This window comes from Neisseria sp. P0006.S004 (assembly GCF_051963015.1).
GTDB lineage: Bacteria > Pseudomonadota > Gammaproteobacteria > Burkholderiales > Neisseriaceae > Neisseria.
Window position 1 is genome coordinate 56,531 of the sequence record NZ_JBQCUS010000001.1, and the last position, 56,999, is coordinate 113,529.

At 50.1% G+C, this 56,999-nt stretch carries 55 protein-coding genes (2 of these 55 running past the window's edge); 26 read left to right on the forward strand and 29 right to left on the reverse strand.

Annotated features, from left to right (window positions below; genetic code table 11):
• From znuD to ACTHR2_RS00290, 3 genes are all read right to left on the reverse strand, one after another.
• Positions 1-1,196, reverse strand: the 5' portion of a protein-coding gene (gene znuD / locus ACTHR2_RS00280) for a TonB-dependent zinc receptor ZnuD (protein ID WP_440375222.1). It extends 1,093 nt beyond the left edge of the window; 1,196 of the gene's 2,289 nt are visible here — the first part of the coding sequence; its start codon is at positions 1,194-1,196; the stop codon falls past the left edge of the window.
• Positions 1,197-1,413: 217 nt separating this feature from the next.
• On the reverse strand, positions 1,414-1,896 hold the full coding sequence (locus tag ACTHR2_RS00285; protein WP_263340856.1) for a cupin domain-containing protein: 483 nt from the start codon (positions 1,894-1,896) through the stop codon (positions 1,414-1,416).
• Between the two features lie 100 nt (positions 1,897-1,996).
• A complete protein-coding gene (locus ACTHR2_RS00290) occupies positions 1,997-3,406 on the reverse strand; it encodes a leucyl aminopeptidase (RefSeq protein ID WP_263340859.1) in 1,410 nt (469 codons plus the stop codon).
• 157 nt (positions 3,407-3,563) lie between these two features.
• On the opposite strand from ACTHR2_RS00290, the gene lptF reads away from it, so the two are divergent.
• The 4 genes from lptF (at position 3,564) to hflX (ending at position 8,291) form a co-directional block, all read left to right on the forward strand.
• On the forward strand, positions 3,564-4,679 hold the full coding sequence (gene lptF / locus ACTHR2_RS00295; RefSeq protein ID WP_440375223.1) for an LPS export ABC transporter permease LptF: 1,116 nt from the start codon (positions 3,564-3,566) through the stop codon (positions 4,677-4,679).
• On the forward strand, positions 4,676-5,746 hold the full coding sequence (lptG, locus tag ACTHR2_RS00300) for an LPS export ABC transporter permease LptG (protein ID WP_070583631.1): 1,071 nt from the start codon (positions 4,676-4,678) through the stop codon (positions 5,744-5,746). Before lptF ends, lptG begins: the two co-directional genes overlap by 4 nt.
• A 119-nt stretch (positions 5,747-5,865) precedes the next feature.
• Positions 5,866-7,086 carry a glycosyltransferase gene (locus tag ACTHR2_RS00305; protein WP_263340866.1) on the forward strand — a complete coding sequence of 407 codons (1,221 nt, stop codon included), beginning with the start codon at positions 5,866-5,868 and terminating at the stop codon, positions 7,084-7,086.
• Positions 7,087-7,130: 44 nt separating this feature from the next.
• Positions 7,131-8,291, forward strand: a complete 1,161-nt coding sequence (gene hflX, locus ACTHR2_RS00310; RefSeq protein ID WP_263340869.1) for a GTPase HflX — start codon at positions 7,131-7,133, stop codon at positions 8,289-8,291.
• 68 nt (positions 8,292-8,359) lie between these two features.
• Here hflX and ACTHR2_RS00315 read toward each other — a convergent pair whose 3' ends face one another.
• Positions 8,360-8,485 (reverse strand): hypothetical protein, encoded by a 126-nt coding sequence (locus ACTHR2_RS00315; protein WP_263340872.1) that lies wholly within the window; start codon positions 8,483-8,485, stop codon positions 8,360-8,362.
• A gap of 361 nt (positions 8,486-8,846) precedes the next feature.
• Here ACTHR2_RS00315 and ACTHR2_RS00320 point away from each other — a divergent pair, with 361 nt between their 5' ends.
• Positions 8,847-11,333, forward strand: a complete 2,487-nt coding sequence (locus tag ACTHR2_RS00320) for a heavy metal translocating P-type ATPase (RefSeq protein WP_263341905.1) — start codon at positions 8,847-8,849, stop codon at positions 11,331-11,333.
• 37 nt (positions 11,334-11,370) lie between these two features.
• Complete coding sequence (locus ACTHR2_RS00325) at positions 11,371-11,811, forward strand: DNA polymerase III subunit chi (RefSeq protein WP_114926078.1); 441 nt, start codon at positions 11,371-11,373, stop codon at positions 11,809-11,811.
• 76 nt (positions 11,812-11,887) lie between these two features.
• Here the strand turns inward: ACTHR2_RS00325 and ACTHR2_RS00330 are convergent, their stop codons facing one another.
• The 7 genes from ACTHR2_RS00330 to rph all read right to left on the reverse strand — a co-directional run bounded on the left by ACTHR2_RS00330 (position 11,888) and on the right by rph (position 16,922).
• A complete protein-coding gene (locus ACTHR2_RS00330; protein ID WP_162817319.1) occupies positions 11,888-12,322 on the reverse strand; it encodes a hypothetical protein in 435 nt (144 codons plus the stop codon).
• A 186-nt stretch (positions 12,323-12,508) separates the two neighbouring features.
• The gene (locus ACTHR2_RS00335; protein WP_263340879.1) at positions 12,509-12,919 is read right to left on the reverse strand and encodes a hypothetical protein; all 411 of its coding nucleotides are present in this window, start codon (positions 12,917-12,919) and stop codon (positions 12,509-12,511) included.
• Positions 12,920-13,013: 94 nt separating this feature from the next.
• Positions 13,014-13,337: a dimethyl sulfoxide reductase gene (locus ACTHR2_RS00340; RefSeq protein WP_263340882.1), complete on the reverse strand. Its 324-nt coding sequence runs from the start codon at positions 13,335-13,337 to the stop codon at positions 13,014-13,016.
• A 69-nt stretch (positions 13,338-13,406) separates the two neighbouring features.
• Complete coding sequence (locus ACTHR2_RS00345; RefSeq protein WP_223168895.1) at positions 13,407-13,733, reverse strand: purine permease; 327 nt, start codon at positions 13,731-13,733, stop codon at positions 13,407-13,409.
• Positions 13,734-13,814: 81 nt separating this feature from the next.
• Positions 13,815-14,465: a hypothetical protein gene (locus ACTHR2_RS00350; RefSeq protein WP_070829624.1), complete on the reverse strand. Its 651-nt coding sequence runs from the start codon at positions 14,463-14,465 to the stop codon at positions 13,815-13,817.
• A gap of 336 nt (positions 14,466-14,801) precedes the next feature.
• A complete protein-coding gene (locus ACTHR2_RS00355) occupies positions 14,802-16,022 on the reverse strand; it encodes an aspartate kinase (RefSeq protein WP_263340889.1) in 1,221 nt (406 codons plus the stop codon).
• A gap of 171 nt (positions 16,023-16,193) precedes the next feature.
• Positions 16,194-16,922 (reverse strand): ribonuclease PH, encoded by a 729-nt coding sequence (gene rph, locus ACTHR2_RS00360; protein ID WP_263340892.1) that lies wholly within the window; start codon positions 16,920-16,922, stop codon positions 16,194-16,196.
• Between the two features lie 139 nt (positions 16,923-17,061).
• Here rph and ACTHR2_RS00365 point away from each other — a divergent pair, with 139 nt between their 5' ends.
• The 3 genes from ACTHR2_RS00365 to ACTHR2_RS00375 all read left to right on the forward strand — a co-directional run bounded on the left by ACTHR2_RS00365 (position 17,062) and on the right by ACTHR2_RS00375 (position 19,736).
• Positions 17,062-17,949 (forward strand): YicC/YloC family endoribonuclease, encoded by an 888-nt coding sequence (locus tag ACTHR2_RS00365; protein ID WP_283255494.1) that lies wholly within the window; start codon positions 17,062-17,064, stop codon positions 17,947-17,949.
• A 91-nt stretch (positions 17,950-18,040) separates the two neighbouring features.
• Complete coding sequence (locus tag ACTHR2_RS00370; RefSeq protein ID WP_263340894.1) at positions 18,041-18,205, forward strand: hypothetical protein; 165 nt, start codon at positions 18,041-18,043, stop codon at positions 18,203-18,205.
• A 580-nt stretch (positions 18,206-18,785) separates the two neighbouring features.
• The gene (locus ACTHR2_RS00375) at positions 18,786-19,736 is read left to right on the forward strand and encodes a bile acid:sodium symporter family protein (RefSeq protein ID WP_263340896.1); all 951 of its coding nucleotides are present in this window, start codon (positions 18,786-18,788) and stop codon (positions 19,734-19,736) included.
• Between the two features lie 69 nt (positions 19,737-19,805).
• Here the strand turns inward: ACTHR2_RS00375 and ACTHR2_RS00380 are convergent, their stop codons facing one another.
• On the reverse strand, positions 19,806-20,351 hold the full coding sequence (locus ACTHR2_RS00380) for a TIGR00645 family protein (RefSeq protein ID WP_070583616.1): 546 nt from the start codon (positions 20,349-20,351) through the stop codon (positions 19,806-19,808).
• Between the two features lie 194 nt (positions 20,352-20,545).
• Between ACTHR2_RS00380 and ACTHR2_RS00385 the strand changes: the two genes are divergently transcribed.
• The gene (locus tag ACTHR2_RS00385; RefSeq protein WP_263340901.1) at positions 20,546-21,316 is read left to right on the forward strand and encodes a sulfite exporter TauE/SafE family protein; all 771 of its coding nucleotides are present in this window, start codon (positions 20,546-20,548) and stop codon (positions 21,314-21,316) included.
• Positions 21,317-21,364: 48 nt separating this feature from the next.
• Here the strand turns inward: ACTHR2_RS00385 and ACTHR2_RS00390 are convergent, their stop codons facing one another.
• The 4 genes from ACTHR2_RS00390 to ACTHR2_RS00405 all read right to left on the reverse strand — a co-directional run bounded on the left by ACTHR2_RS00390 (position 21,365) and on the right by ACTHR2_RS00405 (position 26,791).
• Positions 21,365-22,960, reverse strand: coding sequence for a peptide chain release factor 3 (locus ACTHR2_RS00390; RefSeq protein WP_070645472.1), 1,596 nt, complete (start codon positions 22,958-22,960; stop codon positions 21,365-21,367).
• A 213-nt stretch (positions 22,961-23,173) separates the two neighbouring features.
• Positions 23,174-24,316: an NADH-dependent flavin oxidoreductase gene (locus ACTHR2_RS00395; protein WP_263340905.1), complete on the reverse strand. Its 1,143-nt coding sequence runs from the start codon at positions 24,314-24,316 to the stop codon at positions 23,174-23,176.
• A gap of 118 nt (positions 24,317-24,434) precedes the next feature.
• The gene (locus ACTHR2_RS00400) at positions 24,435-25,499 is read right to left on the reverse strand and encodes a 2,3-butanediol dehydrogenase (RefSeq protein WP_107868072.1); all 1,065 of its coding nucleotides are present in this window, start codon (positions 25,497-25,499) and stop codon (positions 24,435-24,437) included.
• A gap of 233 nt (positions 25,500-25,732) precedes the next feature.
• The gene (locus ACTHR2_RS00405; RefSeq protein ID WP_263340956.1) at positions 25,733-26,791 is read right to left on the reverse strand and encodes a histone deacetylase family protein; all 1,059 of its coding nucleotides are present in this window, start codon (positions 26,789-26,791) and stop codon (positions 25,733-25,735) included.
• 176 nt (positions 26,792-26,967) lie between these two features.
• On the opposite strand from ACTHR2_RS00405, the gene yajC reads away from it, so the two are divergent.
• The 4 genes from yajC (at position 26,968) to ACTHR2_RS00425 (ending at position 31,308) form a co-directional block, all read left to right on the forward strand.
• Entirely contained in the window at positions 26,968-27,234 is a 267-nt protein-coding gene (gene yajC, locus ACTHR2_RS00410) for a preprotein translocase subunit YajC (RefSeq protein WP_003675720.1), read from the forward strand.
• A 75-nt stretch (positions 27,235-27,309) separates the two neighbouring features.
• Complete coding sequence (gene secD, locus ACTHR2_RS00415) at positions 27,310-29,163, forward strand: protein translocase subunit SecD (RefSeq protein WP_070504494.1); 1,854 nt, start codon at positions 27,310-27,312, stop codon at positions 29,161-29,163.
• A 3-nt stretch (positions 29,164-29,166) separates the two neighbouring features.
• A complete protein-coding gene (secF, locus tag ACTHR2_RS00420; protein ID WP_263340965.1) occupies positions 29,167-30,102 on the forward strand; it encodes a protein translocase subunit SecF in 936 nt (311 codons plus the stop codon).
• 324 nt (positions 30,103-30,426) lie between these two features.
• Positions 30,427-31,308 (forward strand): carbohydrate kinase family protein, encoded by an 882-nt coding sequence (locus ACTHR2_RS00425; protein ID WP_263340968.1) that lies wholly within the window; start codon positions 30,427-30,429, stop codon positions 31,306-31,308.
• Positions 31,309-31,387: 79 nt separating this feature from the next.
• Here ACTHR2_RS00425 and ACTHR2_RS00430 read toward each other — a convergent pair whose 3' ends face one another.
• From ACTHR2_RS00430 to rimP, 5 genes are all read right to left on the reverse strand, one after another.
• On the reverse strand, positions 31,388-31,945 hold the full coding sequence (locus ACTHR2_RS00430; RefSeq protein WP_003745677.1) for a nitroreductase family protein: 558 nt from the start codon (positions 31,943-31,945) through the stop codon (positions 31,388-31,390).
• Between the two features lie 111 nt (positions 31,946-32,056).
• A complete protein-coding gene (locus ACTHR2_RS00435) occupies positions 32,057-34,795 on the reverse strand; it encodes a calcium-binding protein (RefSeq protein WP_440375224.1) in 2,739 nt (912 codons plus the stop codon).
• 351 nt (positions 34,796-35,146) lie between these two features.
• On the reverse strand, positions 35,147-38,035 hold the full coding sequence (gene infB, locus ACTHR2_RS00440) for a translation initiation factor IF-2 (protein WP_440375225.1): 2,889 nt from the start codon (positions 38,033-38,035) through the stop codon (positions 35,147-35,149).
• An 11-nt stretch (positions 38,036-38,046) separates the two neighbouring features.
• Positions 38,047-39,552 (reverse strand): transcription termination factor NusA, encoded by a 1,506-nt coding sequence (gene nusA, locus ACTHR2_RS00445; RefSeq protein WP_049330906.1) that lies wholly within the window; start codon positions 39,550-39,552, stop codon positions 38,047-38,049.
• 27 nt (positions 39,553-39,579) lie between these two features.
• Entirely contained in the window at positions 39,580-40,011 is a 432-nt protein-coding gene (gene rimP, locus ACTHR2_RS00450; protein ID WP_219089516.1) for a ribosome maturation factor RimP, read from the reverse strand.
• A gap of 342 nt (positions 40,012-40,353) precedes the next feature.
• Between rimP and serC the strand changes: the two genes are divergently transcribed.
• Positions 40,354-41,460, forward strand: coding sequence for a phosphoserine transaminase (gene serC / locus ACTHR2_RS00455; RefSeq protein WP_263340986.1), 1,107 nt, complete (start codon positions 40,354-40,356; stop codon positions 41,458-41,460).
• A 63-nt stretch (positions 41,461-41,523) separates the two neighbouring features.
• Here serC and ACTHR2_RS00460 read toward each other — a convergent pair whose 3' ends face one another.
• From ACTHR2_RS00460 to rnhA, 3 genes are all read right to left on the reverse strand, one after another.
• Complete coding sequence (locus ACTHR2_RS00460) at positions 41,524-42,717, reverse strand: LD-carboxypeptidase (protein ID WP_263340990.1); 1,194 nt, start codon at positions 42,715-42,717, stop codon at positions 41,524-41,526.
• Positions 42,718-42,791: 74 nt separating this feature from the next.
• Positions 42,792-43,190 carry an HIT family protein gene (locus ACTHR2_RS00465; RefSeq protein ID WP_263340993.1) on the reverse strand — a complete coding sequence of 133 codons (399 nt, stop codon included), beginning with the start codon at positions 43,188-43,190 and terminating at the stop codon, positions 42,792-42,794.
• A gap of 324 nt (positions 43,191-43,514) precedes the next feature.
• A complete protein-coding gene (gene rnhA / locus ACTHR2_RS00470) occupies positions 43,515-43,952 on the reverse strand; it encodes a ribonuclease HI (protein ID WP_049350717.1) in 438 nt (145 codons plus the stop codon).
• A gap of 119 nt (positions 43,953-44,071) precedes the next feature.
• On the opposite strand from rnhA, the gene ACTHR2_RS00475 reads away from it, so the two are divergent.
• Positions 44,072-44,461, forward strand: coding sequence for a PH domain-containing protein (locus ACTHR2_RS00475; protein WP_049323867.1), 390 nt, complete (start codon positions 44,072-44,074; stop codon positions 44,459-44,461).
• Positions 44,462-44,473: 12 nt separating this feature from the next.
• Positions 44,474-45,343 (forward strand): SAM-dependent methyltransferase TehB, encoded by an 870-nt coding sequence (tehB, locus tag ACTHR2_RS00480; protein WP_263341011.1) that lies wholly within the window; start codon positions 44,474-44,476, stop codon positions 45,341-45,343.
• Positions 45,344-45,399: 56 nt separating this feature from the next.
• Here tehB and ACTHR2_RS00485 read toward each other — a convergent pair whose 3' ends face one another.
• A complete protein-coding gene (locus ACTHR2_RS00485; protein ID WP_263341013.1) occupies positions 45,400-45,900 on the reverse strand; it encodes a GNAT family N-acetyltransferase in 501 nt (166 codons plus the stop codon).
• 13 nt (positions 45,901-45,913) lie between these two features.
• Positions 45,914-46,450 (reverse strand): isochorismatase family protein, encoded by a 537-nt coding sequence (locus tag ACTHR2_RS00490; protein ID WP_440375226.1) that lies wholly within the window; start codon positions 46,448-46,450, stop codon positions 45,914-45,916.
• 153 nt (positions 46,451-46,603) lie between these two features.
• Between ACTHR2_RS00490 and argS the strand changes: the two genes are divergently transcribed.
• Complete coding sequence (argS, locus tag ACTHR2_RS00495; protein ID WP_263341019.1) at positions 46,604-48,322, forward strand: arginine--tRNA ligase; 1,719 nt, start codon at positions 46,604-46,606, stop codon at positions 48,320-48,322.
• Between the two features lie 157 nt (positions 48,323-48,479).
• On the opposite strand, the gene ACTHR2_RS00500 is transcribed toward argS, so the two are convergent.
• The gene (locus tag ACTHR2_RS00500) at positions 48,480-48,836 is read right to left on the reverse strand and encodes an STAS/SEC14 domain-containing protein (protein WP_263341022.1); all 357 of its coding nucleotides are present in this window, start codon (positions 48,834-48,836) and stop codon (positions 48,480-48,482) included.
• An 18-nt stretch (positions 48,837-48,854) separates the two neighbouring features.
• Positions 48,855-49,745 (reverse strand): DMT family transporter, encoded by an 891-nt coding sequence (locus ACTHR2_RS00505; protein ID WP_440375227.1) that lies wholly within the window; start codon positions 49,743-49,745, stop codon positions 48,855-48,857.
• Positions 49,746-49,919: 174 nt separating this feature from the next.
• Between ACTHR2_RS00505 and ACTHR2_RS00510 the strand changes: the two genes are divergently transcribed.
• The gene (locus tag ACTHR2_RS00510) at positions 49,920-50,267 is read left to right on the forward strand and encodes a hypothetical protein (protein WP_263341028.1); all 348 of its coding nucleotides are present in this window, start codon (positions 49,920-49,922) and stop codon (positions 50,265-50,267) included.
• 73 nt (positions 50,268-50,340) lie between these two features.
• On the opposite strand, the gene ACTHR2_RS00515 is transcribed toward ACTHR2_RS00510, so the two are convergent.
• Positions 50,341-51,093, reverse strand: a complete 753-nt coding sequence (locus ACTHR2_RS00515; RefSeq protein ID WP_263341031.1) for a CPBP family glutamic-type intramembrane protease — start codon at positions 51,091-51,093, stop codon at positions 50,341-50,343.
• Positions 51,094-51,298: 205 nt separating this feature from the next.
• Between ACTHR2_RS00515 and ACTHR2_RS00520 the strand changes: the two genes are divergently transcribed.
• The 7 genes from ACTHR2_RS00520 to ACTHR2_RS00550 all read left to right on the forward strand — a co-directional run.
• Positions 51,299-51,697 (forward strand): DUF350 domain-containing protein, encoded by a 399-nt coding sequence (locus ACTHR2_RS00520; RefSeq protein WP_039861961.1) that lies wholly within the window; start codon positions 51,299-51,301, stop codon positions 51,695-51,697.
• A 50-nt stretch (positions 51,698-51,747) separates the two neighbouring features.
• On the forward strand, positions 51,748-52,761 hold the full coding sequence (locus ACTHR2_RS00525; protein ID WP_440375228.1) for an SPFH domain-containing protein: 1,014 nt from the start codon (positions 51,748-51,750) through the stop codon (positions 52,759-52,761).
• 204 nt (positions 52,762-52,965) lie between these two features.
• Positions 52,966-54,486: a DUF4178 domain-containing protein gene (locus ACTHR2_RS00530; RefSeq protein WP_440375229.1), complete on the forward strand. Its 1,521-nt coding sequence runs from the start codon at positions 52,966-52,968 to the stop codon at positions 54,484-54,486.
• A 1-nt stretch (position 54,487) separates the two neighbouring features.
• Complete coding sequence (locus ACTHR2_RS00535) at positions 54,488-54,634, forward strand: hypothetical protein (RefSeq protein ID WP_162837292.1); 147 nt, start codon at positions 54,488-54,490, stop codon at positions 54,632-54,634.
• The gene (gene speD, locus ACTHR2_RS00540) at positions 54,631-55,014 is read left to right on the forward strand and encodes an adenosylmethionine decarboxylase (protein ID WP_440375230.1); all 384 of its coding nucleotides are present in this window, start codon (positions 54,631-54,633) and stop codon (positions 55,012-55,014) included. Before ACTHR2_RS00535 ends, speD begins: the two co-directional genes overlap by 4 nt.
• Before the next feature lie 87 nt (positions 55,015-55,101).
• The gene (locus ACTHR2_RS00545; RefSeq protein WP_263341046.1) at positions 55,102-56,793 is read left to right on the forward strand and encodes a DUF4178 domain-containing protein; all 1,692 of its coding nucleotides are present in this window, start codon (positions 55,102-55,104) and stop codon (positions 56,791-56,793) included.
• Between the two features lie 67 nt (positions 56,794-56,860).
• Positions 56,861-56,999 carry the 5' end (the start) of an NAD(P)-binding protein gene (locus ACTHR2_RS00550; protein WP_440375231.1) on the forward strand. The gene runs 1,466 nt beyond the window's last position, so only the first 139 of its 1,605 coding nucleotides appear in the window; it begins with the start codon at positions 56,861-56,863; its stop codon lies beyond the right edge, outside the window.

Sequence of the window (56,999 nt, forward strand, 5' to 3'; positions counted from 1 at the left end):
CCTTTCAGACGGCCTATGGGTTGGTGGCGCAATTCGATGCGTGCGTTGTGTGTTTTGTTGTTGAAGAAATTTTCTACTGCATCGCCTGCTTTTTCATCGTGGTGGTAGTCGTTGCGGTTCAGATGTACGCGCAGGGCTTCAAAACCGGGGAATGGCTGTTTCCATTCGGCGCGGAGTTCGTAGCGTTTGTTGCGCAGGTCTATCCACGGTTTGCCGTTGTGGGCATGGGCGTGTGCATTATCGTCGTCGTGGAAGCCGCAGCTCAAGCCCGGATTGTCGTAATCGACGTCTTCTTCGGTCAATAAGTGCGGATAAAGCTGCAAATAGCGTTTGTTAATCAAACTTTTCTGCCAGATGATGTCGGCGTGGCAGTCGTCGTAGAGATGGCTGTGGGCAGGCAGGCCGTAGCGGTCGCGACGGTCGCTGTACGCTACGCCGAGAAAACCTTTATCCCCAACCCAAGACAGCCCGATGCTGCCTGTTTTTGAATCGGCATGGCTGTCGGGCAGTCGTTTCAGACGGCCTTCTTCTTTTTGATAGCGCGGTACGGCGTAATCGCCCGATTTGCGGTACAAGCCTTCGGTATGCAGCACGAAGTTGTTGCCTAAACCGATATTGATGCCTGCGGATGTCAGTTTTTCCAAATTGCCGCTGCTCAAACGCAATCCGGCTTCGCCCGATACGCCGTTTTCAGGCATTTTTTCGGGGATTTTGCCATCGGCAACATCGACCAAACCGGCCACATTGCCTGAGCTGTACAAGAGCGTAACCGGGCCGCGCAGGATTTCGACCTGTTGCGACAAGGCGCTGTCCACCATCAAGGCATGGTCGGGCGAGAAATCCGCCATGTCGCCCGTTTCGCCGTGATGGTTCAACACTTTAATCCGTCTGCCTGTTTGACCGCGAATAACGGGAGCGGACGCGCCGCCGCCGTATTGCGAGGCATGAATGCCCGGTACGCCGTCTAAAGCATCGCCTAGGTTGACGGCTTTTTGGCGCAAGGTATCGCCGGAGATGATTTTGTCGGAGGCGGTCGAAGTGTGCAACAGCCCCGATGTGGCGCGCGGACGGCTTTTACCGACAACGGTAACCTCTTCCAAGTCCACCGACTGCTCGGTTTCATGCGCTTGGGAGAGGATGGGGGTGCTGATTAAAAGAATAGATAAAACAATGGGCTTGAGTGTGGTTTGTGTCATTTTAGTTTCTCATCATATTTTGAAATGCTGTTATTATATAACATTTCATCATGTATATGATAAGATTTTTGAGAAAAAGGCCGTCTGAAAACGAAGCGTGGTTTTCAGACGGCCTTTAGCTTGTATGTAGGTTTAAATGAAAACGGAACAATCTCTCTACTGCCTGGTTTGGGTAAGGCAGAAAGTTATGGCAGATTGTTTGCTTTCATTGAAAGCATTACTTGGTTTCGGCGGCTTTAGCGCCAGCGGTCTCGGCAATCAGATCAAGGAATACTAACGGCTTTTTGCCGATATTTTTGAGTGCGTGGGACTGGCCGGGGCGGGCGATGGTAATGTCTCCGGCACCGACTTCGGTTTGTTTGCCTTCGCTATCGGTAAACAGTCCTTTGCCGGATACGATGATGTAAACGTCTTCATTGCCGGTATGTTTGTGTTGGCCGATGGAAGCGCCTGGCGGTAATGTGAGCCAGCCGATTTCTTTGAATGCGTCTTGGTCGGCGGTTTGATGGCGCGTGAAGGCAAAGTTGCCGAGCAATGGGCCTTGGCCTCCGGCTGCGTTTTCGCGGTTCCATTCAGCTAAGTCGGCTTTTTTGTACACTTGGATGCTGCGGTCGGTGGGGGTGGTTTGTTCGGCAGCTTGGGCGCTTATGGATGTGCCGAGCAGAAGGGCGACAGATAATGCGGCAAATAGTGGTTTCATGGTGGTTCTCCGTTTGTCAGGTTGAGTCAGATAATGCGGATTCCGTTTTCAGACGGCCTGCAGGGTTGAAATGTGTAACCCTGCAGGCTTCCCCCAAGTTTTATTTCACATTGCGCAGATAGTTCAACAATAAAGGAACAGGGCGGCCAGTCGCGCCTTTTTCACCGCCGGATTTCCATGCGGTACCCGCGATGTCGAGGTGTGCCCATGGATAGTCTTCGGTGAAGTAAGACAGGAAGGTGGCGGCGGTAATCGTGCCTGCACCCGGCGTGCCGATGTTTGGAATGTCGGCAAAGTTGGATTTGAGTTGGTCTTTGTAGGTTTCAAAGAGCGGCAGTTGCCATGCTTTGTCGTCCACGTTTCGGGAAGCGGCCAGCAGGCTGTCGACCAAATCTTGATTGTTGCCCATCACGCCGCTGACGTCATGACCCAAGGCGATGATGCACGCGCCGGTCAGGGTGGCGACGTCGATAACGGCTTTAGGTTTGAATTGTTCGGCGTAAGTGAGCGCGTCACACAAAATCAGACGGCCTTCAGCATCGGTGTTTAATACTTCGATGGTCAAGCCTTTCATGCTTTTTACGACGTCGCCCGGTTTATTGGCTGCGCCGGAAGGCATGTTTTCACAAGTGGCGACGACGGCGATGAGGTTGATCGGCAGTTGCAGTTTGACGGCGGCGCAGAAGGTGCTGATAACGGTTGCCGCGCCGCACATGTCGAACTTCATTTCGTCCATGTTCAGGCCGGGTTTGAGGGAAATGCCACCGGTGTCGAAGGTAATGCCTTTGCCGACCAATACCACAGGCGCGGCTTCTTTATCAGCCGCACCGAAATAGCTCAGTTCGACCAAATATGGGTCTTCGACGCTGCCTTTGGCGACAGACCAGAACGAACCCATGTTTTCTTTGATGTAGTCTTTTTCAATAATTTTGGCGTGTGCGCCCAGTTTTTCGGCTTCGGCTTTGGCGGTACGCGCGAGGAATTCAGGCGTGCATTCGTTCGGTGCGGCATTGCCCAAATCGCGGCAGAGGCTTTGTCCGTAAACTTGCGCTTCGGCAACGCGCAGGGCTTCTTTGACGGCGGCTTCGTGCGCGCTGTGGAACACGGCTTCTGCAAATTTAGCCGGTTTGGCTTCTTTTTTGTAGCGGTCGAAACGGTAGGCGGTATTGCCGAACGCAATCGCAAACGCTTCGGCAACGGCTGCCGCTTGCGCTTCTTCAAAGGCATAAACGTCCACATTGACCGTTTCTTGATTTTGCGCCCATTTGGCGGCTTCGGCTGCAGCTTTGTTCAATGCGGCGCGGTCGGTTTTTTCGAGGCGGGCGATGGCAATGGCTTGCAAACCGTTGTCCGTCGGGATTTTGGTGTCGGCGAAATTTTGACCTTCTTCAAGGGAAGTGAAGAGGGCGAGGGCAGTCGGGTTGCTCAGTTGTGATGCTTCGGCGCAGACAAATAATTGCGCACCTGCCTGTTGAGCCTGCAAAGTTTCGGCTTTTGTGCTAAATTTCACGTTTATTCTCCTGATTGGAACGGTTGTCGGTTGTTCAGACGGCCTGTGACCAACCGTCCGAACAGATGAAAATCATTGTACTCCATTTGTGTCATGCCGTCTGAAGCCTTATTAATAAATATAGGTTTCCCATAAACCGTATACCACGCTCAATCTTATGATTTACCAAAGAAACTTTATTAAAGAACTTTCCTTTACCGCCGTCGGCATCTTTGTCGTCCTCTTGGCGGTATTGGTGTCGACGCAGGCCATCAACCTGCTTGGCCGCGCAGCCGACGGGCGTGTCGCCATCGATGCTGTGTTGGCCTTGGTCGGCTTCTGGGTCATCGGCATGACCCCGCTTTTGCTGGTGTTGACCGCATTTATCAGTACGTTGACCGTATTGACCCGCTACTGGCGCGACAGCGAAATGTCGGTTTGGCTCTCCTGCGGATTGGCATTGAAACAATGGATACGCCCGGTTATGCAGTTTGCTGTGCCGTTTGCCATTTTGATTGCCGTCATGCAGCTTTGGGTAATGCCGTGGGCAGAGTTGCGCAGCCGCGAATATGCCGAAATTTTGAAGCAGAAGCAGGAGTTGTCTTTGGTAGAAACCGGCGAGTTCAATAACTTGGGCAAGCGCAACGGCAGGGTTTATTTTGTCGAAACCTTCGATACCGAATCCGGCATCATGAAAAACCTGTTCCTGCGTGAACAGGACAAAAACGGCAACGACAACATCGTTTTTGCCAAAGAGGGCAATTTTTCGCTGACAGACAACAAACGTACGCTTGAATTGCGCGACGGCTACCGTTACAGTGGTACGCCCGGTAAAGCCGATTACAACCGCGTTTCTTTCCAACACCTCAGCCTGATTATCAGCACCACGCCCAAACTTATCGACCCTGTTTCACATCGCCGTACCATCCCGACCTCCCAACTGATAGGCAGCAGCAATCCCCAACACCAAGCGGAATTGATGTGGCGTATTTCCTTGACCGTCAGTGTTTTGTTGCTGTGCCTGCTTGCCGTGCCGCTTTCCTATTTCAATCCGCGCAGCGGCCATACCTACAATATCCTGATTGCCATCGGTTTGTTTTTGGTTTACCAAAATGGGCTAACCTTCCTGCGCAATGCTGTGGAAGACGGCAAAATCCATTTCTGGTTCGGACTGCTGCCTATGCACATCATCATGCTTATGATTGCCGTCGTCCTGCTGCGTGTGCGCAGTATGCCCAGCCAACCCTTCTGGCAGGCGGTTGCCAAAAGTCTGACATTGAAAGGCGGAAAATGAACCTGATTTCACGTTACATCATCCGTCAAATGGCGGTTATGGCGGTTTACGCCCTCCTTGCCTTCCTCGCTTTGTACAGCTTTTTTGAAATCATCAACGAAGTCGGCGATCTTGGAAAAGGCAGCTATAACGGCGCAAAATTGGGGCAGTATGTTTTAATGCAGATGCCTGCGCGCGCATATGAACTGATGCCGCTTGCCGTTTTGATCGGCGGCCTAATTTCTCTCAGCCAACTGGCTTCCGGCAGCGAGCTGACCGTTATCAAAGCCAGCGGCATGAGCACCAAAAAGCTGCTGTTGATTCTGTCGCAATTTGGACTGATTTTCGCCATTGCCACCGTCGCACTTGGCGAATGGGTTGCCCCCACGCTGAGCCAAAAAGCCGAAAACATCAAAGCCGCCGCCATCAACGGCAAAATCAGTACCGGCAATACCGGCCTTTGGCTGAAAGAAAAAAACAGCATTATCAACGTGCGCGAAATGTTGCCCGACCATACGCTTTTGGGCATCAAAATTTGGCAGCGCAACGATAAAAACGAACTGACTCAAGCCGCGGAAGCCGAATCAGCCGTTTTGAATCCAGACGGTAGCTGGCAGCTGAAAAATATCCGCCGTAGCATATTGGGCGAAGATAAAGTCGAGGTCTCTACTGCGGCTGAAGAAAACTGGCCGATTTCTGTCAAACGCAACCTGCTGGACGTATTGCTCGTCAAGCCCGACCAAATGTCTGTCGGCGAATTGACCACCTACATCGACCATCTGGAAAAAAACAACCAAAATACCCAAGTCTATGCCATCGCATGGTGGCGCAAGCTGGTGTATCCCGTTGCTGCATGGGTGATGGCGCTTGTTGCCTTCGCCTTTACGCCGCAAACCACGCGCCACGGCAATATGGGCTTGAAACTTTTCGGCGGTATCTGCCTCGGTTTGCTGTTCCACTTTGCCGGACGGCTCTTCGGCTTTACCAGCCAATTGTACGGCGTGCCACCGTTTTTGGCAGGCGCATTGCCGACGGTTTTGTTTGCACTGTTGGCGGTGTATCTGATACGCCGTCAGGAAAAAAGATAAGGCAAAATAAACTTCAGGCCGTCTGAAAGGCAATCTTCAGACGGCCTGAGTATTTTGTGTGCAAAAAACAAAATGCTAAAGTAAAATAATATCTTTCCAAACTAATGCGGCTATTGAAAATGTCCCAAACCATCTGCTTGAATATGATTGTCAAAAACGAAGCGGCAATCATCGAAGAAACACTGGCCAACATCACCGACCACATCAAACTTGACTACTATGTCATCAGCGACACCGGCTCGACCGATGATACCGCCGGCGTGATCCGCCGCTTTTTCGATGCGAAGGGCATCGCAGGCGAGATTCATCATGATGGTTGGCAAAATTTTGCATACAACCGCAATCAAGCGTTGAAACACGCAAAAGGCAAAACCGATTACGTGTTGATTTTTGATGCGGACGACCGCTTTGAAGGCAAATTGGAATTGCCCGAGTTGACCGCCGACCGTTACCGCCTCCGCATGAGAAATGCCATGGGCAGCGTGGTTTATTACCGACCACTGCTGTTGCGCAATGACGGTACATTCTACTGGCGCGGCGTGTTGCACGAGTTTATCGAAACCGACAAACAAGATACCAGCGAAGCCACGCTTCATGGCGACTATACAGTCCTCAGCGGCCGTTTCGGCGCACGCAGCAATATGGCGAACAAATACCTGCTTGATGCCGTTTCCTTGGAAAAAGCGTTTTACAGCCCTGAAGATGAAGATCTGAAACCGCGTTACGCCTTTTATGCGGCACGTTCTTATTGGGATTCTGATATGCCCGAGCGTGCGAGCGAATGGTTTAAAAAACGCATCGAGTTGGGCGGTTGGATCGAGGAAGTGACGGTTTCTTACCAACAGCTGGGCGAGTGCTACAAATTAATGGGCAAACGCGATGAAGCCTTGGCGACTTGGTTGGCAGGCTACGATTACAACCCGCGCCGTGCCGAGTGTCTCTACCTTGCGCAAACCATGCTGCGTCAGGAAGGAAAATACCGTATTTCCCATGCAATCGGCCTGATGGCGAAACGTATCCCGTTCCCGAAAGACGATATTCTTTTTGTCCAAAGCAATGTTTATCAGTTGGACATCGACTATGAATTGTCGGTTACCGCCTATGCGGCCGGCGATTTGCGCCAAGGCTATGAGTCTTGCCGCCACTTGCTCTTGCTGAATGTACGCGAGGCATTGACCACGGTGACTATGCAAAATATGTGGCTCTACCGCGAACACGCGCAAACAGAAACGCGTGAAGTGTTGGAGCAACTGGTGGCCGTCATGCAGCCTTATGCCGAGCAGGGCGGACGTTTGGCGGAAGTGACCGAATATTTTGCCGATATTTTGAAAAACCGTTAATCAGCACTTTGCCCCGGCCATAAGGCCGTCTGAAAGGAAATTTTTTGAGCAAGCGCAATCTGTTTTCCGTCGATAAATCTTTGGAAAAGCCCGAACGCGTCCTCTTGGTCGGTGTGATGCTGACGGCGGACTATTCCGGTGCAAACGAAACGCGTGAGCGCGGCTTTCAGACGGCTTTGATCGAAGCGGCAGAATTGGTGGGTGCGGCCGGCGGTGATTTGGTTTCTATCGAAACTTCACGCCGCGATAAACCGCATCCGGCTTTGTTTGTCGGTACGGGCAAGGCGGAAGAGTTGGCGGCAGTGGTCAAGCAGCATGATGTCGGGCTGGTCGTGTTCAACCACGAACTCACGCCGACACAAGAGCGTAATCTGGAAAAAGAGCTTCAATGCCGCGTCCTCGACAGAGTGGGTTTAATTTTGGCGATTTTTGCCAAACGCGCCCAGTCGCAGGAAGGTAAGTTGCAGGTGGAGCTGGCTCAGTTGAATCACTTGAGCGGACGGCTGGTGCGCGGTTATGGGCATTTGCAAAGTCAGAAGGGTGGTATCGGCTTGAAAGGGCCGGGTGAAACCCAGTTGGAAACCGACCGCCGTTTAATCGGACAGAAAATCACGGCATTGAAAAAACAGCTTGCCGATGTCCGCAAGCAACGCGCCACACGCCGCAAATCGCGCATGAGCGGCCGTCTGAAAACCTTTGCCATTGTCGGCTATACCAATGCCGGAAAATCCAGCCTGTTCAACCGCTTGACCAAAGCGGACGTATTGGCGAAAGACCAGTTGTTCGCCACTTTGGATACTACTGCGCGACGGCTTTTCCTGTCGCATGAGGCAAGCGTGATTTTGACCGATACCGTCGGCTTTGTCCGCGATTTGCCGCACAAGCTGGTATCGGCGTTTTCCGCTACCTTGGAAGAGACGACGATGGCGGATGTGCTACTGCACGTCGTTGATGCCTCCAATCCCGATTTTGAACGGCAGATGGACGATGTCAACGAAGTCTTGGAAGAAATCGGCGCACATGAAATTCCGCAATTGGTGGTGTACAACAAAATCGATTTGCTGCCGTCGGGTATGCGTGAAGCAGGCATTTTGCGCGACAATTCCGGGCATGCCGTCGGCGTGAATGTTTCCGTTGCTGAAAGTTTGGGTTTGGACAGTTTGCGCGAAGCGATGATTGAATTGGCCGTACAGCCAAGTGCTTGATGGTATGGAATGAAACAAGGCCGTCTGAATGTTCAGACGGCCTTACCGTAAAATTCTAAATCTGAGGATTATGCCGACAGAGGGCTTTTCTTTTTGAACACGTTTTCGTAAAGCATCCAAGCGGCGAGGCTCAGGTATACGGTGCTGGACAAAATGCCGATAACGGCGAAGATAGGCATAAGGCGATCAATCATGGTGAGGTTTCCCAATAAGTTAGTTTTATAAGTAAATGTGTGTTTTTTGATTTCCGTCTTCGCGGAATGCCTAAAGTATGCTGCTTAAATGGATTGAGGTCAATAAAAAATGTATTAGGATTTTTAAAAAAGTTCCATTTTTACATTAAAATAATTGGAAGTTTTTAAAGATAAACGGTATTTATATATTACCGTTCATCGTTTGATGAACGGTCAATACTTTGTTTTCCATATTTTTTACAAATTCCGACAGCCTGTTAATTCAAAATTGAATGAAAAGAGGCGGGAAAACGCTTTTTGCTAAAATGTAACACCCTGAGACGGTTGTTTCAGGCCGTCTGAAAAATAAATCGAACACATGATGACATCTTCCACACATCCCCAAAAAAACTGCTTCCATTGCGGACTTGAAGTCCCGGATCATCTGCATTTGACGGTTCGTTTTGAAGACGAAGAACACGAAACCTGTTGCGCCGGTTGCCAAGCAGTGGCGCAGAGTATTATCGATGCTGGTTTGGGCAATTATTACAAACAGCGTACTGCAGACGCGAAAAAATCCGAATTGCCTCCGCCGGAAGTGTTGTCGCAATTAAAGCTGTACGATTTGCCCGAAGTGCAGGCGGATTTTGTCGAGGTCGGCGCAGGGGATGAACGCGAGGCGGTGTTGATGCTGGGCGGCATTACCTGCGCCGCGTGTGTGTGGCTGATTGAACAGCAGTTGTTGCGTATGAAGGGCGTAGTGCGCGTGGATTTGAATTACAGTACCCACCGCTGCCGAGTGGTGTGGGACAGCGCCCACATTGAATTGTCGGACATTTTGCTGAAAATCCGCCAAACCGGTTATACCGCCGCGCCTTATGATGCGCAAAAAATTGAAGTGCAGGCGCAGAAGGAGCGCAAACAGTTTATCGTCAGATTGGCTGTGGCCGGTCTGGGTATGATGCAGACGATGATGTTCGCCCTGCCGACTTATTTTTACGGCGGCGACATCGAGCCGCTTTATTTGGAAATCCTGCATTGGGGCGGCTTTTTGATGGTATTGCCCGTTGTGTTTTACAGCGCGTTGCCGTTTTACCGCGGCGCATGGCGTGACTGGAAAAACCGCCGTGTCGGCATGGATACGCCGATAGCCATTGCCATTGTGATGACCTTTATCGCCGGTATTTACAGCCTGGCTACCAACGCAGGGCAGGGCATGTATTTTGAATCCATCGCCATGCTGCTGTTTTTCCTGTTGGGCGGGCGTTTTATGGAACAGATTGCTCGACGTAAAGCAGGCGATGCGGCGGAGCGGTTGGTCAAACTGGTTCCGGCATTTTGCCACCGTTTGCCGGCTTATCCTGAAAGCGAAGCCATCGAGGAAGCCGCAGTCGTCCGCCTCAATATCGGCGATACGATTGTTGTGAAGCCCGGCGAAGTCATTCCGGTGGACGGTACGGTTTTGTCCGGCGAAAGTGAAGTTAACGAAGCCATGTTGACCGGCGAAAGCCTGCCCATTGTGAAAAGGCCGTCTGAAAAAGTAACCGCCGGCACGCTCAACACCAGCAGCCCTTTAATCATCCGCACCGACCATACCGGCGGCAACACGCGCCTGTCCCATATCGTCAAACTGCTCGACCGCGCGCTGGCGCAAAAACCGAGAGCCGCCGAGTTGGCCGAAAAATACGCGTCCAGTTTTGTGTTTGGCGAACTTTTGCTTGCGATTCCTGTTTTTATCGGCTGGGCGTGGTATGCAGATGCGCACACTGCCTTGTGGATTACCGTTGCCCTGCTGGTCATTACCTGCCCGTGTGCCTTGTCGCTTGCCACGCCGACCGCGCTGGCAGCTTCTACCGGTGCGCTTGCCAAAGACGGCATTCTCATCAGCGGCAAACAAAGCCTGGAAACGCTTGCCCAAATTGACGATGTCGTGTTCGATAAAACCGGTACGCTGACCAAAGGGCAGTTTTCCGTCAGTCGTATACTGCGTGCAGGCCGTCTGAACGAAGTCCAAGCCCTTGCTATCGCCCAGGCATTGGAACAGCAATCCGAGCACCCTATCGCCCGTGCCATTTTGAACCATACGCTTTCAGACGGCCCTGTATCCGCGCTTGATGTGAAAGTGCAGCAACGGGTCAACCGTATTGGGTACGGTGTCAGCGCGCAAATCGAATTTGATGGCGAAACCCAAGTTTGGGCTTTGGGCAAAGCGGCGTTTGTTTCGGAAATTGCCGGTAATCTGCCTGAAACATTTGCCCATATCGACCACACAGGCGGCATTATTTTCTTGGGCAATCAAAGCGGTTTTCAGACGGCCTTTTTATTGGAAGACCAAATCAAAGACAGCGCCGCTGAAATGTTGCAAAACCTGAAACAACACGGCATCCGTCTGCACCTTTTAAGCGGCGACCGTCAAGCTGCCGTAGCCCAAGTCGCGCAGGAGCTGGGATTGGATGCCTATCGTGCCGAAGCCACGCCGGAAGACAAGCTGGCTTATGTGAAAAATCTGCAAAAACAAGGACGTAAAGTCATGATGATTGGCGACGGGATTAACGATGCCCCCGTCCTTGCCCAAGCAAACGTATCGGCCGCAGTGGCCACGAGTGCCGATGTGGCGCGAGACGGGGCCGATGTGGTTTTGCTCAATGATGATTTGAACGTTTTGCCCGTGATGATGGAACAGGCACGCCGTACCCATCAAATCATCCGCCAAAACCTGACTTGGGCGAGCGCATACAATCTGGTTGCCGTTCCGCTGGCCGTGTTTGGTTACGTTACCCCGTGGATCGCCGCGCTCGGCATGAGTTTCAGCTCGCTGCTGGTGTTGGGCAATGCCTTGAGATTGTTGAAAACCAAAAAGGCCGTCTGAAAACGGCAAATCCATTGCCTAAATGAAAGAATACGCCATGCCTAAAGCCACTTTTTATACACACGTCGCCCAGCCGGCCGCCTTTGCCTGCCGCCTGATTGCCCGCGCCATACGCGATGGCGGGCAGATTTTGGTGTGGTCGGATTCTGCTGCAGCCATGCAGCAACTAGACGTTGATTTGTGGCAGCAGATTCCCGAAAGCTTTATTCCGCATGAAGTTTGGCTGCCTACTGACCCCATGCCGTCTGAAACGCCGGTATTGCTTGCGTTTGGAAATGCATTGCCGAATATTCCGCAAGATTGCACGGTTTTGAACCTGTCTGCTGATTTCTGGAGTCAAGCCCCGGCCATTCCAAACCGTATCCTTGAAATTGTGGGAAATAGCTTAGAAGATTTGGCCGAAGCCCGAGACCGTTTCCGAGCTTATCGTCAGAGCGGATTTGAGATTGAGCATTTTTCGAGAGAAGGGAAGGATTGAGTGTTGAAGATATTCAAGGCCGTCTGAATATAAACAAAGGGACATTTTGATGATGTCCCTTTGTTTTTTAGATTGATTATCGGAAGGCTTCGTGCCATATGCCATAAAATATGAGGCAACAGCAGAAAGAGTAGAAATAGTGGAAAAAGCGTTCAAAAAGGGAGGTATTGGCAAGATACCATTGAACAGACTGATGGTGGTGTTGGGGATTTTTGAGGATTAAGTTGGGGAAACGGACAATTGAAGGTACGGCAAGCAAGTCAAACAGATTGAGGAAGACTGTAACCAATAATGAAAAACCGATTGTCTCATGAAATACGTCGAATGGCTGCAATGACAGGGTGTGTGCAAATAGGGAGGTCAGGGCAGATTTGTTGGACATCCATAAATAAAACAGCCCACCGATAGATAGGTAAAGCGCAAGACGGACCCATATGGATAGTTTGCGTGGCAAATAAAGGATGAAGAATAAGTTGAGCAGGATAAAGAAAATAGGGAAAACGGATTTCATGGGTTTGTTTGCTTACAGTTTGGTATTTAAAGCCGCTAAGGGAAACGCATTATTGATTGTATGAAGGGGAACCTTAGGAAAAGACAGTCTGAAAAGGCCATTCTATTTTAGGCCGTCTGAAAAAGATTTGCGTAAGGGCAAGGGTTTCAGACGGCTTTAAGTTTTTTGAAGTCAAAATCCGATGGTTCAGGATTCGGTTTTTGAGGCCGCATTGGCGAAATAGTGGTTGGATACCGGATTGAAGATAAGGAGCAGCAAAACAGGGTGGAGAATGGATTGAATAATGATTTGTTGAGAACTATAGCTCGCCATATCGCTATACACCATGATCAGTGAAGCGGCTGCCAACACAACAGCCAGCCAACGGGCAGAACGGTTGCCTGAAAGCAGGCCGACAGCAATAAATACTGGTAAGGAAAGGAGGATGAAGTATAGGGGCATAGACAGCCACCAAGGCAGGAAAGGGAATGCCAAGGCTGCAACCTCTATCAGTAAATCGCCCGAATAAATCGCAAGAGCAACAGTGGTAAAGCAGACAAGGGTAGTTAGGATGAAATAGAGAACGGTGGCGATGGTAACAGGGACTGGACGTTTCATGTAATAAAAGCCTTGGATAGAATATCGGGGATAAGGATTAGAATCGGTATCGGCCAAACCTTGTCATTGAAGGCGATGGCCGTCTGAAAGTAGGCTATTCGTCTTTCTCAAATGAAGAAAGCTTGATAATGGCAGGCTGGAAGACTGCAACCAAATAGATCATGATAGGGAGGATAAGATACGTAAAAGGAATATCTACGCGAAATAGTGCAATCAGAAAGGCAAGGTATAAGGTTAGCAGGGAAAGGAAAATAACGCTCTTTTTCCATGTCGCTTGGCGGATTTCTTTTGCAGTCGGTTGCTTATAGCGGACTTTTTTGTAGCAGGTCGGGCACTCTTTAATGATTTTCAGTCCTTTGAATGCAATACCCCGAATCGGATTGGAACAATGAGGACAAGAGAATGGGGATGGTTTCATTATTTTTTTATTGGGCCGTATAAGGTATTGCCCATCCGGTAAAGTAGATTGGATGGGCAACGTATATGTTTATTCGTCTTTTTCAAAAGATGAAAGTTTGTTTTGAATCGGAATAATGTAGTAGACAAGAAAGCCTATAACTAATGCCGTACTGATATATGGGGGGAATGTACCAAACAGGCTAATCAGTATTGCCGCTACGATACAGACAACTACTACAAAAATAGCGAAAGGTTTCAGCAAAGCTTTGAAATATTCGCCAACAGGCGGCTTTTTGAATTTGACTTTTTTATGGCAGGAAGGACATTCTTTGACTGCGGCCAAACCTTTAACCAATCCACCTTGGATTGGGGCATGGCAGTGTGGGCAGGGGAGTGAAGGGTTTAGATTATTCATTGTATTCAATCTGACTTAGGGTTTGGAAAGGTGGTATCGATGTTATTGATACCACCCCATTATTTATCGGAAGCGATAGGCTTATTGGGAGTATTTTTTGCCTAAAGCTTCGGCTGCTTTTTGTAATTCTTGATTGGCTGCACGCAGGGTTTCTTGCAATTTTTGAGATTTTGCTTGGAAATCATTGGCAAATTTGAGCGAATCTTTATCTTTGCCGTTGATAGTCAGCTCAGAAGCATGTTTGCCTGCATAAATCATCATGTTGTTGGCAGCACTGCTGACTTGTAATGCACGATCCAGAACTGCTTTGATTTCAGGATCTTTGATGTCGAGGGCAGCTGCGCTCTGATGGAATTGTTCCAGTGCGGCAGTCAGTTTGTTCATCTGCTCCAAAGCTTCTTTTTCTTTATTTTGGTTAGCCAAGTTTTGCAATTCTAGGCCTAGCTGAGTAATTTTTTGAGCTTCTTCACCAGTGGTGAAGTGAATGAATTTTTGCAATTCGGCAAGACCGTCTGGAGATTTTTTATCGGAAATGACGATAGGTTCGGCCAGTTTAGGATCTGCTTCCGGGAATTCGCTCAGAGCTTTTTCGTATTTGTTGGCAGAGCTAGATTCGCTTTGGGCAACTTGTTCTGCCGGTTTGTCGCTGCTGCCTTTATTACCGGAGTCGCCGCAGGCTGCCAGCAAGGAAGCGGTCAAGATCAGCATACCGAATTTGTTGAATACGTTCATATTAGGATTCCTTCTTAAGTTAGGAGAAAATTGGGGGGAATTTGTTTTTATTGATGAGCGTAGATAATTGTTTGTACTTTTGTTCTATTTTATTACAGATTTGTTTATTTTTCTCAAATTAGATTAAGTGGTATGTTTTTGGAATTAAACGGCGAAGGTGGATGGTTGTAAAATATTGAACATATAATAAAATTAACAAGGGTAATAATAAGCCAGGATACACTGTTTTGAGCTAAAGTAGATTTTTTTATTAAGATGTTTTTGATTAATGCGAAAGGAATAAAAAAGGCCGTCTGAAACAATAAAGTTTCAGACGGCCTTTTTAATAGGCTGGAATTAGTTGCCTAAGTCGAATGCTTTATGCAGAATGCGGGTAGCCAGTTCCATGTATTTTTCGTCAATCAGGACGGATACTTTGATTTCGGAAGTTGAAATCATTTGGATGTTGATGCCTTCTTCTGCGAGGGTACGGAAGATTTTGGCGGCTACGCCGACGTGTGAACGCATGCCCAAGCCGACTGCGGAGACTTTGCATACGGTGTCGTCGCCGTCAATGTAGGCTGCGCCGATGCTGTCTTGGCGTTGTTGCAGGAGTTCGATGGTTTGTTTGTAGTCGCCGCGTGGAACGGTGAAGGAGAAGTCTGTTGTGCCTTCGCTACCGACATTTTGGATGATCATGTCGACTTCGATGTTGGCATCGGCAACTGCGCCGAGGATTTGGTAGGCAACGCCGGGTTTGTCAGGTACGCCGCGTACGTTGATGCGTGCTTGGTTTTTGTCGAATGCGATACCGGTTACGGCTGCTCTTTCCATGTTGTCGTCCTCTTCAAAGGTAATCAGGGTGCCGTTGCCGCCATCTTGCAGGCTGCTGAGTACGCGCAGGCGCACTTTGTATTTTCCGGCGAATTCTACGGAGCGGATTTGTAAAACTTTTGAGCCGAGGCTGGCCAATTCGATCATTTCTTCGAATGTGATCGTGTCCATGCGGCGTGCTTCGGGTACGACGCGCGGGTCGGTGGTGTAAACGCCGTCCACGTCGGTGTAAATTTGGCATTCGTCGGCTTTGAGGGCTGCGGCGATGGCAACGGCAGAGGTGTCCGAACCGCCACGGCCGAGGGTTGAGATATTGCCTTCGCTGCTGATGCCTTGGAAACCGGCTACGATAACGACTTTACCGGCGGCCAAATCGGCACGCATTCTTTCGTCGTCGATGTTTTCGATGCGGGCTTTGGTGTGGGAAGTGTCGGTTTGGAGGGCGACTTGCCAGCCGGTGTAGCTTTTGGCGTCAACGCCGATGTCTTTCAGCGCCATGGCCAGCAGGCCGATGGTCACTTGTTCGCCGGTGGCAAGGACGACGTCCAGCTCGCGCGGATCGGGATGTTCTTGCATTTCGTGCGCCAGGGCGACCAGTCGGTTGGTTTCGCCGCTCATGGCGGATACGACGACTACGATGTCGTGTCCTTCGGCGCGGGCTTTGGCGACACGTTTGGCTACGTTTTTGATGCGTTCTGGCGAGCCTACTGATGTGCCGCCGTATTTATGTACGATTAACGCCATGTTTCGTGCTTTCTTGTGGGGTTTGTCGGGCAGCTTGGTTTGCTGGAAAAAGGGTTATTATTACTATTTTTTACATGGAATTCAAGGATAGAACGCGCTTTTTTGAGTAAATACGCATAAAGGGGTTTGGTTAAAAAAGGCCGTCTGAAATCTTTCAGACGGCCTTGCTGATTATAGGGCCAAAAGGGCAGCCTGCTGGTGTTGAACCAATTCGGCAATGCCTTTATGTGCCAAGGCAATCAGCTTGCCCAATTCTTCGATGCTGAACGGTGCGCCTTCGGCCGTACCTTGGATTTCGATGATTTTGCCGGATGCGGTCATGATGATGTTGACATCACTGTCGCAGCCTGAATCTTCGGGATAGTCCAAATCCAAAAGTGGTACACCGCCCACCACGCCGGCGGAAACGGCGGCAACGGCTTCTCGGATGGGATTTTCGCTGATAAGGCCGTCTGAAAGGAGTTTGTCTACGGCGATTTGCAGGGCAACGTAGGCACCGGTAATGGAAGCGGTACGCGTGCCGCCGTCGGCTTGGATGACGTCGCAGTCAATCAGGATTTGGCGTTCGCCAAGTTTTTCCATATCGACAACGGCGCGCAGCGAGCGGCCGATCAGACGTTGGATTTCTTGTGTGCGGCCGGACTGTTTGCCTGCGGCGGCCTCACGGCGCATACGGGAGGCGGTGGATGCCGGCAACATACCGTATTCGGCAGTCACCCAGCCTTGTTCTTTACCGCGCAGGAACGGTGGGACATTTTCATCGATGGAGGCGGTGCAAATTACTTTGGTGTTGCCGCACTCAATGAGGCAGGAGCCGTCGGTGTGGGGGAGGAAATTGGGGGTGATTTTAATGTTGCGCAGGCTGTCGGCGGCGCGGCCGGTGCGGGTGTAGTCGCTCATGATGATCCTTTGGGGCGGAATGAAAAATAGGTTGCCTTGAATTATAGAGGAATTTGGCATCAAAGGCCGTCTGAAAATCGTCGGTCGGGTGTGTTATAGTGTCCATACTTTCACTCGTATTTGGAAACGGAGTAAAACCATGGCTACAAGACGAACTATTCAAATCCACAGCATGACCGGCTTTGCCAATGCCGCAGGCGAATGTGGCGGCAAGCGGATTAATTTGGAAATCCGCGCAGTCAACCATCGTTATTTGGATGTCCAATTCCGTATGCCGGAAGAGTTGCGCTATTTGGAAGGCGCATTGCGCGAACAGATTGCCGCAGCTGTGGCGCGCGGTAAACTGGAGTGCCGCGTTCAGCTGCAAGATGCGGCTTCGGGCGGACAGGCTTTGGAAGTCAATCAGGATTTGGTCGCACAACTGGCGCATTTGAACAAAGAATGGCGCAAGGAACACAATTTCGGCAAGCTGAGCGTGGCCGACGTTTTGCGTTTCCCCGGCGTTTTGGCAGGTCAGAGCGAAGACTCCGAGGCCTTGGCGAAAGGTGTCAAAGATTTATTGACCAGCGCTTTGAAAGAGTTCACAGCCGCCCGCAAACGCGAGGGCAAAAAACTGGGTGAGCACCTGCTGCAACGTCTGGACGGCATGGAAGAGATTGTGGATGCTTTGAACGAATTGTTCCCAAGTCTACTGCAGGCGCATATGGACAAAGTCAAAACCCGTTTGGCAGAAGCCGTCGGCAATATCGACAACGACCGTTTGCAACAGGAATTTGCTTTATTCATCCAAAAATCCGATGTGGATGAGGAATTCAGCCGTTTGCGCACCCATATCGCCGAAGTGCGCCGCATCGTTACCGAAGGCAAGGGCAGCGTAGGCAAACGTTTGGATTTCCTGATGCAGGAGCTCAACCGCGAAGCCAACACTTTGGGCAGCAAGGCCATCGCCGCCGAATGCACGCAAGCGTCGGTTGAACTGAAAGTCTTGATCGAGCAAATGCGCGAACAGGTTCAAAATATCGAATAAATTGATAATGAACGGATAAAACAAGGCCGTCTGAAAAAGTTTTCAGACGGCCTTTTATCAATCAATTCCAAGTAAACAAAGAGATTCAGGCATGATCATTAAAGGCAAGCTGATTTTTGCGATGGATTATAAAGCGGAGGCACAAAATCCGCTTATTGGCAAAAAAGAGAAATTCTTAACCAATATAGTTAATGTTGATGACCCAAACCGGATAATAAGTTTGAATGCGATTGAACTGTTATGGAAAAAGCCGTAAAGCATTTTGCCTGATTCGAACAGGATCACACGGGGGCTTGTGCCACCGCTCCCTTTCCATTTGGTAACCCATGCTTTACGGCTTTGTTAAAGACAATATACTGATGGTCAAGATAAAAATCAACATAGATGCTCTGCAAAAAGCTTAAATGCTATTGCACAGCGTACAAGTAATACCCAACCATTGATGACGTAACTTGCCCGCATCATGCGCAATGCGGTACTGGACAACTTCGAGGCGAGTGGCCACTATGCTATCAAGGTAAAGAAGTTTTTTCTGCTACTGTCGAGCGTGACGATGGGCATGTCATAGATTTCACCATTATCGCCTGTTCGGGAAATATGACCGATGAGGAAAAAAATGAGTCCTGAAGAATGGTATCGTTGGCGGAATGAAAGATTGAAAAAGGAGCGAGAAAAATAGTTTATTCACCCTGCAGTTTTATGGCTATAAAGGGCGGGGTAGGTCATTCATGTTTGAAATATCAAACGTGGTTATTGCCAGAGCTGTATATAAAAGTTAATATCCGTTAAATTATGGCAATTATTGTCATGATAAAAACATACAAAGGAGTAAAAATATGAACTTTTTGACCGCTATCAGTCGGCAAATGACCCGCTTCACCGCCCTGATTATCGTCCTTGCCTCCATCATCGCCTTTATCGAACCTACCACTTTTTCGTGGGTAAAAGGCGATACGCAAGTCGTCGTACTCGGCATTATCATGCTGGGTATGGGCATGACTTTGGGCAAAGAAGATTATCAAATTCTGGCACAACGTCCGCTCGATATTTTTATCGGCGCCATCGCCCAATACACGATTATGCCCCTGCTCGCCATCGGTATTGCCAAAGCCTTTGACCTTTCGCCCGGATTGACGCTGGGTCTGGTTTTGGTCGGTACCTGCCCGGGCGGCGTTTCGTCCAATATTATGAGTTTTTTGGCTAAAGGCGATGTTGCCTTTTCGGTTGGCATGACGACTGTCTCCACCGTCATCGCGCCTGTGATGACGCCGTTGTGGATGACTTATTTGGTTGGTCAAACCGTCGAAATGGACGGCTGGGGTATGTTCAAATTTATGCTGCTCGTTACCCTGTTGCCCGTCGTTATCGGTTCTGCCGCCAATATCTTGCTACATAGAAAACACTGGTTTGAAGACGTGCGCGCGATTATGCCGGCTGTTGCCGTTGTCGCATTTGCCTGTATTGTCGGCGGCGTTGCTGCCGTTCACGGCCATCGTTTCGCCGAGTCCGCCTTCGTTATGGTACTTGCCATCGCTGCCCACAATATCGGTGGCTACATCCTCGGCTATTACAGCGGCGCACTGACCGGCATGAACACTGCCAAAAAACGCACCCTTGCCATCGAAGTCGGTGTACAAAATGCCGGACTTGCCACCGGTTTGAGTGCTAAATTCTTCCCCGGTAATGCTGAGTCTGCCGTTGCCGCCGCCGTTGCCTGCGTTTGGCACTCTGTGTCAGGAACGATTTTGGGCAACTTATTTGCCTGGTGGGACAAGCGTAAGCAATAAGCCGGTAAACATTGCCAGATAACAAAAGGCCGTCTGAAACATTTCAGACGGCCTTTTGATTACCTTTTATCAATGCGCTTTATGCGTCGTGCTGTACACGATTTTGTCCGTTAAAGCCATGGCGAGCGCGGAAATTAGGAAGCAGATGTGGGTAATACATTGCCACATGATTTGTTTTTCCGACAGATTGGCGGCGTTGAGGAAGGTTTGCAGCAGATGGATGGAGGAAATGCTGATGATGGACATCGACAGCTTAACCTTCAAAACCGAAGCATTGACATGGCTGAGCCATTCGGGCTGGTCGGGATGTTCGTCAACGTGAAGGCGGGAGACGAAGGTCTCGTAGCCGCCGACAATGACCATGGTCAGCAGATTGGCAATCATCACGACATCAATCAGGTTCAATACGGCGATCATGATGGTGTTTTCATCCATGATGCTGAAATTGGATACCAAGTGCCACAAGGATTTGAGGAACTTACAGGCATAAATGACTTGGGCGATAATCAAGCCTATATAAATCGGCAGTTGCAGCCAGCGGCTGGCGAAAATGAAATGCGCGAAGATACCCATTCGTTCGTGGGCTGTGCGCTTGGTCGGGGTGGAATGTTCCATAAAATGTGTTGTGTGTAGGGAAGATAAGGGGCGGCATTTTAATGGAAAAATTTTTAAGCTGCAATTTGAGCGACTGAATTGAAAAAGAAGGCCGTCTGAAAACAGAATATGGTTTCTTGTTTTCAGACGGCCTTGTAGGTTGTCAGGACAAGCAAACACGCGCAAAATCGCTTTGCTTTTTAGAGATGGACATTATGCTTGCAGATTCGTTTTTTTATTATCTGGTGTTGGTCGGCTTTGCCGCCGGGCTGATGGATGCGGCCGTTGGCGGCGGCGGGCTGTTGCAGATTCCCGGATTGTTCAACCTATTGCCAAACGCCACGCCTGTGGCCTCGGTGATGGGTGTCAATAAATTTGCTTCCTGCTGCGGCACGTTGACTGCGACGGGGCAATACCTGCGCCGAATCCCCGTGCCGTGGAAAATGCTGCTGCCTGCCGCGGCGTTGGCATTTGCCGCTTCATATTTGGGAGCAAAAACGGTGGTGTATTTCCCCGTGCAATACATGAAACCGGCAATGCTGGTCATCATGATTGCCATGTGTCTGTACACCTTTTTGAAAAAAGACTTGGGGCAGACAGTGCGCACTGAAAAGCTGACGTGTCGCGAAACTTTATGGGGCTTATTTTTCGGCGCGTTAATCGGATTTTACGACGGCGTGTTCGGGCCGGGGACGGGCAGTCTACTGGCTTTTGTGTTCGTCCGCTTTTACGGCTATGATTTTTTAGCGGCCAACGCCTCGGCAAAGGTCATCAATTCGACCACCAATCTTGCCGCGCTGACGTTTTTTATCCCGCAAGGCCATGTCGTGTGGGCATGGGCGATACCGTTGGCACTGGCGAATTTATGCGGCGGCGTGGTCGGCGCGTGCTTGGCAATGCGCGGCGGAACCAAGCTGCTGCGTTACGGATTTATGTTGCTGCTGTGCCTGACCATTGGAAAGTTTGCTTGGGATTTATTGGGTTGATATCGAATGAAAAAAGGCCGTCTGAATGTTTCAGACGGCCTTTGTGTTTTACAGTTTAACCGAATGCTCGCGTGTTTCGTGGAACACGATATCCGGCCAGCGTTCTTGTGTTAGATTCAGATTGACGCGGTTAGGCGCGAGGTAGGCGAGGTTGCCGCCTGCGTCTATCGACAGATTGCCGGCATTGGCTTTTTCAAACTCCGCCAGCTTTTTCTTGTCTTCGCACGATACCCAGCGCGCAGACCAGATAGATGCGCTGTCGAACACGGCTTCTACGCCGTATTCGTTGGCCAGTCGCGAGGTAACGACTTCAAACTGCAACACGCCGACCGCGCCCAAAATCAAATCCGCGCCGCTCATCGGTTTGAAAACCTGTACCGCGCCTTCTTCGCCAAGCTGTTGCAAGCCTTTTTGCAGTTGCTTGATTTTCAGCGGGTTTTTGATGCGGACGCTGCGGAACAGTTCGGGCGCGAAGAATGGGATGCCGGTGAACGCCAGTTGTTCGCCTTCGGAGAAGCTGTCGCCGATTTGGATGTTGCCGTGGTTCGGGATACCGATAATGTCGCCGGCGTAGGCTTCTTCTACCAGCTCACGGTCGTGGGACATGAAGGTAACCACGCTGGAGGCGGCGATTTCGCGGTTGATGCGCAGATGTTTCATCTTCATGCCGCGCTCGAATTTACCAGAGCAGACGCGCAAGAAGGCGATACGGTCGCGGTGTTTCGGGTCCATATTGGCTTGGATTTTGAAGATAAATCCGGAAAATTTCGGCTCGTCCGGCTCGACCATGCGTACGGTCGCGTCGCGCGGTTTCGGTGCGGGCGCCCATTCAATCAATGAATTCAGGATTTCCTGAATACCGAAGTTGTTAATCGCAGAGCCGAAGAACACGGGTGTGAGTTCGCCGGCGAGGAATTCGTCGAGATTAAACTCGTTGGAAGCAGCCTGCACCAATTCGATTTCGTCGCGCAACTGCTGGATTTCCAGCGGAAAGCGTTGTTCCAATTCGGGATTGTCGATGCCTTTGATGATGTCGAACTCGTGCGGCAGACGTTCGCCACCTGCGTCGAAGAGATAGATTTCGTCATTCAGGATGTGGTACACGCCTTTGAAGTTTTTGCCCATGCCGATCGGCCAGGTTACGGGCGCGCAGCGGATTTGCAGGATGTTTTCCACTTCGTCCAGCAATTCCAGAGAATCGCGTACTTCGCGGTCGTATTTGTTCATGAACGTAACAATCGGCGTATTGCGCAGGCGGCAGACGTTCAAAAGTTTGATGGTTTGCGCTTCCACGCCTTTTGCCGCGTCGATGACCATCAAGGCGCTGTCGACGGCGGTCAATACGCGGTAGGTGTCTTCGGAGAAGTCTTGGTGTCCCGGCGTGTCCAAGAGGTTGACGGTATGGTCTTTGTAGTCGAACTGCATTACGCTTGATGCCACGGAAATGCCGCGCTGCTTCTCGATGTCCATCCAGTCGGAGGTAGCGAATTTGCCGGTTTTCTTACCTTTCACCGTACCCGCGCTTTGAATCGCACCTGAAAACAGCAGCAGTTTTTCGGTCAACGTGGTTTTACCCGCGTCAGGGTGGGAGATGATGGCAAACGTGCGGCGGCGGCGCACTTGGTCGAGGATTTCTTGGGACATGGTTTTCTTTGCAAAAAGGTTCAGGCCGTTTTTTCAGACGGCCTGAAGGATATGGGTGTTGGAAAACAGGCTAAAATAAGGGCGTGTGCAACACGCCCTGCAATAGATTGAAAGATGCGGAATTGTACAAAAAAATGCTTGATAATTCAATGTTTGTACCAAAACAAAGGCCGTCTGAAAAGTTTCAGACGGCCTTTGTTTATGAATCGATGATTAAATATCCATCGGTTTCCATTCTGCGCCTTTCACCGGCGGCAGCCATGATTGCGTACCGCTGGAGGCAAATCCCCACAAGGTGTCGGGGAGGCCGTAATGGTCGGCACGCGTCGGGTCGAGTTGCGTTTCGATTTCATCTTCGCGGCCTTCACGGATTTGTGTGGCGATGTGCGGATTAATCATCACAGTTTTGCCCAATGCGATAAATTCTGCCCAGCCGGTTTCATAGGCGGCCAAAATTTGGTCGGCGGTAAACAGGTTGCCCACGCCGATAAGCGGCAGTTTGCCGTTGATGCGTTCGTGGATGAACTGCATACGGGTTTGGGCGGTATCGCCGCCGCGACGGATTTTTTTATCAAATTCCCACAAGGAAACGTGCAGATATTGCAGCGGTTTTTGTACCAATGCGTCAATCAGTGCGCCGGTTTCGGTCATGGTTAAGCCGTCGTCGCCCGGTTCTTCAGGGGAGAAGCGGTAGCCGATGATGAAGTCGTTGCGCTGGTGTTTTTCACGGACGGCAACCACGGCATCGACAACGGCCAGCGGGAAGCGCATTCTGTTTTCCAAGCCGCCGCCCCATTGGTCGTTGCGGCGGTTGCTTTGGGCAGAGTAAAACTGTTGGAGCAAATAGGTATTGGCACCGTGGATTTCCACGCCGTCAAAACCTGCACGAAGCGCCAAATCGGCGGCTTGCGCATAAGAGGCGATGAGTGCTTCGACTTCTTCTGCGGTCGCTTCGCGTGCGTGTTCGGCTTCGCTGGCGGAAGCGCTGATTTTGTCGAGACCGTCCAAGAGGTCATCAATGGCTTTGGAGCCGCCGTGATGGATTTGCAAAATCGCTTTTGCGCCTTGTTGTTGCAGGATTTGTGCGGTTTCTTTCAGGCTGTCGAGGCAGTGTTCGCCTGTGGCTTCAGGTTGGCCGTGAAAGGCTTTGCCGTCTTTTTGAACCAAAGTGGCGGCAGTGATAAACATGCCCATATCGCCTGCGCGGTTGCTGAGGAAAGTACGCTCTTGGTCGCTGATTAAACCGTCGGCTTGTGAGCCGAAATGGGTCATGGGGGCGACGACAAGGCGGTTTTTGATGGTTACGCCGTTATTGAGGGTGTATGTTTGGAAGAGTGGGGCGTATTTTGGATTCATGAGATTTTGCTCTTGATAAGTGAATGGTTGGCAGAGAATTGGGCCATTCGGGAAATTATCAAGTAAACAGGCCGTCTGAAAAGTTTCAGACGGCCTGTTTATTCTTTAAGCCTTAGGATTAAAGATTAGGATTAACAATGATTTTTACTGCGGATTCGTTGTTGTGGATCAAGCGCTCGAAGCCTTCGGAAATCAATTCGTCCAGTTTGATGCGTTGGGTGATGAAAGGCTCAAGGTTGATTTTGCCTTCTTCAACCAATTTGATGGTTTCGGCGTGGTCGTTGCAGTAGGCGATGGTGCCGCGCACGTCCAGCTCTTTCATCACAACGCTGTGGACGTTGATGGTAGCGGGGTGGCTCCAAATGGATACGATGACGACTTTCGCAGTCGGACGGCACGCTTCGACCATGGTGTCCAGCACTTTGTTGACGCTGGTGCATTCGAATGCAACGTCTACACCTTCGCCGTTGGTCAGTTTTTTCACTTCTTCGACGACATCGACTTCGGATGGGTCGAGGATGTAGTCGGCAACGCCGGATTCGCGTGCTTTGTCTTTACGCGCTTTGCTCAATTCGGTGATGATGACTTTGATACCTTTGGCTTTCAATACGGCAGCCAACAGCAAACCGATTGGGCCTGCGCCGCCGACCAACGCGACGTCGCCTTCTTTCGCGCCACTGCGTACATAAGCATGGTGGCCGACAGACAGAGGCTCAATCAAAGCAGCTTGGTCCAATGGGATTTTGTCGGAAATAGGGTGTACCCAACGGCGTTTAACGGCAATTTTTTCAGACAAGCCGCCACCGCAGCCACCCAAGCCGATGAAGTTCATGTCTTTGGAGAGGTGGTAGTTGCTGCCTTCGCCGGTCGGTACGTCGTCGCGGATGATGTAGGGTTCGACAACAACGTGTTGGCCGACTTTGATGTCGTCCACGCCTTCGCCTACGGCATAAACCACGCCGGAGAACTCGTGACCCATGGTAACTGGCGCAGACTCGCCGGAGATTGGGTGTGGATGGCCGCAAGGCGGAATGAAAATCGGGCCTTCCATGAATTCGTGCAGGTCGGTACCGCAGATACCGCACCACGCAACATTAATGCCGACAGTACCCGGAGCTACGGTTGGCTCTGGAATGTCTTCGATGCGGATGTCGCCTTTGTTGTAAAAACGTGCTGCTTTCATTGTAACGCTCCTTTTTTTAAAGTGGAGGCCGTCTGAAAAAGACGGTCAATTGGGGAAAGGGAAGCAGTGTGGCGTGTGAAATATTTTTATTGATATGTTTTATGTTTGTTATTTTACTACTGATAATATGGAAATGGTTTGTCTTTGCTCAAATTAAAGTTTGTAAATGAAAAAAAGGGCGTCTGAAATGGATAATCTGTTTTCAGACGGCCTGGGGCAATAGTTTGAATGCGTTATGGTGTAGGATTGTTACTTTTGCCGCGCTTCAGATGCTTTTGGTAGGCGATGACGTAATCGGCCTTGCTTAAGCCCGCCAATACGCGGATGTGGGCGGCGGCGGATTTGGACATGGATTCCAAGGTATAGCCGCCCTCCAGTACGGAAACGACACGTCCTTGGCAGCTTGCCGTTGCTTGGACGATTTTGTGCGTCAGCCAGGCAAAGTCGGCTTCATGCAGGTTCAGACGGCCTGTTTCGTCTTGTTTATGCCCGTCAAAACCTGCCGAAAGCAACACCAACTCGGGGCGGAAAGCCGTGAGCTTGGGCAGCCATTGTTCGCGGATGGTCGTGCGGAAGATACGGCTGCCTGTGCCCGGTTTTAGGGGCGTATGCAGCATATTCTTATTGCCGGCGTATTGTTCCGCCTGAGGGAAGGGAAAGATGTCGGTTTCAAACAGGTTGAAAAACATCACGCGCGGATCATCTCGGAGAATCTCCGCTGTACCATCGCCGAAGTGGACGTCGAAATCGATGACGGCGATGCGTTGCAAGCGGTATTGGGCAATGGCGTGCATCACGCCGGCGGCAACGTTGTTGATCAGGCAAAAGCCGCCGGCGCTGTTGCTGTGGGCATGGTGGCCTGGCGGGCGGATGGCGCAAAAAGCATGCCAGGCTTTTTTATTCATCACCATATCGACTGCCTTGACAACGGCTCCGGCCGCAAAACGGGCGGCTTGAAGGGAGTCGTGGCAGATGACCGTATCGTCATCGATGCGGTGGATTTTGCCGGGGAGCGGCTGGGCGGCTTCCAACTCGTGCAGATAGTTGCGCGAGTGGACCAATGCCAGTTGTGCATCTTTGATTTCGGGTGCTTCAGCGGTTTGCAGATGACGCCAAATGCCTTCCGTTTTTAAGGCGGCTTGAATGGCGCTGATGCGTTCTGGCTTGTCGGGGTGGTTGGTGCCTGGCTGGTGCTGCAGAAATATCGGATGGGAAATCCATACGGTGCGGGCATTTTTGCCAAGTAGTCGACGCAGCAGGGTACGCACGCGCCAAATGATTTTTTTAAGCATGGAAAGTGTGTCTCGAACGAGTCGCACGGACTGCTAAATATGGTTAATAAATACGGAAATGCTTGGAAATTTTTCAGACGGCCTTTAGAATAGCTCAATTTTGCAGTCCAACCAATGTGTTTAATTGCAGTGTGCAGTTTTTTACTTAATCTAAAACTTGAAAGAACGGATATATTATGAATCAAGCAGTGGCTCAATTTGCCCCTTTAGTGCTGATCATGGTGGTGTTCTACTTCCTGATTATGCGTCCTCAACAAAAGAAATTCAAAGCGCACCAAGCGATGTTGGCCGCTTTGAAAGTCGGCGATAAAGTCGTTTTGGCGGCAGGTTTCAAAGGCCGCGTGACCAAAGTCGGCGAGCAATTCTACACTGTCGACATCGGTCAAGGTGCGAAAATCGAAGTGGAAGTTGAGCGCAACGCGATTGCCGCGAAAGCCGAATAATCCGTTTTTTTGCAAAAAGCCGCCTCATTTTCCGAGCGCGGCTGTTTGCCTTTATAAATAAAGCAAAGGTTTACCATGAACCGTTATCCTTTATGGAAATACCTGCTGATTGCGTTCACGATTGTGGTTGCGGCTGTTTACTCGCTGCCCAACCTTTTCGGTGAAACGCCTGCCGTACAGGTATCGACCAACCGACAAGCCATCGTGATCAACGATCAAACCCAGTCTAAAGTGGATGCCGCGCTGAAACAGGCAGGTATTCAGACTGATGGTATGTTCATCGTCGACAACTCGCTGAAAGTGCGTTTCAAAGATACCGAAACGCAATTGAAAGCGCGCGACGTCATCGAAAATACTTTGGGCGAGGGCTATATTACCGCGCTCAACCTGTTGGCAGACAGTCCTGAGTGGATGGCGAAAATCAAAGCCAATCCGATGTTCCTGGGTCTGGACTTGCGCGGCGGCGTGCATTTCACCATGCAGGTGGACATGAAAGCCGCGATGCAGAAAACGTTTGAACGTTATTCCGGCGATATCCGCCGCGAATTGCGCCGCGAAAAAATCCGTACCGGCACGGTGCATCAGACTGAAAACGGTCTGACCGTGCCTTTGCAAGATGCTGCCGATGTACAAAAAGCCTTACCTCAGTTGCAAAAATTGTTCCCTGAAGCCACGCTGCTGCCGGATGGCAACAATATCGTGCTGACTTTGTCTGAAGAGGCAATCAATAAAGTACGTTCTGATGCAGTTAAACAAAACATCAATACGTTGCACAACCGTGTGAACGAATTGGGCGTAGCCGAACCGGTTATCCAACAATCCGGCCTTGACCGCATTGTTGTACAGCTGCCGGGCGTGCAAGATACTGCCAAAGCCAAAGACATTATCGGCCGTACCGCGACTTTGGAAGTGCGTATGGTGGAAGACGATCCGATCAAACTGCAAGAAGCTTTGAACGGCAATGTGCCGACCGGTTACGAATTGCTGTCAAGCGGTGGCGATCATCCGGAAACTATCTTGGTCAACAAACAAGTTGAACTGACCGGCGACAACATCAACGATGCGCAACCTAGCTTTGACCAAATGGGCGCGCCTGCCGTGAGCCTGAGCCTGGATAGTGCAGGCGGCAGCATTTTTGGCGAATTGACTTCGGCCAATGTGGGTAAACGTATGGCTATGGTGTTGATCGACCAAGGTAAATCCGAAGTCGTGACCGCGCCTGTTATCCGCGCCGCCATTACCGGTGGCCGTGTAGAAATTTCCGGCAGCATGACGACAGCCGAAGCCAACGATACTTCATTGTTGCTGCGTGCCGGTTCGCTGGCCGCGCCGATGCAGATTGTCGAAGAACGTACCATCGGCCCGTCTTTGGGTAAAGAAAACATTGAAAAAGGTTTCCACTCTACCTTGTGGGGCTTTGCCGCTGTTGCTGCATTCATGGTGATTTACTATCGCTTGATGGGTTTCTTCTCTACCATTGCCTTGAGTACCAATATCTTGTTTTTGGTGGGTATTTTGTCTGCCATGCAGGCAACGCTGACCTTGCCGGGTATTGCCGCCTTGGCTTTGACCTTGGGTATGGCGATTGACTCCAACGTGTTGATTAATGAACGTATCCGTGAGGAACTGCGTGCCGGTGTCGCACCGCAGCAGGCCATCAACCTCGGTTTCCAACACGCTTGGGCAACCATTGTCGACTCTAACTTGACCTCTCTGATTGCCGGTATCGCTTTGTTGGTATTCGGTTCCGGCCCTGTACGCGGTTTTGCCGTTGTGCACTGTATCGGTATTCTGACCTCGATGTATTCATCTGTGGTCGTGTTCCGTGCTTTGGTTAACTTGTGGTACGGCCGCCGTCGCAAATTGCGGAATATTTCCATTGGTGCGGTGTGGAAGCCGAAAGCTGAAATGGCAGAAGGCAAGGAGTAAAACATGGAATTATTTAAAATCAAACGCGATATTCCGTTTATGAGCTACGGCAAACTGACGACCTTTATTTCGTTGGTTACGTTTATCGCCGCCGTGTTCTTTTTGGTAACCAAGGGTCTGAATTTCTCCGTCGAATTTACCGGCGGTACGGTGATGGAAGTCCAATATCAGCAGGGCGTGGATGTGAATAAAACACGCGAACGCCTCGATACGCTGAAAATGGGTGATGTACAGGTTCAGGCATTGGGCACGAATAAACACATTATGATTCGCCTGCCGAACAAAGAAGGCGTAACGTCTGCCCAGCTGTCCAACCAAGTAATGGATTTGCTGAAAAAAGACAATCCTGACGTTACTTTGCGCCAAGTTGAATTCATCGGCCCTCAGGTTGGTGAAGAATTGGTTACCAATGGTTTGATGGCATTGGGCTTCGTGGTGGCAGGTATCATTGTTTATCTGTCTATGCGTTTTGAGTGGCGTTTTGCAGTGTCCGCGATTATTGCGAATATGCACGATATTGTGATTATTCTCGGCTGTTTCGCCTTCTTTCAATGGGAATTCTCTCTGACTGTCTTGGCAGGTATTTTGGCAGTTTTGGGTTATTCCGTGAACGAATCTGTGGTTGTGTTTGACCGTATTCGTGAAAACTTCCGTAAGCCGCATATGCGCGGCCACACTGTGCCGGAGGTCATCGACAACGCGATTACCGCCACCATGAGCCGTACCATCATTACCCACGGTTCGACCGAGGCAATGGTTGTTTCTATGCTGGTGTTCGGCGGTGCAGCCTTGCACGGTTTCTCTATGGCGCTGACCATCGGTATCGTGTTCGGTATTTACTCTTCCGTATTGGTTGCCAGCCCGCTCTTGCTGATGTTTGGCTTGAGTCGTGAGAACATTGCCAAAGAAGTGAAGAAAAAAGAAGAAGTTGTAGTTTAATCGCTGCAATAATTCGATAAAGGCCGTCTGAAAATTGATTGAATCAGTTTTCAGACGGCCTTTTGTATTTAAATTTCAGAATGTTTTGTTTTAATGAAATGAGAGGGGATAAACGTGAAAGAAAAAGAAAAAATAGGAACAATATAATTTTGTGATGAATCAAGTTTATTGTCTGATATCCCCTTAATTGCTTGTCAGTCCCAATATTTTAAAACATAATACTTTTGCCCCCGATGCTGGAGTTTTACTACAAGTACATGATTTGCAAAAAATCTGTCGGGTGCGCAGACCCTGCCAATCAACCTCAAAAAAGGAAGGCCAAGAATGAAAGTAACCAGTTTCGGCGAAGTGCTGTGGGACGATTTTCCAAACGGGAAGGTATTGGGTGGTGCACCCCTAAATGTTGCTGTCCGTTTGCAGTCTTTGGGTATCGATGCTGCCATCATCAGTCGTCGCGGCGATGATGCCGATGGCGAAGAATTGCTATGTCAAATTCAAAGTAAAAACGTCAATACTGATTATTTGCAGGTTTGCCACGAATGTGCGACCAGTTTGGTGAAAGTACACTTGGACAAGTCTGGCAGTGCGTCTTATGAGATTGTTTATCCTTGCGCGTGGGATAGGATTGCGGTTGATGATGCGGCAATCAAACGTGTGGCAGAATCCGATGCTTTCGTTTTTGGCAGCTTGGCAACCCGTGATGAAGTTTCGCGTAAAAGCTTGGCAGTTTTGCTGAAAGAAGCCAAATTCAAAATTTTTGACGTTAATCTGCGCAAGCCGCATTACGATATTGCCCGCTTGCTGGAGACCATGAAACAGTCCGATATGGTCAAACTCAACGATGATGAGTTGTATGAATTGGCTGCGGCTTATGGCTCTCCTTATCACAGTATCGAGCAGAATATCAGCTACCTTGTTGAGCTGACCGGCGTCAAAATCCTTTGCGTGACTTTGGGCAGTCATGGCGCGGTTTTGTATAAGGACGGAGAGTTGTACCGTCATTGCGGTTTCCGCGTCAAAGTGGTGGATACTGTCGGCTCAGGCGACAGCTTCCTTGCCGGTTTGACTTACAAACTGCTGAACAATGCGCCTCCTCAAGAAGCCATTGCTTTTGCTTGTGCGCTGGGTGCATTGGTGGCTTCACGTCATGGCGCGACGGCGGATATTTCTTTGGAAGAAGTTGAAGCGTTTATGAATCCTGCTTGATATTTTGACAAGAGACATAAAAAGGCCGTCTGAAAACCATTAAATCAGGTTTTTCAGATGGCCTTAGTATTTTCAGGCTTTACCAATAAGTTGTAAAACATTCTAAGTTGGTATTTTTCGGGCCGCCGCCTTCTTCGGTCGGCGAACCAATCATCATCAGGCCGATGATTTTGTCTTTGTCGGTACACTCAAATGCTTCGCGCAACAATGGGCTGTTGACCCACATGCCCGTAATCCAAACATTGTCGAAGCCTTGAGCAGAAGCAGCCAGTTGTAAAGCATAGGCGGCACAGCCGGCAGTCAGCATTTGTTCCCATTCAGGTTTGGGTTTTGCCACTTCACGGTTCGGCGCAAATGTAACGCCGATAATCATAGGCGCCATGTTGCCGACACGTTCGGCCTTTTTCATGGCATCATCACCGAAGTTGAGTTCGGTAACGGTCTTGCTCAACAGCTCGCGGAAACGTTGCAAGCCGGTCTCGCTTTGAATAACGGTAAAGCGGTAGGGGCGCATATTGCCGTGATCGGGCACTTGTGTTGCCGCTTGCAGCATTTGTTCCAGTTGCTTGGCATTGGGTGCCGGAGCAGCCAGTTTTTTGGAAGAGCGACGTGTGGTCAGGAGATTTAAGGCATCCATGTTTTATTCTTTCTTGTGAACTTGAATGAGAATAATTATATAGCGGAAAGATAAATAAATCAGCAAAAGACTGAGGCCGTCTGAATTCAGGTTTCAGACGGCCTTTGGGTTTTACAGGATACCGTTGTTTTGCGTATTTTCAGTAATCAGTGCTTTGCTGATTTCGTCGGCGGTGTAACTCTTACCGCTTTCAAATACAAAGCTGTCGATATTATTGTTGGCAATATCATGGATGGTCAGGGTGTCGCCTGTATCTTTGATGGTTAAGACCCAATCATCGCCGGTTTTCAACTGTAAATCTTTCAGCGTCAGCCCTTCTTTGAAAAGGACTTGGGTATCGCTGCCACCATACGGATTAAAGGTGTCGTTGCCGCTGTTTCTGCCAAACATGATGATGGTGTTGTCGGCACCCGGATCGGTAATGGTGTCGTTGCCGCCGGCTGTATCGACGATGTTGATGCCGCGGCCCAAAGTAATGGTTTCATCACTGCGGTTGCCCCTGTATTCGACAACAGAAGTGTAACGCGACAAATCTAAATCGCTGTTGTCGCTATCGGCATGGATGGTGTGGTTGAAGTTGTTGTACACATCCCGGTTGAGTTCTTCAACGGGTTGGCCGGTGTATTGGACGATGTTTTTGTTGCCGATCATGTGCGGGATAGACAGTTTGAAGTGGTTGATCAGTTCGCCCGTGCTGTATGAGGCATTGCCGTCAAACTGAAACTCGGAAATCGCCCCATAAATACCGCTTTGATTTTTGATAGTCAAAACATCGTCTGTGCCTTTGATGTGGATATGCCAAGTGTCGCCATCCAGCAGGGGGGGAGATACAAATTGGTTGCTGTCGGGCAGGTCGGCAATATCGGTTTTGTCGTAACCTTTTTTAACGGTAATTTCAAGGTCGTCAAGGGTAATGCCGCCGCTAAATTTCACGGTGTTGGCGTTGAGCGTGTGCAGGCCGGCCTCGTTGTCGAAACCGAAGTTGTAGTCGAAAATGGTGTCGTGTCCGTAACCTTTTCCGAAAACATAGGTGTCGTTGTGTTCGCCGCCTTCCAGATAATCATTGCCTGCGCCGCCGTCGAGTAAGTCTGCGCCTACATGAGCATAGAGTTTGTCGTTACCGTTGCCGCCGTAGAGTTTATCGTCGGAAGCGGGTTTGTTGCCGTAATAGGTTTCGCTGTGTTCGCGCAAGATGTCATCGCCATCGTGGCCATAGAGGATGTCGCGGCCGTCATTGCCGCCGTCGATTTCATTGTTGCCTGCATCGCCATGCAAGGTATCGTCGCCGTTTGTACCGACAAATTTGATGGTTTCGGCTTTCAGGGCTTGGAAGGCTTGTTGGAACTGCGCGGCAGTGTAGGTTTGGTCGTTAAACTGGAAACGGTCGATGGAAACGCTGCCATCTGCGCCGATTTGGTTTTGAATCAGGGCTGAACCTTGCTCAGAAGTAATTTCCCAGCTTTGGCTGCCGTCGTCGTTATGAATGGTCTTCAGGTTGAGCTTGGCATTGTTCAGGCCGTCTGAAAACTTGAGGGTATTGATGCCTTGGTTGTCTATAATGGTATCGTTGTCGCCGTAGATATAGGTATCGTTTCCGGCGCCGCCTTTTAGAATGTCTTTGCCGTTGCCGCCCACCAAAACATCGTCTCCAGCATCGCCATTGATGGCATCGTTGCCATCGCCGCCATCCAGATAATCGTTGCCGTCGCCGCCGTTGAGGTTGTCGTTGCCACCCATGCCGTAAATGGTATCATCACCGCGTCCGCTATTGAGACGGTTGCGGCCTTCGTTGCCGGTCAGGATGTTATTGCTGTTGTTGCCGGCGGCAAAAATATTGGCTGTGCCGGTCAAGGTAACATTTTCGACGTGGGTGGCGGCAGTATATGAAATGCTGCTGAATACGGTGTCTTCGCCGCCGCCAGCTTGTTCAATCACTACGTCTTTTGCGTTATCAACATAGTAAGTGTCATTGCCGTCTCCGCCTTCCATAATGTCGGCACCGGCTTTGCCGTCGATAATATCATCGCCGGATGTGCCGATCAGGTGGTCATTACCATCGCTGCCATCGATGGTCCGGCCGCTTTCGGTATGCTCAGTCAGGGAAATATTGAAATATTTGGCAAAGCTGTTTACATCCAGTTTTTGTGTGCCGATGATGAATTGGGAGACTGCCGGTGTTGTACCGTTTTGAGTGTATTGGTTTTTGATGGTTAAAACGGCGTTGCTGTTTTTCACGGCGATCAGCCAGTCTTGACCGCCGGTTTCGTTGTTTCGGGCTTCAACGGTCAAATCGTTAAGGCTTAGGTCGGTATGAAAGCGGATGCTATTATGGCCTTGATTGTCGATGATGGTGTCTTGCTCGCTTTTGGCAGAGAAAAGATAGGTGTCGTCACCTTCGCCACCTTCAAGCACATCGTTGCCTGCTTCGCCGTTGAGGGTGTCATTGCCTGTTTCGCCGAAAAGACGGTCGTTGCCTTCGCCGCCGTTGATGAAATCGTTGCCACCACCGCCGTAAACGATGTCGTCGCCGCGGCCGCTGTTGAGGCGGTTGCTGCCTTCATTGCCGATGAGGATGTTGTTGCTGTTGTTGCCTGCGCCGAAGATGTTGGCTATACCGGTCAAAACAAGGTTTTCAACGTGGTTTGGAAGGGTATAGCTGACGTTGCTGTAAACCGTATCATCGCCACCATTTGGGTTTTCAATGATTTTATCGTCACTGCGGGTTACATAATAAACGTCATCTCCCGATGTGCCTGTTGTTGCTTGTGCAAGGGGGGACGGCTGCAATTGCTCTAAATGTCGTAATTCAAATTGCGCATTGCGGATGCGCATTGCTTTTTCGATTGTCATGATATTTTCTTTAGATATTGATGAGAGTAACAAGGAAGTAAACGTATCCGGCATATGGCCGGTATTGCTTAATTTGTATTGTGTTTAGGCTGTATATACTAGTGCCGAAATTTGATAAAAACAACAGAAACGTTAAGATATGACAATATGTAGAGAGCCTTATCAGGCTTAGTTTGCCGTCTATTCTTTTGCCAAATGGCTTTGCCTTGTGCGGTTGTTTTGTTTCTTATATACCACACATCAATTTTCATAGTTTCAAACTATGAATGGTTGTAAAAAGGCCGTCTGAAAAATCAGAAGCAGGTTTCGCATTGCAAAACCTGCTTCTGATTTTTCAGACGGCCTGTCTGATTACAGAGTACGGGCAACTTCGACGATGTCGAAACATTCGAGTTGGTCGCCTTCCATAATCTCGTTGTAGCCTTTGAGCATCAGACCACATTCGAAGCCCATGCGGACTTCTTTGACGTCGTCTTTGTAGCGTTTCAAAGAAGACAGCTCACCGGTATGGATAACCACGTTGTTGCGGATGAGGCGGACGTGGGAATCGCGTTTGACCACACCGTCGGTAACCATACAGCCTGCAATATTGCCGACTTTGGAAACGGAAATAACCTGACGGATTTCGACCGTACCGGTTACTTGCTCTTTCTCTTCCGGAGAGAGCATACCGCTCATGGCGGCTTTCACGTCGTCGATGGCATCGTAAATGATGTTATAGTAACGGATTTCCACGTTTTCATTCTCAGCCAGTTTGCGTGCGGAAGCATCTGCACGGACGTTAAAGCCGATGATGAATGCGCCGGAAGCGATGGCCAAGTTGACATCAGATTCGGTAATACCGCCAACACCGCTGTGCAACACGTTCACTTTCACTTCGTCGGTGGACAGTTTTTTCAGGCTGCCCGCCAAAGCTTCGTAAGAACCTTGTACGTCTGCTTTGATGATGACGGACAAGGATTGGGCTTGGTTTTCGCCCATGTTGTTGAACATGTTTTCCAGTTTCGCGGCCTGTTGTTTGGCCAAGCGCACGTCGCGGTATTTGCCTTGACGGAAGAGGGCGATTTCGCGCGCTTTTTTCTCGTCGGCCAATACCATTGCATCTTCGCCTGCGTTCGGAACGTCGGACAAGCCGAGGATTTCGACAGGGATAGATGGGCCGGCTTCATTGATGGCTTTGCCGTTTTCGTCAACCATCGCACGGATTTTACCGAATGCAGTACCGGCCAGCAGCATATCGCCTTTTTTCAGCGTACCGCTTTGTACCAAGAGGGTGGCAACCGCGCCGCGGCCTTTGTCCAAGCGAGCCTCAACGATGATACCTTTGGCAGGTGCATCGACTGGAGCAGTCAGTTCCAAAACTTCGGCTTCGAGCAAGACGGCTTCGAGCAATGCATCGATGTTCAGGCCTTTTTTAGCGGAAACATCGATGAACTGTACATCGCCGCCCCATTCGTCAGGCACGACTTCGTGCGCAGTCAGCTCTTGGCGGATACGCTCTGGGTTGGCAGCTTCTTTATCGATTTTGTTGACGGCAACCACCATCGGTACGCCCGCGGCTTTGGCGTGGGCAATCGCCTCGATGGTTTGCGGCATCACGCCGTCGTCGGCTGCAACCACAAGAATCACGATATCGGTTGCTTTCGCACCGCGCGCACGCATGGCAGTAAACGCTTCGTGACCCGGAGTATCCAAGAAGGTAATCACGCCGCGAGGGGTTTCAACGTGGTATGCACCGATGTGTTGGGTAATGCCACCCGCTTCGCCTTGTACCACTTTGGCACGGCGGATGTAGTCCAGCAGGGAAGTTTTACCGTGGTCAACGTGACCCATTACGGTCACAACCGGAGGACGTGGCAATGCTTCGGCTTCTCCTGCTTCAACGCCTTCATCCAAGAATGCTTCAGGATCGTCGGCGGCGGCAGGTTTACCGATGTGGCCGAGTTCTTCGACCACAATCAGGGCAGTGTCTTGGTCGATAGATTGGTTGATGGTTACCATCATGCCCATTTTCATCAGGGCTTTAACCACTTCGACGCCTTTAACGGCCATTTTGTGTGCCAAGTCGGCAACGGTAATGGTTTCAGGTACCAAAACTTCGTGTACGACAGGTTCGGTCGGCGCTTGGAAGGCGTGTTGGTTTGGCTCAAGTTTGAGTTTTTTACCTTTTTTGCCGCCGCGTACGCGCTCGTCGTCGCCATTGCGTGCATTGTTGCGGTCGCGACCACCTTTGCCGCCTTTGCCTTTAGTATTGCGGCCTTGAGTGTCTTCATCACGGTCACGACGGTCTTCTTTTTTACCGCGCGCGTTGTGTTCGGATTTGCCTTCGCCGGATGCCGCTTTTGCTTTCTCGGCAGGTTTGTTGCGTTCGCCTGATTTGGCTTCTTTAGCAGGTTTTGAGTCTTGATCGGCCTGTTGTTTCATGGCTTCACGGCGCGCTTGACGCTCTTGTTTTTCTTTCAACAAGGCTTCTTGATGCGCACGCAGGGCAGCGGCACGACGGGCTTCTTCATCGCGTTGAGCCTGTTCTTCCACGCTGACGACAGGTTGCGGTACGGCAGGAGCGGCAGGTTTGGCTGCCTTTTTCGCTTCTTTGCCTTTGCCGCCTTTGTCTTGTTTGGCTTTGGCAGGTTTTTTGGCTTCGGCTGGTTTTTCAGCTTCAACGGATTTTTCAGACGGCTTGTTGTCTGCTTTAGCTTCAACTTTTACTTCGGTCTTGGCTTCTACAGCTTCAACCGGTTTGGCTTCTTCTTTTTTAGCTTCGGCAGGTTTGCCTTCCGCTTTTGGTGCGGCTTTGGCAGCTTTCAGTCTGGCTGCTTCGGCCTCTGCTTTGGCGCGGGCTTCGGCTTTTGCGGCAGCTTCTGCTTCAGCTTTTTCTTCAGCAGCTTGAGCGGCTGCTTTTTCTGCTTCGGCTTTTTGGTTTTCCGCTGCTACTTTGGCTTTGGCTTCTGCTGCCAACTCTTCGGAAGAAGGAATGGTAACGGCACGGCTACGGCGGCGTGTTTCCACTTTTACGCCGTCAACGGTGCTGACTTCGGTTTTTTTGCGGCGGATGCTGATGGTGCCGCTGTTGCTGCCGTTTTTCTTTTGCAGGTAAGCGGTCAGCAGTTGTTTGTCGTCAGTGGTTATGCTGTCATTACCGCTGTTTTTATTGACCCCGGCTTCTTTCAATTGTTTAAGCAAATCATCGACGGGGCGGTTTAGTTCGGCGGCAAATTGCGCTACGGTTGTATTACTCATTCAGTACCCCCTTAGTTGTTTTCTTCAGTAAACCAGTGTTCGCGTGCAGCCAAAATCACTTTTTTGGCTTCTTCTTCGTCAACACCGGTAATTTCGACCAATTCGTCAACAGACAATTCGGCCAGATCATCGCGTTGGGTAACGCCGGCTTCGGCAAGTTTGCGCAACATGTCGGAATCTACGCCGTCCAAATTGCGCATGTCTTCAGACACTTCACCCAGTTTTTCTTCTGCGGCGATGGTAATGGTCAGGATCGCGTCGCGTGCGCGGTTGCGCAGGGTTTCAACGATTTCTTCGTCAAAGCCGTCAATGGCGAGCAATTCTGCCGCTGGAACGTAAGCAACTTCTTCCAAAGTGGCAAAACCTTCTTCCACCAAGATATCGGCGGTTTCGTCGTCGATGTTCAAGTGGGTGGTGAAGAGGTTGCGGATAACCGCGTCTTCGGCGGCATTGCGCTCGTCTGCTTCTTCAACGGTCATGATGTTCAGCTGCCAGCCGGTCAGGATGGAAGCCAGACGGACGTTTTGACCGCCGCGGCCGATGGCCAGCGCCAGTTGGTTTTCATCAACAATCACGTCAACAGCGTGTTTGTCTTCGTCAATCACGATGCGGCTCACTTCGGCAGGAGACAGCGCATTCATTACGAATTGGGCAGGCTCTGGAGACCACAATACGATGTCAATGCGTTCGCCGGACAATTCGTTGCTCACGGCGTTAACACGGGAACCGCGCACGCCGATACAAGTACCTTGCGGGTCGATGCGTTGGTCGTTGGCTTTAACGGCAACTTTGGCGCGTTGGCCTGGATCGCGTGCTACTTCGCGGATTTCCAATAGGCCGTCTGCAATTTCAGGCACTTCGTTGGCGTAGAGTTTGGCCAAGAAGTCGCCGCTGGTACGGCTCAAAATGACTTGTTTGCGGCCGGTATTGCCGATTTCGTCCACACGCAGGAAGAGGGCGCGGATGCGGTCGCCGCTGCGGAAGTTTTCGCGCGGAATCATTTCTTCACGCGGAATCAGGGCGTCAAGTTTGCCCGCGACGACTTCAACGATGATGCCGTGGCGCTCGACGCGTTTTACGGTGCCGGAAACAATGTCTTCTTTAGAAGCAAGGAACTCGTTCAGGTTTTGCTCGCGCTCCGCATCACGGATGCGTTGCAGGATGATTTGTTTGGCGGTTTGCGCTGCTTGGCGGCCGAAGCCTTCGTTTGGCAGCTGCTCTTCGTAGTATTCGCCGATTTGGATGGTGGTGCCGGGGATTTCTTCTTGGATTTCCTCGATGGTTTTTTCTACGTCGGGGTAGGTGTAGTCTTCATCGGCAACAATCAGCCAGCGGCGGAAGGTTTGGTATTCGCCGGTATCGCGGTCGATTTCGACGCGCACGTCCATGTGCTCGCGGTCGGCTTTTTTCTTGGCGGCAGTAGAGAGGGCGAATTCAAGGGCTTTGAATACGACTTCCGTTTCAACATTTTTTTCACTTGCCAGCGCTTCGGCCAGCTGTAACATTTCGCGACTCATTTTCTAGAATCTCCAAGTAATCGGTTTTTAAAATTTAAATTCGGGGCGCAAACGGGCTTTGTCGATGTTGCTCAATTCGATTTGGGCGGTTTTGCCGTCGAAAGAGACGGTAACGATGTCGTTTTCGCAAGATTCGATGCGGCCGATGAAGTTTTTCTGACCATCAATCGGCAGGCGTGTTTTGATTTTGGCGTTCTGGCCGGCAAAGCGCACGAAATCGGCGGCTTTTTTCAACGGTCGGTCAAGGCCCGGGCTGGAGATTTCCAAGCGTTTGTAGTCGATGTCTTCAACCATGAATACGCGGCTCAGATGGTTGCTGACAGTGGCGCAGTCTTCGACGGTAATGCCGCCGTCTTTATCAATGAAAATGCGTAAATCGCCTTGTGCGGTCAGTTCGAAATCGACCAGCTCGTAGCCCAAGCCGGGCAGGGTTTTATCAAGAATGCTTTGAATATCCATGCTTCTCCAGAAGTACATAAACAAAAAAATGGCCGCGCGGCCATTTTTCGTGTGATTTGAAAAATTGGCCTATTATAACTGTTTTCAAGATAAAAGAAAAGTGTTGATTTGGCGTGGATTTTTTGAAGTGATTGCGTAAATGGAAGGATAGGGGTGAGGCCGTCTGAAAAGGAAATTGTTGACAAGTTTTGATATGGTGTTTCTGAAATTATTTTGTAAAACAAAGGATTGGCATTACTTTGTTTTCAGACGGTCTTGGATTTCCTGATTTTTCGTGCTTGCACAATGTGCAAGGCGGTTCTACAATTTCTTCATACCCACCGAATAAGAAAGAAGGCCGCCATGTCCGCACACCCAATTTACAATTTTTCCGCCGGTCCTGCCGTATTGCCGGAAGCGGTATTGCGTACCGCGCAACAGGAAATGCTCGACTACAACGGTACGGGTTTCCCCGTGATGGCGATGAGCCACCGTTCGGATATGTTTTTGAGTATTCTGCATCATGCCGAACAAGACTTGCGCCAGCTTTTGAATATTCCGTCCAACTATAAAATCTTGTTTTTACAGGGCGGCGCGACCACGCAATTCAATATGGTAGCCATGAATTTGGCGCACGGTTTTGCGACTGCTGACGCGGTGGTAACGGGCAACTGGAGCCGCATTGCCTATGAACAGATGAGCCGTTTGAGTAATGCCGAAATCCGTTTGGCCGCGCATGGCGGCGAGCAATATGCCTATAAAAACCTGCCTGCGGTGGAGGATTGGGATGTCAACCCGAATTCCGCGTTTGTTCATTTTGCGATTAATGAAACCGTCAACGGCTTGCAGTATCAAAACGTCCCCAAGCTTTCAGACGGCCTGCCACCGCTGGTGTGCGATATGTCGAGCGAGATTTTGTCGCGTGAGTTTAATGTGTCCGATTACGGCTTGATTTATGCCGGCGCACAAAAAAATATCGGTCCTGCCGGTGCGACCGTGGTCATTATCCGCGAGGATTTGCTGGAACGTTGTCCGAACGATATTCCCGATGTGTTCAACTACCGTTCGCATATCAACCGCGACGGTATGTACAACACGCCTTCCACTTATGCGATTTATATGTCGGGCTTGGTGTTCCGCTGGCTGCAAACACAGGGCGGTGTGAAAAAAATTGAAGCGGTCAATCGAATAAAGGCGCAAACCTTGTACGAGACGATAGACGGCAGCGGCGGTTTTTACATCAACGATATCCATCCTGATGCACGCTCCAAAATGAACGTGGTCTTCAAAACCGCAAGCGAAGACTTGGACCGCCGTTTTGTGTTGGAAGCCGAGTTGCAGGGCTTGTGCCTGCTCAAAGGCTATAAAACCGTCGGCGGTATGCGTGCCAGCATTTACAATGCGATGCCGCTTGAAGGTGTGAACGCGTTGGCCGACTTTATGAAAGATTTTCAACGGCGTTACGGTTAAGATGAAGATATAAAAAGGCCGTCTGAAACTGGGTTTCAGACGGCCTTTTGATTTGAACAAGCCTTATTCGGTGACTTCTTCAGTAATGCTGTCGCGGTAGATGGTGCTGTCGTAAGTTGGAACAGGAGGCGGCAGCAGGTTGTCGAGTGTCAGTGCGGACGGGTTCAGCGTAGGATAGCTGCTGAAGGTTACGGAATAACCGCCGTTACCGGTATTGCGGACTTTGGCATGCGCGCCCAACGGGAAAGTGGTTTTGTTGGTGATGTGGCCGAATGGGAAGCCGGTCAACACAGGAATCTTGGCGGTGCGCGAAATGTGGTTGACGACGGCGGAGAAATCGTAGCTGGAGTCGTACACGTCGCGGATGGTGCCCATGCGGAAATCGCCGAAGATGATGGCGCGTTGTTTTTGTAAAACACCTGACAGATAAAGCGTGTTGAGCATGCGCTCGATGCGGTAGGGTTGCTCGCTGACGTCTTCGATAAAGAGGATGCCGCCTTGAATATCAGGCATATAAGGCGTACCGGCAAGGGAGGCGAGAACGCTGAGGTTGCCGCCCCACAATGTGCCTTCGACGTTGACATCGGCACGTTGGATGGTCGGAACATCAACGATGTTGACGTTGTTGGTCGTGCCGCGAATGAAAGAATCCATGGTAAAGACGCTGGGGTCTGCTTTGCCGAATTCGCTGTACACCATCGGGCCTGCAAAGCTCATCATATTGCCTTTGGCCAACAGGGCGAGTTGGACGGCGCACACGTCGCTGAAACCGAAGAATAATGTGCCGCGTTCGCGCATTCTGGCGCCGAGTGAGGCAAAGTCAATTTGCGGCAGGATGCGTGCCGCGCCGTAGCCGCCGCGCAGGCCCATCAAGACTTTAGGCGTTTCGACGCGGCCGTTGGCAACGTCTTGGAAGTCGGCGGCGCGTTGGGCATCGCTGCCGGCAAAGCGTTGGTAACGGCGGCTGCCTGCTTGTTGGTTGGTCACGGTAAAGCCTGCGTTGTAGAGACGGGTCAGGCCGGTGGTCACGCGGTTGGGGTCTTCGGCGAAGCCTGACGGCGCAACAACGCGCAGGAGGTTGTCGCCGGAACGTGGCGGATGGGGTTGCTTAGGTTGCACGGTTTTGGCTTTCGCGGTGGTAGAAGTGGTTTTGGTTTGCGGCGTGGTGGTTGTGCCTGTGCCGCAGGCTTGCAACAACCCTGCGCCTGCCGCGGCAGAGCAGGTACGTAGGAAATGGCGGCGCGTGGTAGAGTTCATTGAGGTTTTCCTTTCGTTATATGTTCAGACGACCTGAGGCGTGTCGTATCGAATTATAGAGGCCGTCTGAAAGCTTAAGCGATTAAGTTTTTGATTTGTTGCGGCCAATTTTCAGGCAAGGCCATACCGTGTTCGCGGAGGGGTGCAGCCCAAATCGGCGCGGGGAAGTTGGCGTCGTTTTCAAAACGGGCGATGACGTGCCAATGCAGGTGGGGCACAACATTGCCGAGGCTGGCCAGATTGATTTTGGCCGGGCAGAAGACTTGGCGCATTGCGGCTTCAACCTGATATACCATTTCCATGATTTCGTTGCGTTCGGCAGGGGAAAGGTCGGTCATCTCGGAAACATGGTCATTCCAAATAACGCGGCAGAATGCGGGTGCGCCGGCTTCGTTGTGGACGGCGATAACGCGCAGATTGGGCGTTTGCAGCAAAATGTCTTCGTTGTCGGCAGTGCAGATGGGGCAGGTCATGGGTTTTTCTTTCTCAGTCTGAATAGGAATCGGATGATTTCAATCAGGATTTTTAGAATGAGGTAAATGGCAGTCAGCGTGATGAATGCGAAAAGCCACGGTTCAGTTATAAACCACCAAAATAAATAGGCGGGCGTGATTCAGTCGGCACATTCTTCGGCACTCTTAACGTGATCACACAAGCCAAAGCTAAAAAAAAATCATTGACATCATGAAACGGCGAATAGGCGAACATTAAGTGCCATTGGCGTCACACAAACCAATGCAATGATAGCAATCCAAAAGAATGGTTTGAGATGTTTGAGTACAGTCATGGACGAAGTGTTATGCAAATTTTGCCGCCCCGCGGTTGGCAAGCTCGTCGGCTTTTTCGTTTTCAGGGTGTCCGGCATGGCCTTTTACCCACGTCCAGCGGACATCGTGCTGTTGAACCAAACTATCCAGCTCTTTCCATAAATCGTCGTTTTTAACCGGTTTTTTGGCGGCGGTTTTCCAGCCGTTTTTTTTCCAACCGTGTATCCAGCTTTCCATGCCGTTTTTGACGTATTGCGAGTCGGTGCAGATAACGACTTGGCAGCGGCGTTTTAAGGATTTCAGGCCTTCAATGACGGCGGTCAGCTCCATGCGGTTGTTGGTGGTTTCGGCTTCGCCGCCGAACAATTCTTTTTCGTGTGTGCCGTAGCGCATAAATACCCCCCAGCCGCCTGCGCCGGGGTTGCCTTTGCATGCGCCGTCTGTGTAGAGGTAAACGGGTTTATCCATGGGCATGTCTTTGTCGAATAAGGCGGTATCATAACATAAGGCCGTCTGAAATATCGGCAAATACGGTTTGCACGTGTAAAATACCCTGCACTTATCACTCGTATAGAAAGCAGGCAGATATGGGATTGTTCAGCGGCCTTTTGGGCAATGCTTCGCAAAAAGACGCCGATGCGGTGGAACGCGATTTGGCGAATATCCTGATTGATGGCGAACAGGTAAAAATGGCATTCAGCCTGGTGCGCGATTTGATTGTGTTTACCGAATATCGGCTGGTGTTGGTGGACAAACAGGGTTTGACCGGCAAGAAAGTGTCTTACCGTTCGATTCCGTATCGTTCCGTATCGCGCTTTTCGGTGGAAACCTCGGGTCATTTCGATTTGGATGCCGAGCTGAAGATTTGGGTTTCTTCCAGCGAAGTGCCGACTGAAACCTTGCAGTTTAAAAGCGACAAGAGCGTGATTGCCATTCAAAAAGCCTTGGCAGAAGCTGTGTTGAAACCGTCAAAATAGAAAGGAAATATGATGAGCGAACAGCAAGAATTGTTTTGTTACAAACAGATGCCGGTGTGGACGGCGGACGAGATTCCCGAAGCTTTGTTGTCCAAACACAATACCGCCGCCGGTACTTGGGGCTGCCTCAATGTCCTCCAAGGCCGTCTGAACTTCAATGAATTGGACGAAGCGGGCAATATTACGGCCACGCACGAGCTGACGCCTGAGAGCGGCGATTGGATTATCCATCCGCAAGCATGGCATTTTATCGCGCCGCAAACGCAAGACACGGAAATCCAACTGTCGTTTTACTGCGAGGCAGCAGACTATTTCAATAAGAAATACGGCATGAGCGCGACACATTCGGCCGTCCGTGCCGCCGAAGGCATCGTGCCCGTCGGCAAGGTTTTGGATATGGGCTGCGGTCAGGGCCGTAATGCGCTGTATCTGGGTTTGAAAGGTTTTGACGTTACCGCTGTCGATAATAATCCGAACGCGGTTCAAAACGTGGAAGAGCTGGCGCGTATTGAAGAGTTGAATGTCCGCGCGTTTGAATACGACCTCAATGCCGCCAATATTCAGGAAAACTTCGATTATATGGTGGCAACTGTGGTGTTTATGTTCCTGATGCCGCGTTACGTTCCTGACGTGATTGCCAATATGAAGGAACACACCAACCCCGGCGGCTACAACCTGATCGTTTCTGCGATGGATACGGAAGATTTCCCTTGCCCGATGCCGTTCCCGTTCAAATTCAGCGAGGACGAACTGCGCGAATACTATAAGGATTGGGAATTGGTGGAATACAAGGAAGAGCTGGGTTCGATGCACGCGAAAGACGAATTCGGCAATCCGATTCAGTTTAAATTCGTTACCATGCTGGCGAAGAAACCGGAATAAAGGTTTTGCCGTAAAAAGGCCGTCTGAATTCAGTTTTCAGATGGCCTTTGTCGTAATCAATCCACAATCTTTTTACCCAAAATCACCACGTCTGCCAACATGGTTTCCAAATCGCAGACTTGCGGCAGCCGCCCCCATTCTTCAAAACCGAAACGGTGAAACAGGTTCAGGCTCGGATAGTTGTGGCCGAACACAAGCGCGATGACGTTGTGGATGCCTAAGGACGGCGCGCGTTCGAGCATGTGCCGCAACAGGATTTTGCCCACGCCTGCGCCGCGCATATCGTGGCGGACATAAATGCTGACTTCCGCGCTGATGTGGTAGGCGTAGCGCGGATAGTAGTCGCTGAAACTGCCCCAGGCCAATACGGTGCCGTCGGCATCGTAAAGGGCGTAGATCGGGCGTTTGTCCGTGTGTGCGGCAAACCACATTTCGCGTTCGGCAACCGTGGTCGGCGACAAATCGGCCGTGGATTGGCGCGTGGCCACAGTGCTGTTGTAAATATCGACGATGGCGGGCAAGTCTTGGCGCAGGGCAGGGCGGATGGTGTATTGCATTTCAGACGGCCTGTTATTGAATCAGTTTGGAGATAGTCTTAAAGGCCGGATGTTTGGCATCGCCGAGCAGTTGGAACAAAATACTTTCGACATTGGAAACGATAATGCCTTGACGGCTCATTTGCGCCAAACCATTGTCGCGGTTGGCCGTTGTGCGCGAGGCGGTGCATTCAAAAGGCAGGAACACAGTATAACCTTGCGCTTTCAAATCCAAGGCCGTCTGAAGCATACAGATATGCGCTTCCGCTCCAACCAAAATAACGTTTTTGATGTCGTTTTTGCGTAATATTTCCTGAATTTCGGGCAAAAACGCCGAGAATTGGTTTTTTTCGACAACAGGCGTACCTTCGGGTAACAGCAGCGATACGGCGGATACGGTGTTGCCCAAACCTTTCGGATATTGTTCGGTTACGGCAGAGGGTACGTCCAAAGCCGTCAAACCTTGAATCAGCAGGCGGCAGCGTTCCAACATTTTGTCCGTGCCGGAAAGGGCGGGCAGCAGGCGTTCTTGAATATCGACAATCAGACAAAGCGTATTTTTGGGGTTCATGGCTTTTCCTTTCAGACGGCCTTTACAGCAAAATCGTTGAATCAGAATGCAATCATATAACAAGCCGCTGGAAAAGTATTGCAGCTTGCCCTGTTTTAAAGCCCGAAATTCTTTTAAAATACCGCCTGATTTGAATTGATAGAGACCGACAACATGAATTTATACCAAACCGTCGAACGTGAAGCCCAAGCAGCCTTTGCCGCTGCCGGTTTGTCCGACAGCCCCGTCGTATTGCAGGCGGCAAAAAATCCCGACTTCGGCGATTTCCAAATCAACGGCGTAATGGGTGCGGCGAAAAAAGCCAAACAAAATCCGCGCGAGTTGGCGCAAAAGGTTGCCGAAGCATTGGCAGACAACGCCGTGATTGAAAGCGCGGAAGTAGCCGGTCCGGGTTTCATCAACCTGCGCCTGCGCCCTGAATTCCTTGCGCAAAACATTCAGACGGCCTTGAACGACGCGCGTTTCGGCGTAGCGAAAACCGACAAACCGCAAACCGTCGTTATCGACTATTCTTCGCCTAATCTGGCCAAAGAAATGCACGTCGGCCACCTGCGTTCCAGCATCATCGGCGACAGCATTTCACGCGTGTTGGAATTTATGGGCAACACTGTTATCCGTCAAAACCACGTCGGCGACTGGGGTACGCAATTCGGCATGTTGGTCGCTTATTTGGTCGAGCAGCAAAAAGACAATGCTGCATTTGAACTGGCGGATTTGGAGCAGTTTTACCGCGCCGCCAAAGTGCGCTTTGACGAAGATCCTGCCTTTGCCGACACCGCGCGCGAATACGTTGTGAAACTGCAAGGCGGCGATGAAACCGTTTTGGCGTTGTGGAAACAGTTTGTCGATATTTCGCTCTCGCATGCCCAAGCCGTTTACGACACGCTGGGCTTGAAACTGCGCCCTGAAGACGTGGCGGGCGAATCTAAATACAACGACGATTTGCAACCCGTAGTCGATGATTTGGTCGAAAAAGGTTTGGCAGTCGAAGACGACGGCGCGAAAGTCGTGTTCTTGGACGAGTTTAAAAACAAAGAGGGCGAACCTGCCGCATTTATCGTACAAAAACAAGGCGGCGGCTTCCTTTATGCTTCCACCGACTTGGCGTGTTTGCGCTACCGCGTCGGTACGCTTCATGCCGACCGCCTGTTGTATGTCGTCGACCACCGCCAAGCCCTGCACTTTGAGCAACTCTTTACCACTTCCCGCAAAGCAGGCTATCTGCCGGAAGATGTAAAAGCCGAGTTTATCGGCTTCGGTACCATGATGGGCAAAGACGGCAAACCGTTCAAAACACGCAGCGGCGACACCGTAAAACTGGTTGATCTGCTGACTGAAGCCGTTGAGCGCGCCACCGCTTTGGTGAAAGAGAAAAATCCTGAATTGGGTGCAGACGAGGCAGGTAAAATCGGCAAAACCGTCGGCATCGGTGCGGTCAAATACGCAGACTTGAGCAAAAACCGAACCAGCGATTATGTGTTCGACTGGGACGCCATGCTTTCGTTTGAGGGCAATACCGCCCCTTACCTGCAATACGCCTACACACGCGTACAAAGCGTGTTTCGCAAAGCAGGCGAATGGGACGCAAATGCGCCAACCGTTTTAACCGAACCTTTGGAAAAACAACTGGCCGTCGAGTTGCTGAAATTTGAAGACGTGCTGCAAAGCGTGGCAGATACTGCGTATCCGCACTACCTCGCCGCCTACCTCTATCAAATCGCTACCTTGTTCAGCCGTTTCTACGAAGCCTGCCCAATCCTGAAATCAGAAGGTGCAACCCGCAACAGCCGACTGCAACTGGCGAAGCTGACCGGCGACATGCTGAAACAAGGCTTGGATTTGCTGGGCATTGATGTATTGGATGTGATGTAAGTTTTTGAATAAAAACGATGAAAGGCCGTCTGAAACTTTGCAGGTTGCAAGGTTTCAGACGGCCTTTTTGACGCTTTGAAAAATATTGTGATACCGTTGATTTTGAGCCTAAGCGGTTTTGAATTTGCTCAGGTAATGCGTTCAGACGGCCTTGTCTTTATTTCAAATTGCTTGCCAACAACCAAGCCTGTGCTTCGGTAGCATTGCTGAAATATTTGGGATGTTGGTTGGTCAAGAGGCTGGAAAGGCGCGCGCCGAGTTTGATCCAGATGTCGTCGGTAATGACGGCAACGCGGCCAAAGTCGGTTTCATGTTGGTTGAGGAATTTGATTTGTTCGACCGCCATATCGATGGTGAAGTCTTTCAGCATGGACAAGTCCAACAGGATGTCGGGCAGATGGACTTTTTGTTTTGCGGCCAACAAGGCTTCTTCCAATTGGCGGAAATCGTCCAAAGTGAACTCGTTGTACAGCGCTACGTTTAAGCCGTAAGATTGTTCGCGGATGGAAATCATGGTGTTCTCCTTGTTAAATTATTGCTTCATCAGAAATTTTTTGATTGAGGCCGGAGTAAAACTGCTGAACACGCCGCCTGCAACAATGATAACCATGCCGGCGGCTTCCTGCCAAGTGATTTTATCGCCGAAAAGCAGTACGCCGGATAGGGCGGAGGAAACGACGGTCAGGTAGGAAAGCGAGGCAACGGTAAATTTCTTGCCGACCTTATAGGCGCGGGTCATGGCCAATTGTGCAATCATGGCGGAGATGCCGATGCCGGCCAGATAGGGCAGGGAAGAGACGGTCAGCGGATGCCAGCCTGTGATGGTGCTCCAGACTGCGCCCATAATCAGGCCGGTAAGCGAGAGGTAAAACACCACGCGCCAGCCCGGTTCGCCTAAAAGCGAGAGTTCGCGCACCTGTAAATACGCCCAGCCCGACATGGCGCCGCCTGCCAAGCTGACCAGCGCGGCAAATTCCTGTCCGCCTTGAAAAGATGGGTTGAGCAACAGGATAACGCCGATAAAGCCCATAACCAAAATGGCTTGGGTATAAAGCGTAATTCTTTCTTTTAAAATGAAAAATGAGAAAATAGCCAGCCAGATGGAAGACGTGTAGTTGAGCGTGACGCCTGTTGCCAGCGGCAGGTGCATGACGGAATAAAACGTGCACATCATGGCAAGCGTGCCGATGACGCTGCGGTTGAGATGGGTTTTCCAATGCGGCGTGGAAAACGTGTTGCCTTGCGCTTTGGCTATGATGCCTAAGAACAGGGTGGAGACCAGCATGCGCCAAAAGACCAGCTCGCCGCTGGAAAAGCCGAATTGCGTTGAGGCGGCTTTGATGGAGAGGTTCATGACGGTAAAGCCGAGCGCGGCAATAACCATCCATGCCGAGCCGAGCGGATCTTTTCTGACGGTTTCCATTTGATGGGTGTGTAAAGCGATTTTATTAATAAGAAAATATTATACAGGTCAATCAGGCCGTCTGAAAAATATCGTTGGGTTTCAGACGGCCTTTTTATTAGAAATAAGAATTATTATTGAATAATGAAGTGGTTTTTTATAGAATGAGGGTTCTGTTTTTAAGAAAGGCTTGTCATGAAAGTTGCCAATATTTCTGCTGTATTGCTGTCCGCTTTGTTTTCCGTTGCTGTTTCTGCCGCGCCTTTGGGAGAGGTTTCTTCCGAAAACGGTAAGATTTTCAGCGGCGAAAATTACATGGTCGTTAAGAAAGATATGAAAAAAGGGGAACAGATTAAGCCGCACGATCATCCGGGTTTTAAAACACTGATTTTTGCCGTTGGAAAAGGAAGTTTTGACGTGACGTTGAATCAGACTGAAAAACATACTGTCGGCGCAGGCTCGGTTTTGCGGTTTGGCGGCGATGCAGTGATTGAGGCCGTTGCAACCGAAGATGCCGATGTGGCAATTACTTTGATTAAGTAAACCGATAGATGATAAAAGGCCGTCTGAAAAATGATGTTTCAGACGGCCTTGTTTATTCAGTCAGCCATTGCCATTAAGCGCAAATCAAATAGATGAAGCCGGAGCCGAAGATATCTGCCAAGGCGTGAATCAGGAAAAACGGCAGCAGGTTTTTGACTTTGTATTTGTAGAAGAAGTAGTACATCAAGCCAAAAACAACGCCGATAACGGTCGCCCAAAGCATGCCTTGATAAGTATGGAAGGAGATGCGCACCAAGGTCGAATAGGCCAATGCCTGCCATTTGTATTTGTCTTTCACGCAGGTCAAAAGGCCGAGGAAGCAGAATTCCTCATAAAAGCCGTTTAAAAGGCCGTAGAGGATGGCCATCGGTGCAAGGGCAGCGAATTTATCGAAGATGGATAATGGTTTGATGTATTGGAAGATTTCAGTGGTAAAGTAATTGTAGCCGCCGCTTAATGAAGTTACCGCATCGGCAGTTAAGCCCATCAGGATAAAAATCACAGGCGTCCAAAACAATACGCCTAAATTAAAGCGAATTGGCAACTGCTTAAAGTCGAAACGGCGGATAACGAGGTAAATCAGAGCAATAGCAAGCAGCGTCAACTGCAGGCTCATGTTTTCAGAATAAGCCACGCCGGTTACCGCAGTATCGCGCGCCTCTTCGGCAACAGCGGCTGTTTCCACTTGCGGCATCAGGCTGGCAATATAAAGTTGGGTAGAACGGTAGGCAAATTGACCGAACAGGATAGCGGTCACAATCAGCATGTCAAACCAGCGCAGATGGCGCAAAGGCTCTTTAGGGCGGATGGCAGCGAGTATGCTCATATTCTCCTCTTTGCTCTAATAAATAGCGGTGCGCAATAGTTACATAAACATACAAAAATCGTCAACAATTATCACAATAAAACATGAATTAAAAATCAGACCGTTTCAGACGGCCTGAAGTGCTTCTAAAAATGCCATATTTTCCGAAGGGTTTATCTTCAAAAATATGGCATAATCACTTTATTGCAAACCAAGGAATCTTATCGTGAGTATTTCTCTGTCCCAATATCTGCTCTACCTGCAATACATGTTGGCAGGTATCGCCATGACCGTTGTTTTTGCTGCCGTATATCTGCGGATTACACCCGTTGAAGAATTGCGCCTGATTAAAAACGGCAACCTTGCCTGCGCCTTGTCGTTTGGCGGTGCTTTGGTCGGTTTTTGTCTGACACTGGCTTCAAGTATTGCCCACAGCGTCAGCTTCATCGATTTTATCCTGTGGGCCCTTGCCGCAGCCGTAATTCAGATTTTTGTCTATTTCGCTGCGACAATGATGATTAAAGGCGCTACCGCAGAACTCATCGGCAACAATGTTGCCGTCGGCGCGTTGTTTGGTGCAGTGTCCATCTCGATTGGCATTTTGAACGCTGCTTGCTTGACTTGAATACCCATACCTTGAATTTTGTATCCCGATTTATTTTATAAGGAGTTGAAATGTTCAACTTTATCAAGAAACAGTTTATCGACGTCATTCAATGGCCGAATCCCGATGACAGCCTGCTGATGTGGCGTTTTCCGATTGCCGATGAGGAGATCCAAAACGGTGCGAGCCTGACTGTGCGTGAGGCGCAGATGGCGATGTTTGTCGATGAAGGCGTGACCGCCGACATGTTTGGTCCGGGGCGTTACACGCTCAATACGCAAACACTGCCAGTGCTGACCAACTTGAAAAACTGGGACAAGCTTTTTGAGTCTCCGTTTAAATCAGATGTTTACTTTTTCAATACTAAACAACAGCTCGCACGAAAATGGGGTACATCCCAACCAGTTACTGTGCGCGATGCCGAGTTTGGTGCGGTGCAACTGCGTTCGTTCGGTATGTATTCTTACCGCATCAGCGATCCGGCAAAATTTTTCAAAGAAGTCAGCGGCGTGGCGGCGCAATACAGCGGTGTAGACTTGGAAAACCAGCTACGTAATATTGCAGTCACCCAATTGGCGGCCGCGTTTGGCAGCTCCGGTATCCCATTCTTGGATATGGCGGCGAACCAAGTTTTGCTGTCGCAAAAAATCGGCGAATTGCTTGGCGCTGAATTTGCCAAGCTGGGTTTGGCGCTGGAAAACTTCACTGTTGAAAGCATTACCTTGCCTGCGACTATTCAGGCTGCGTTGGATAAGAAAATTTCGATGGGTGTTATCGGCGATTTGGGACGTTACACCCAATATCAAACCGCCGAATCTATCCCGCTTGCGGCACAAAATGAAGGCGGACTTGCCGGAATCGGTGCAGGTTTGGGCGTGGGTGCCGGTATTGGTCAGGCGATGGCAGGTGCCATGTCTAGCATGATGCAGCCGAATACGCAACAGGCTCAGCAAAATGCTCAGCCGGTTGCCGAAGATCCGCAGGCGAAATTGGTGAAACTCAAGTCTTTGCTGGATGGCGGTTTGATTTCGCAAGAAGATTTTGATAAAGCCAAGGCTGAAGTGTTGAAGCAGCTGATTGGTTAATCAATTGAAGGCCGTCTGAAAAATATCATTCAAAAGAAGCGTTGAGCTGCTTCTGTGAAAAGGTTTCAGACGGCCTTTCTAGTCATTTGATTGAGTCCGTTCGGCGATTTGGTTTGTTTCTAATCTGAAATCATGGATAAAACCAGTTGATAGAAACGCTAAGGCCGTCTGAAACACTCCAACCCATTCTGAAAAAGCAAACCCATGTCTCACACTCCTTTCTTCAAAACCGACTGCCCAAGCTGCGGCGCACCTGTCGAAGCGCATTCTGCTTCTGCCGTGACGCTGGTGTGCGGTTATTGCAACAGCATGCTGGTACGGCAAGATAACGGCGTTGTCGACTCTGGCCGTGATTCCGCATTGCTGGAAGATTTTAGTCCTTTACAAATCGGAACCAGCGGCACATTTGTCGCTCAACGTTTTACCTTGGTCGGACGGCTTCAGGTGCAATACGACGATGGTGCGTGGAATGAATGGTATGCGCTGTTTGACGACGGCAGAGCCGGTTGGCTTTCTGAGGCGGGCGATTTGTATGTGATGACCATGCCGGTCGAAATCGATAATCCGCCGAAATTTGAAGACACGCGAGCCGGATTTAGCGAGCTGACTTTCCAAGATAAGTACTATATTGCCTCCGATGTCCGCAAAATCAGCTTGAAACGCGCCGCCGCGCAGGGCGAATTGCCGTTTGTTTTGAAAGAAGATACAGAAAATCGGGTTTCCGACTGGCGTTGCGAAAACCTTTTCATCACGCTCGATTACAACAATGAAACACCCGAAGCCTTCTTCGGGCGGATGGTAAACCTAGATGATTTGAAGCTGGAAAACACGCGCCACGAAGATGAAATTAAAGAAAGCGCAGGCCGTCTGAAAGGCAGTATTACTTCAGAAAACTGTCCTAACTGCGGCTCATCCATTCATTGGGTAAACGGGCTGACTTCCCATCTGAACTGTCAAAGTTGCGGCAGCGAATTGGCAGTCGGCAAAGATAAAGCGGAACTTATTACCGCGAACAATCTGCGTTTGTCGCAAAATACGATGTTTACTCTGCCTGTCGGCTTGACAGGCCGCCTGAAAAATAAAGAATTTCATGTTATCGGCGCAATCCGATATTTAGAAACAGATACGCAGGAAACATTTGATAACTTGTTTAAAGGTGCCAAACATACATTGGCACCAGAAGGGCAGTGGACAGAGTATCTGCTTTACAACCCTACACAGGGTTTCTTATGGCTGGTTGAAGCTGATGAAGGTTGGAATATTTCTGAAACCTTGAATGATTGGCCGCGCCTCGACCGCAACCGCCAACCGCAAGGCTATGGCAAACTTTATGACTATGGCGGACGGGTCAGGATTGCCAGCGGCGCGTTTTATTGGCGTGTTCGAAGCGGTGATTTGAACTATTACAGCGATTACCGAGACGGGCAAAGCCGTAAGATTGGCTCCGAACTAAACAGTCACGAAATGGCATGGACTAGAAGTGCCCCAATTGCTTATCGGGAAATTGCAGACGCGTTTAATCTGACCAGCCAAGCTCCGCATTACACTGCAAACATGGCGGTGGACGGCATTGATAAATCATTAAGAATTATAATGACTGCCATCCTGGTTGTCGTCAATCTCCCTGCGCTTTTGACCGGCGACAGCTCTGCTGCACTTTCCGTCATCTTTGTAGGATGCTGGTTGTTGTGGGCCATGGGCAAAAAAGACGAGGACGAGGATTAACATGTCGAGAATCACTTACATCATTTTCAGCACCATCATCATCGTCATCTCCATGATTATCAGCTACGGCTCTTCCGACTCCGACGGCTCGCGTATGCACTCCGGAGGCTATTACGGCGGCAGCGGTTATTCCGGAGGCCATAAATGACCCATGCCCCCGGTAATCATGGTCTATTGGACTTATATGGCTGCGATGAAGCCATCTTAAAAGATGAAGGCCGTCTGAAAACTGCTTTGGCAGCTGCCGCACAAGCTGCAGAAGCCACCATATTGACCGAACATTTCCATACCTTCGGCGGCGCTGGCGGCGTAACCGGCGTTTTACTGCTCGCCGAGTCCCATATCAGTATCCATACTTGGCCTGAACACCGCTTCGCCGCTATAGACGCATTTATCTGCGGCGGTATGAAATTGGAAAAAGTGAAGGAAATCTTGTGTAGAGAGTTGGCGGCAGCAAGGGCTGTTTGGACGGTTGTGCAACGTGGCGAAGGCATACTGGACGATGTACAACCATCGGTTGAACAATAAAATCTGTCAGGCCGTCTGAAAGCATATTCAATCCGTTTTCAGACGGCCTTAAACCTTGTGCTGATTAAACTGAAATATTGACGTTATATGGAAAAAACGCCTTTTTTTAAAACCGATTGCCCAAGCTGTGGTGCGCCTGTGGAGGCGTATTCCGCTACTGCCGTGACGCTGGTGTGTGGCCATTGTCACAGTATGCTGGTTGCTAGAATCGGTAAGGGGAGGAGCGGATATTTTGTTGTCAATTCAGGGCGTGATTCTGCGTTGCTGGAAGATTTCAGTCCGTTGCAGATTGGAACGAGAGGCGTTTTTGATGATCGGAAATTTACGCTGATTGGGCGATTGCAGGTGCATTACGATGTCGGCGCATGGAATGAATGGTATGTCTTGTTTGATGACGGGCAGACCGGCTGGCTTTCCGAGGTTGGCGATTTATATGCGATGACTTGTTTGCTTTCCCAGAAGAGGAGACGGGGGCCGAAAAATTTTAAGTCGGTGAAAGCTGGCTCCAGTTCGTTGGTCTTTAATGGCCAAACCTTTATTGCGTCAGACGTCCGCACCATACATTACCGTGATACTGATGCGCAAGGCGAATTGCCGTTCAATTTATCTGGGAATCAAGCGACAGGCGAGGTTTGCGACTGGCGACGCGGCAATTTGTTTTTGACCTTGGATTATTCGACTTTTCCAATGGACTCCTACTTCGGACGCATAGTCAGTTTGGACAGTTTGAAGCTGGAAAATAAGCGCAGTGATGATGAAATCCGTGAAAGTGCAGGCCGTCTGAAAGGAGAGATTCTTTCTGAAAACTGCCTGCATTGCGGCTCTCCTGTTCATTGGCCAAGGGGTGTTACTTCTTTCCTTTTGTGTCAGTCTTGCGGCAGCAGTTTGAACACGACAAAAGATACTGTTGCGTTGATGGAGGCAAATGCCCAAAGGAAAGAACAAGAAAACCTGTTCACGCTTTCCATAGGTACGAAAGGCCGTCTGAACGATACAGAATATCTGATTATCGGGGCTGTAAGATTTGCCGAAATATCGTCCTATAACCAAAATCAGTCTGAATACTGGACGGAATATCTACTTTATAACACGCAACAAGGGTTTGCCTGGCTGATTGAGTCTGGAAAACGCTGGCGGCTGTCAGAAACTTTACACACATGGCCGGACTTTGATTCAAGTGGCAATCCTGCCGGTGAAATGTTGATTGATCATTACCACGGGCAGGTCGAGGCAGCGGCTGGTGCTTTTTATTGGAAAGTCAAACAAGGCGATTTGCTTCATTACAAGGAATATAGCGGCAAGAAAAGTTATGGCCGGAATGTCATTCTGTGTTCTGAGCAGAGCAAGGATGAAATAGTCTGGAGTAAAAGCAGTCCTGTGTCTTACCGTCAAATGAGAAAGGCATTCGGCCTGTCTTTTGATACTAAGGAGATGCTCTCTTACTGGCTGAAGGGAGACAATAGAAATGTTGGGAGTAGAGATAATGTAGCCCGTATCATTGCTATGCTGATTCTTATCATCGTCAACCTTCCGGCCTGGCTGTCACCGCATCTACGTAGTCCTGTCGGTATAGTGGTCAGTCTGTGTGCGTTGGTATGGATATGGGTTTCTGACAGATATAAAAACGATCGTGATTATGAAGAAGAACGGGGAGGGACGATTATTTTCTTTGCTTTCATCATTTTTCTTACCGTCTTGTTCAACTATGTCAAAGCGGAAGACAGCGACTCATCGCATTCAGGCAGTTCCTATCATGGTTATTCGGCAGGACATAAATAACGCGAGACCTGATTAACCTCGTTGTACCGTTTTACTTTTATTTTTTCAGACGACCTTTTTATAAAACATGCTAACCCGCCGTCAATTTCTCAGCTATACCGCCGCGCTTGGCGCTGCTTCTGCTTTTTCTTGGCAGACTTACAAATACCTCAACCATAAACCGCCGGTTTCTATTAACCGTGTCGGCTTGCCGTTGGGGCATTTGT

Bases quoted from the DNA above. Each gene is read 5' to 3' on its own strand.
- rph (WP_263340892.1), bottom strand. From the start codon at position 16,922: ATGAGCGACTACACCCGCACCGGCCGCGCCGCCGACAGCCTGCGCAAC.
- ACTHR2_RS00535 (WP_162837292.1), top strand. From the start codon at position 54,488: ATGTCGAGAATCACTTACATCATTTTCAGCACCATCATCATCGTCATC.
- ACTHR2_RS00380 (WP_070583616.1), bottom strand. From the start codon at position 20,351: ATGGAACATTCCACCCCGACCAAGCGCACAGCCCACGAACGAATGGGT.
- ACTHR2_RS00500 (WP_263341022.1), bottom strand. From the start codon at position 48,836: ATGATTTCCATCCGCGAACAATCTTACGGCTTAAACGTAGCGCTGTAC.
- ACTHR2_RS00425 (WP_263340968.1), top strand. From the start codon at position 30,427: ATGAAAGTAACCAGTTTCGGCGAAGTGCTGTGGGACGATTTTCCAAAC.
- ACTHR2_RS00365 (WP_283255494.1), top strand. From the start codon at position 17,062: ATGGCTACAAGACGAACTATTCAAATCCACAGCATGACCGGCTTTGCC.
- ACTHR2_RS00375 (WP_263340896.1), top strand. From the start codon at position 18,786: ATGAACTTTTTGACCGCTATCAGTCGGCAAATGACCCGCTTCACCGCC.
- serC (WP_263340986.1), top strand. From the start codon at position 40,354: ATGTCCGCACACCCAATTTACAATTTTTCCGCCGGTCCTGCCGTATTG.
- rnhA (WP_049350717.1), bottom strand. From the start codon at position 43,952: ATGGATAAACCCGTTTACCTCTACACAGACGGCGCATGCAAAGGCAAC.
- ACTHR2_RS00485 (WP_263341013.1), bottom strand. From the start codon at position 45,900: ATGCAATACACCATCCGCCCTGCCCTGCGCCAAGACTTGCCCGCCATC.
- ACTHR2_RS00355 (WP_263340889.1), bottom strand. From the start codon at position 16,022: ATGGCGTTAATCGTACATAAATACGGCGGCACATCAGTAGGCTCGCCA.
- ACTHR2_RS00400 (WP_107868072.1), bottom strand. From the start codon at position 25,499: ATGAAAGCAGCACGTTTTTACAACAAAGGCGACATCCGCATCGAAGAC.
- ACTHR2_RS00510 (WP_263341028.1), top strand. From the start codon at position 49,920: ATGAAAGTTGCCAATATTTCTGCTGTATTGCTGTCCGCTTTGTTTTCC.
- ACTHR2_RS00350 (WP_070829624.1), bottom strand. From the start codon at position 14,465: ATGAACGTATTCAACAAATTCGGTATGCTGATCTTGACCGCTTCCTTG.
- ACTHR2_RS00525 (WP_440375228.1), top strand. From the start codon at position 51,748: ATGTTCAACTTTATCAAGAAACAGTTTATCGACGTCATTCAATGGCCG.
- infB (WP_440375225.1), bottom strand. From the start codon at position 38,035: ATGAGTAATACAACCGTAGCGCAATTTGCCGCCGAACTAAACCGCCCC.
- lptG (WP_070583631.1), top strand. From the start codon at position 4,676: ATGAACCTGATTTCACGTTACATCATCCGTCAAATGGCGGTTATGGCG.
- ACTHR2_RS00335 (WP_263340879.1), bottom strand. From the start codon at position 12,919: ATGAAACGTCCAGTCCCTGTTACCATCGCCACCGTTCTCTATTTCATC.
- ACTHR2_RS00390 (WP_070645472.1), bottom strand. From the start codon at position 22,960: ATGTCCCAAGAAATCCTCGACCAAGTGCGCCGCCGCCGCACGTTTGCC.
- ACTHR2_RS00465 (WP_263340993.1), bottom strand. From the start codon at position 43,190: ATGACCTGCCCCATCTGCACTGCCGACAACGAAGACATTTTGCTGCAA.
- ACTHR2_RS00385 (WP_263340901.1), top strand. From the start codon at position 20,546: ATGCTTGCAGATTCGTTTTTTTATTATCTGGTGTTGGTCGGCTTTGCC.
- ACTHR2_RS00505 (WP_440375227.1), bottom strand. From the start codon at position 49,745: ATGGAAACCGTCAGAAAAGATCCGCTCGGCTCGGCATGGATGGTTATT.
- ACTHR2_RS00345 (WP_223168895.1), bottom strand. From the start codon at position 13,733: ATGAATAATCTAAACCCTTCACTCCCCTGCCCACACTGCCATGCCCCA.
- ACTHR2_RS00320 (WP_263341905.1), top strand. From the start codon at position 8,847: ATGACATCTTCCACACATCCCCAAAAAAACTGCTTCCATTGCGGACTT.
- ACTHR2_RS00475 (WP_049323867.1), top strand. From the start codon at position 44,072: ATGGGATTGTTCAGCGGCCTTTTGGGCAATGCTTCGCAAAAAGACGCC.
- ACTHR2_RS00405 (WP_263340956.1), bottom strand. From the start codon at position 26,791: ATGCTTAAAAAAATCATTTGGCGCGTGCGTACCCTGCTGCGTCGACTA.
- nusA (WP_049330906.1), bottom strand. From the start codon at position 39,552: ATGAGTCGCGAAATGTTACAGCTGGCCGAAGCGCTGGCAAGTGAAAAA.
- ACTHR2_RS00530 (WP_440375229.1), top strand. From the start codon at position 52,966: ATGTCTCACACTCCTTTCTTCAAAACCGACTGCCCAAGCTGCGGCGCA.
- ACTHR2_RS00340 (WP_263340882.1), bottom strand. From the start codon at position 13,337: ATGAAACCATCCCCATTCTCTTGTCCTCATTGTTCCAATCCGATTCGG.
- ACTHR2_RS00515 (WP_263341031.1), bottom strand. From the start codon at position 51,093: ATGAGCATACTCGCTGCCATCCGCCCTAAAGAGCCTTTGCGCCATCTG.
- ACTHR2_RS00430 (WP_003745677.1), bottom strand. From the start codon at position 31,945: ATGGATGCCTTAAATCTCCTGACCACACGTCGCTCTTCCAAAAAACTG.
- ACTHR2_RS00330 (WP_162817319.1), bottom strand. From the start codon at position 12,322: ATGAAATCCGTTTTCCCTATTTTCTTTATCCTGCTCAACTTATTCTTC.
- ACTHR2_RS00325 (WP_114926078.1), top strand. From the start codon at position 11,371: ATGCCTAAAGCCACTTTTTATACACACGTCGCCCAGCCGGCCGCCTTT.
- tehB (WP_263341011.1), top strand. From the start codon at position 44,474: ATGAGCGAACAGCAAGAATTGTTTTGTTACAAACAGATGCCGGTGTGG.
- ACTHR2_RS00285 (WP_263340856.1), bottom strand. From the start codon at position 1,896: ATGAAACCACTATTTGCCGCATTATCTGTCGCCCTTCTGCTCGGCACA.
- ACTHR2_RS00315 (WP_263340872.1), bottom strand. From the start codon at position 8,485: ATGATTGATCGCCTTATGCCTATCTTCGCCGTTATCGGCATTTTGTCC.
- secD (WP_070504494.1), top strand. From the start codon at position 27,310: ATGAACCGTTATCCTTTATGGAAATACCTGCTGATTGCGTTCACGATT.
- ACTHR2_RS00490 (WP_440375226.1), bottom strand. From the start codon at position 46,450: ATGAACCCCAAAAATACGCTTTGTCTGATTGTCGATATTCAAGAACGC.
- rimP (WP_219089516.1), bottom strand. From the start codon at position 40,011: ATGGATATTCAAAGCATTCTTGATAAAACCCTGCCCGGCTTGGGCTAC.
- speD (WP_440375230.1), top strand. From the start codon at position 54,631: ATGACCCATGCCCCCGGTAATCATGGTCTATTGGACTTATATGGCTGC.
- argS (WP_263341019.1), top strand. From the start codon at position 46,604: ATGAATTTATACCAAACCGTCGAACGTGAAGCCCAAGCAGCCTTTGCC.
- secF (WP_263340965.1), top strand. From the start codon at position 29,167: ATGGAATTATTTAAAATCAAACGCGATATTCCGTTTATGAGCTACGGC.
- ACTHR2_RS00460 (WP_263340990.1), bottom strand. From the start codon at position 42,717: ATGAACTCTACCACGCGCCGCCATTTCCTACGTACCTGCTCTGCCGCG.
- ACTHR2_RS00370 (WP_263340894.1), top strand. From the start codon at position 18,041: ATGATCATTAAAGGCAAGCTGATTTTTGCGATGGATTATAAAGCGGAG.
- lptF (WP_440375223.1), top strand. From the start codon at position 3,564: ATGATTTACCAAAGAAACTTTATTAAAGAACTTTCCTTTACCGCCGTC.
- ACTHR2_RS00545 (WP_263341046.1), top strand. From the start codon at position 55,102: ATGGAAAAAACGCCTTTTTTTAAAACCGATTGCCCAAGCTGTGGTGCG.
- ACTHR2_RS00305 (WP_263340866.1), top strand. From the start codon at position 5,866: ATGTCCCAAACCATCTGCTTGAATATGATTGTCAAAAACGAAGCGGCA.
- ACTHR2_RS00395 (WP_263340905.1), bottom strand. From the start codon at position 24,316: ATGAATCCAAAATACGCCCCACTCTTCCAAACATACACCCTCAATAAC.
- yajC (WP_003675720.1), top strand. From the start codon at position 26,968: ATGAATCAAGCAGTGGCTCAATTTGCCCCTTTAGTGCTGATCATGGTG.
- ACTHR2_RS00435 (WP_440375224.1), bottom strand. From the start codon at position 34,795: ATGACAATCGAAAAAGCAATGCGCATCCGCAATGCGCAATTTGAATTA.